This is a genomic window from Pseudomonas sp. NPDC090201 (assembly GCF_044746825.1).
Taxonomy (GTDB): domain Bacteria; phylum Pseudomonadota; class Gammaproteobacteria; order Pseudomonadales; family Pseudomonadaceae; genus Aquipseudomonas; species Aquipseudomonas putida_AD.
The window spans coordinates 1-56,532 of the sequence record NZ_JBIVCX010000015.1; the positions used below are offsets into that span (position 1 = coordinate 1).

At 61.7% G+C, this 56,532-nt stretch carries 52 protein-coding genes (1 of these 52 only partly in view); 24 read left to right on the forward strand and 28 right to left on the reverse strand.

Features of this window, described 5'->3' with window-relative positions:
* Positions 1–240: 240 nt before the first annotated feature.
* Complete coding sequence (locus ACIPOO_RS24700; RefSeq protein ID WP_400610460.1) at positions 241–642, reverse strand: GFA family protein; 402 nt, start codon at positions 640–642, stop codon at positions 241–243.
* Between the two features lie 332 nt (positions 643–974).
* Between ACIPOO_RS24700 and ACIPOO_RS24705 the strand changes: the two genes are divergently transcribed.
* The 9 genes from ACIPOO_RS24705 to ACIPOO_RS24745 all read left to right on the forward strand — a co-directional run bounded on the left by ACIPOO_RS24705 (position 975) and on the right by ACIPOO_RS24745 (position 11,459).
* Positions 975–2,282 (forward strand): CitMHS family transporter, encoded by a 1,308-nt coding sequence (locus ACIPOO_RS24705; protein WP_274135275.1) that lies wholly within the window; start codon positions 975–977, stop codon positions 2,280–2,282.
* Between the two features lie 67 nt (positions 2,283–2,349).
* On the forward strand, positions 2,350–3,117 hold the full coding sequence (locus tag ACIPOO_RS24710; protein ID WP_274135273.1) for a TerC family protein: 768 nt from the start codon (positions 2,350–2,352) through the stop codon (positions 3,115–3,117).
* Between the two features lie 260 nt (positions 3,118–3,377).
* A complete protein-coding gene (locus tag ACIPOO_RS24715) occupies positions 3,378–5,030 on the forward strand; it encodes a Na/Pi cotransporter family protein (protein ID WP_274135271.1) in 1,653 nt (550 codons plus the stop codon).
* 58 nt (positions 5,031–5,088) lie between these two features.
* Positions 5,089–6,471, forward strand: coding sequence for a M16 family metallopeptidase (locus tag ACIPOO_RS24720; RefSeq protein ID WP_400610463.1), 1,383 nt, complete (start codon positions 5,089–5,091; stop codon positions 6,469–6,471).
* Positions 6,472–6,727: 256 nt separating this feature from the next.
* Entirely contained in the window at positions 6,728–7,903 is a 1,176-nt protein-coding gene (locus ACIPOO_RS24725) for a DUF5924 family protein (RefSeq protein ID WP_274135268.1), read from the forward strand.
* A gap of 10 nt (positions 7,904–7,913) precedes the next feature.
* Positions 7,914–9,083 carry an MlaE family lipid ABC transporter permease subunit gene (locus tag ACIPOO_RS24730; RefSeq protein WP_400610466.1) on the forward strand — a complete coding sequence of 390 codons (1,170 nt, stop codon included), beginning with the start codon at positions 7,914–7,916 and terminating at the stop codon, positions 9,081–9,083.
* An 11-nt stretch (positions 9,084–9,094) separates the two neighbouring features.
* Entirely contained in the window at positions 9,095–9,886 is a 792-nt protein-coding gene (locus tag ACIPOO_RS24735) for an ABC transporter ATP-binding protein (protein WP_400610583.1), read from the forward strand.
* The gene (locus ACIPOO_RS24740) at positions 9,886–10,824 is read left to right on the forward strand and encodes an MlaD family protein (protein ID WP_400610585.1); all 939 of its coding nucleotides are present in this window, start codon (positions 9,886–9,888) and stop codon (positions 10,822–10,824) included. Before ACIPOO_RS24735 ends, ACIPOO_RS24740 begins: the two co-directional genes overlap by 1 nt.
* Positions 10,821–11,459 (forward strand): ABC-type transport auxiliary lipoprotein family protein, encoded by a 639-nt coding sequence (locus ACIPOO_RS24745; protein WP_400610468.1) that lies wholly within the window; start codon positions 10,821–10,823, stop codon positions 11,457–11,459. The genes ACIPOO_RS24740 and ACIPOO_RS24745 overlap by 4 nt, the downstream gene beginning before the upstream one ends.
* Here ACIPOO_RS24745 and ACIPOO_RS24750 read toward each other — a convergent pair.
* From ACIPOO_RS24750 to ACIPOO_RS24775, 6 genes are all read right to left on the reverse strand, one after another.
* Complete coding sequence (locus ACIPOO_RS24750; protein WP_400610470.1) at positions 11,432–12,670, reverse strand: nucleoside recognition domain-containing protein; 1,239 nt, start codon at positions 12,668–12,670, stop codon at positions 11,432–11,434. The two genes, ACIPOO_RS24745 and ACIPOO_RS24750, sit on opposite strands and share 28 nt — an antisense overlap.
* A 222-nt stretch (positions 12,671–12,892) precedes the next feature.
* A complete protein-coding gene (gene gltP, locus ACIPOO_RS24755) occupies positions 12,893–14,224 on the reverse strand; it encodes a glutamate/aspartate:proton symporter GltP (protein ID WP_274135263.1) in 1,332 nt (443 codons plus the stop codon).
* A gap of 668 nt (positions 14,225–14,892) precedes the next feature.
* Positions 14,893–15,360 (reverse strand): inhibitor of vertebrate lysozyme family protein, encoded by a 468-nt coding sequence (locus ACIPOO_RS24760; RefSeq protein WP_400610472.1) that lies wholly within the window; start codon positions 15,358–15,360, stop codon positions 14,893–14,895.
* Positions 15,361–15,362: 2 nt separating this feature from the next.
* Entirely contained in the window at positions 15,363–15,527 is a 165-nt protein-coding gene (locus ACIPOO_RS24765; RefSeq protein ID WP_025257796.1) for a DUF1328 domain-containing protein, read from the reverse strand.
* 88 nt (positions 15,528–15,615) lie between these two features.
* Positions 15,616–15,900 carry a hypothetical protein gene (locus ACIPOO_RS24770; protein WP_274135258.1) on the reverse strand — a complete coding sequence of 95 codons (285 nt, stop codon included), beginning with the start codon at positions 15,898–15,900 and terminating at the stop codon, positions 15,616–15,618.
* Positions 15,901–16,236: 336 nt separating this feature from the next.
* Positions 16,237–17,091, reverse strand: a complete 855-nt coding sequence (locus ACIPOO_RS24775) for a BON domain-containing protein (protein WP_274135256.1) — start codon at positions 17,089–17,091, stop codon at positions 16,237–16,239.
* Positions 17,092–17,343: 252 nt separating this feature from the next.
* On the opposite strand from ACIPOO_RS24775, the gene algB reads away from it, so the two are divergent.
* Entirely contained in the window at positions 17,344–18,690 is a 1,347-nt protein-coding gene (gene algB, locus ACIPOO_RS24780) for a sigma-54-dependent response regulator transcription factor AlgB (RefSeq protein WP_274135255.1), read from the forward strand.
* Between the two features lie 10 nt (positions 18,691–18,700).
* Positions 18,701–20,488, forward strand: coding sequence for a KinB sensor domain-containing domain (locus tag ACIPOO_RS24785; RefSeq protein WP_400610475.1), 1,788 nt, complete (start codon positions 18,701–18,703; stop codon positions 20,486–20,488).
* A 109-nt stretch (positions 20,489–20,597) separates the two neighbouring features.
* On the opposite strand, the gene ACIPOO_RS24790 is transcribed toward ACIPOO_RS24785, so the two are convergent.
* The 6 genes from ACIPOO_RS24790 to ACIPOO_RS24815 form a co-directional block, all read right to left on the reverse strand.
* Positions 20,598–22,217 (reverse strand): EAL domain-containing protein, encoded by a 1,620-nt coding sequence (locus ACIPOO_RS24790; RefSeq protein ID WP_274135252.1) that lies wholly within the window; start codon positions 22,215–22,217, stop codon positions 20,598–20,600.
* Between the two features lie 81 nt (positions 22,218–22,298).
* Positions 22,299–23,075 carry an N-acetylmuramoyl-L-alanine amidase gene (locus tag ACIPOO_RS24795; RefSeq protein WP_274135250.1) on the reverse strand — a complete coding sequence of 259 codons (777 nt, stop codon included), beginning with the start codon at positions 23,073–23,075 and terminating at the stop codon, positions 22,299–22,301.
* A gap of 102 nt (positions 23,076–23,177) precedes the next feature.
* The gene (locus ACIPOO_RS24800; protein WP_400610478.1) at positions 23,178–25,286 is read right to left on the reverse strand and encodes a diguanylate cyclase; all 2,109 of its coding nucleotides are present in this window, start codon (positions 25,284–25,286) and stop codon (positions 23,178–23,180) included.
* Positions 25,283–26,161 carry an endonuclease/exonuclease/phosphatase family protein gene (locus ACIPOO_RS24805; protein ID WP_274135302.1) on the reverse strand — a complete coding sequence of 293 codons (879 nt, stop codon included), beginning with the start codon at positions 26,159–26,161 and terminating at the stop codon, positions 25,283–25,285. Before ACIPOO_RS24805 ends, ACIPOO_RS24800 begins: the two co-directional genes overlap by 4 nt.
* A 9-nt stretch (positions 26,162–26,170) precedes the next feature.
* A complete protein-coding gene (locus tag ACIPOO_RS24810) occupies positions 26,171–26,806 on the reverse strand; it encodes a thiol:disulfide interchange protein DsbA/DsbL (protein WP_274135246.1) in 636 nt (211 codons plus the stop codon).
* A 202-nt stretch (positions 26,807–27,008) separates the two neighbouring features.
* On the reverse strand, positions 27,009–27,626 hold the full coding sequence (locus tag ACIPOO_RS24815) for a cytochrome c (protein WP_274135245.1): 618 nt from the start codon (positions 27,624–27,626) through the stop codon (positions 27,009–27,011).
* A gap of 176 nt (positions 27,627–27,802) precedes the next feature.
* Between ACIPOO_RS24815 and yihA the strand changes: the two genes are divergently transcribed.
* A complete protein-coding gene (yihA, locus tag ACIPOO_RS24820; protein ID WP_093466666.1) occupies positions 27,803–28,438 on the forward strand; it encodes a ribosome biogenesis GTP-binding protein YihA/YsxC in 636 nt (211 codons plus the stop codon).
* A 325-nt stretch (positions 28,439–28,763) separates the two neighbouring features.
* Here the strand turns inward: yihA and polA are convergent, their stop codons facing one another.
* The gene (gene polA, locus ACIPOO_RS24825; RefSeq protein WP_400610481.1) at positions 28,764–31,529 is read right to left on the reverse strand and encodes a DNA polymerase I; all 2,766 of its coding nucleotides are present in this window, start codon (positions 31,527–31,529) and stop codon (positions 28,764–28,766) included.
* A gap of 72 nt (positions 31,530–31,601) precedes the next feature.
* Here polA and ACIPOO_RS24830 point away from each other — a divergent pair, with 72 nt between their 5' ends.
* Both ACIPOO_RS24830 and ACIPOO_RS24835 read left to right on the forward strand, forming a co-directional pair.
* Positions 31,602–31,892: a DUF2782 domain-containing protein gene (locus ACIPOO_RS24830; protein WP_400610483.1), complete on the forward strand. Its 291-nt coding sequence runs from the start codon at positions 31,602–31,604 to the stop codon at positions 31,890–31,892.
* Positions 31,893–31,925: 33 nt separating this feature from the next.
* Positions 31,926–32,876, forward strand: a complete 951-nt coding sequence (locus tag ACIPOO_RS24835; RefSeq protein ID WP_400610485.1) for a homoserine kinase — start codon at positions 31,926–31,928, stop codon at positions 32,874–32,876.
* A gap of 93 nt (positions 32,877–32,969) precedes the next feature.
* On the opposite strand, the gene ACIPOO_RS24840 is transcribed toward ACIPOO_RS24835, so the two are convergent.
* The gene (locus ACIPOO_RS24840; protein WP_400610487.1) at positions 32,970–33,890 is read right to left on the reverse strand and encodes a zinc ABC transporter substrate-binding protein; all 921 of its coding nucleotides are present in this window, start codon (positions 33,888–33,890) and stop codon (positions 32,970–32,972) included.
* A gap of 57 nt (positions 33,891–33,947) precedes the next feature.
* On the opposite strand from ACIPOO_RS24840, the gene ACIPOO_RS24845 reads away from it, so the two are divergent.
* The 4 genes from ACIPOO_RS24845 to ACIPOO_RS24860 all read left to right on the forward strand — a co-directional run bounded on the left by ACIPOO_RS24845 (position 33,948) and on the right by ACIPOO_RS24860 (position 36,881).
* On the forward strand, positions 33,948–34,430 hold the full coding sequence (locus tag ACIPOO_RS24845; RefSeq protein ID WP_274132002.1) for a Fur family transcriptional regulator: 483 nt from the start codon (positions 33,948–33,950) through the stop codon (positions 34,428–34,430).
* Positions 34,430–35,236 (forward strand): zinc ABC transporter ATP-binding protein ZnuC, encoded by an 807-nt coding sequence (gene znuC / locus ACIPOO_RS24850; RefSeq protein ID WP_274132166.1) that lies wholly within the window; start codon positions 34,430–34,432, stop codon positions 35,234–35,236. The genes ACIPOO_RS24845 and znuC overlap by 1 nt, the downstream gene beginning before the upstream one ends.
* Positions 35,229–36,011 (forward strand): zinc ABC transporter permease subunit ZnuB, encoded by a 783-nt coding sequence (znuB, locus tag ACIPOO_RS24855; RefSeq protein WP_400610489.1) that lies wholly within the window; start codon positions 35,229–35,231, stop codon positions 36,009–36,011. Before znuC ends, znuB begins: the two co-directional genes overlap by 8 nt.
* 156 nt (positions 36,012–36,167) lie before the next feature.
* Positions 36,168–36,881: a PA5502 family lipoprotein gene (locus ACIPOO_RS24860; RefSeq protein WP_400610491.1), complete on the forward strand. Its 714-nt coding sequence runs from the start codon at positions 36,168–36,170 to the stop codon at positions 36,879–36,881.
* A gap of 174 nt (positions 36,882–37,055) precedes the next feature.
* On the opposite strand, the gene katE is transcribed toward ACIPOO_RS24860, so the two are convergent.
* Entirely contained in the window at positions 37,056–39,212 is a 2,157-nt protein-coding gene (gene katE / locus ACIPOO_RS24865) for a catalase HPII (RefSeq protein WP_400610493.1), read from the reverse strand.
* 405 nt (positions 39,213–39,617) lie between these two features.
* On the opposite strand from katE, the gene ACIPOO_RS24870 reads away from it, so the two are divergent.
* The 3 genes from ACIPOO_RS24870 to ACIPOO_RS24880 all read left to right on the forward strand — a co-directional run bounded on the left by ACIPOO_RS24870 (position 39,618) and on the right by ACIPOO_RS24880 (position 42,138).
* Positions 39,618–40,625, forward strand: a complete 1,008-nt coding sequence (locus ACIPOO_RS24870; RefSeq protein ID WP_274132010.1) for a methionine ABC transporter ATP-binding protein — start codon at positions 39,618–39,620, stop codon at positions 40,623–40,625.
* On the forward strand, positions 40,625–41,299 hold the full coding sequence (locus ACIPOO_RS24875; RefSeq protein ID WP_400610495.1) for a methionine ABC transporter permease: 675 nt from the start codon (positions 40,625–40,627) through the stop codon (positions 41,297–41,299). The genes ACIPOO_RS24870 and ACIPOO_RS24875 overlap by 1 nt, the downstream gene beginning before the upstream one ends.
* Positions 41,300–41,364: 65 nt before the next feature.
* Positions 41,365–42,138: a MetQ/NlpA family ABC transporter substrate-binding protein gene (locus tag ACIPOO_RS24880; RefSeq protein WP_274132014.1), complete on the forward strand. Its 774-nt coding sequence runs from the start codon at positions 41,365–41,367 to the stop codon at positions 42,136–42,138.
* Positions 42,139–42,271: 133 nt separating this feature from the next.
* Here ACIPOO_RS24880 and ACIPOO_RS24885 read toward each other — a convergent pair whose 3' ends face one another.
* The 5 genes from ACIPOO_RS24885 to ACIPOO_RS24905 form a co-directional block, all read right to left on the reverse strand.
* On the reverse strand, positions 42,272–42,904 hold the full coding sequence (locus ACIPOO_RS24885; RefSeq protein WP_400610497.1) for an SCO family protein: 633 nt from the start codon (positions 42,902–42,904) through the stop codon (positions 42,272–42,274).
* Positions 42,901–43,800 carry a heme o synthase gene (cyoE, locus tag ACIPOO_RS24890; protein ID WP_274132016.1) on the reverse strand — a complete coding sequence of 300 codons (900 nt, stop codon included), beginning with the start codon at positions 43,798–43,800 and terminating at the stop codon, positions 42,901–42,903. The genes ACIPOO_RS24885 and cyoE overlap by 4 nt, the downstream gene beginning before the upstream one ends.
* A gap of 133 nt (positions 43,801–43,933) precedes the next feature.
* Positions 43,934–44,989, reverse strand: a complete 1,056-nt coding sequence (locus ACIPOO_RS24895) for a heme A synthase (protein ID WP_400610499.1) — start codon at positions 44,987–44,989, stop codon at positions 43,934–43,936.
* A gap of 10 nt (positions 44,990–44,999) precedes the next feature.
* Positions 45,000–45,593 (reverse strand): hypothetical protein, encoded by a 594-nt coding sequence (locus tag ACIPOO_RS24900; RefSeq protein WP_274132018.1) that lies wholly within the window; start codon positions 45,591–45,593, stop codon positions 45,000–45,002.
* Positions 45,559–46,323: an SURF1 family protein gene (locus ACIPOO_RS24905; protein ID WP_400610587.1), complete on the reverse strand. Its 765-nt coding sequence runs from the start codon at positions 46,321–46,323 to the stop codon at positions 45,559–45,561. Before ACIPOO_RS24905 ends, ACIPOO_RS24900 begins: the two co-directional genes overlap by 35 nt.
* 71 nt (positions 46,324–46,394) lie before the next feature.
* Here ACIPOO_RS24905 and ACIPOO_RS24910 point away from each other — a divergent pair, with 71 nt between their 5' ends.
* Positions 46,395–46,598 carry a twin transmembrane helix small protein gene (locus ACIPOO_RS24910; RefSeq protein WP_274132020.1) on the forward strand — a complete coding sequence of 68 codons (204 nt, stop codon included), beginning with the start codon at positions 46,395–46,397 and terminating at the stop codon, positions 46,596–46,598.
* Positions 46,599–46,706: 108 nt separating this feature from the next.
* Here the strand turns inward: ACIPOO_RS24910 and ACIPOO_RS24915 are convergent, their stop codons facing one another.
* The 4 genes from ACIPOO_RS24915 to coxB all read right to left on the reverse strand — a co-directional run bounded on the left by ACIPOO_RS24915 (position 46,707) and on the right by coxB (position 51,069).
* Positions 46,707–47,591, reverse strand: coding sequence for a cytochrome c oxidase subunit 3 (locus tag ACIPOO_RS24915; protein WP_400610502.1), 885 nt, complete (start codon positions 47,589–47,591; stop codon positions 46,707–46,709).
* A gap of 26 nt (positions 47,592–47,617) precedes the next feature.
* On the reverse strand, positions 47,618–48,181 hold the full coding sequence (locus tag ACIPOO_RS24920) for a cytochrome c oxidase assembly protein (protein ID WP_400610504.1): 564 nt from the start codon (positions 48,179–48,181) through the stop codon (positions 47,618–47,620).
* Position 48,182: 1 nt separating this feature from the next.
* Positions 48,183–49,781 (reverse strand): cytochrome c oxidase subunit I, encoded by a 1,599-nt coding sequence (ctaD, locus tag ACIPOO_RS24925; RefSeq protein ID WP_274132024.1) that lies wholly within the window; start codon positions 49,779–49,781, stop codon positions 48,183–48,185.
* 160 nt (positions 49,782–49,941) lie between these two features.
* Positions 49,942–51,069 carry a cytochrome c oxidase subunit II gene (gene coxB, locus ACIPOO_RS24930; RefSeq protein WP_400610506.1) on the reverse strand — a complete coding sequence of 376 codons (1,128 nt, stop codon included), beginning with the start codon at positions 51,067–51,069 and terminating at the stop codon, positions 49,942–49,944.
* Positions 51,070–51,438: 369 nt separating this feature from the next.
* Between coxB and ACIPOO_RS24935 the strand changes: the two genes are divergently transcribed.
* Positions 51,439–52,089, forward strand: coding sequence for a hypothetical protein (locus ACIPOO_RS24935; protein WP_400610508.1), 651 nt, complete (start codon positions 51,439–51,441; stop codon positions 52,087–52,089).
* A gap of 128 nt (positions 52,090–52,217) precedes the next feature.
* Here the strand turns inward: ACIPOO_RS24935 and ACIPOO_RS24940 are convergent, their stop codons facing one another.
* The 3 genes from ACIPOO_RS24940 to ACIPOO_RS24950 form a co-directional block, all read right to left on the reverse strand.
* On the reverse strand, positions 52,218–53,747 hold the full coding sequence (locus ACIPOO_RS24940; RefSeq protein ID WP_400610510.1) for a SulP family inorganic anion transporter: 1,530 nt from the start codon (positions 53,745–53,747) through the stop codon (positions 52,218–52,220).
* 216 nt (positions 53,748–53,963) lie between these two features.
* Positions 53,964–54,695 (reverse strand): carbonic anhydrase, encoded by a 732-nt coding sequence (locus ACIPOO_RS24945; RefSeq protein WP_274132031.1) that lies wholly within the window; start codon positions 54,693–54,695, stop codon positions 53,964–53,966.
* A 339-nt stretch (positions 54,696–55,034) separates the two neighbouring features.
* Positions 55,035–56,093, reverse strand: a complete 1,059-nt coding sequence (locus tag ACIPOO_RS24950) for a PA0069 family radical SAM protein (protein WP_400610512.1) — start codon at positions 56,091–56,093, stop codon at positions 55,035–55,037.
* Positions 56,094–56,279: 186 nt separating this feature from the next.
* On the opposite strand from ACIPOO_RS24950, the gene ACIPOO_RS24955 reads away from it, so the two are divergent.
* Positions 56,280–56,532, forward strand: the 5' end (the start) of a protein-coding gene (locus ACIPOO_RS24955; RefSeq protein WP_400610514.1) for a dual specificity protein phosphatase family protein. It continues 428 nt past the right edge of the window; only the first 253 of its 681 coding nucleotides appear in the window; it begins with the start codon at positions 56,280–56,282; the stop codon falls past the right edge of the window.

Genomic DNA, 56,532 nt, shown 5'->3' on the forward strand with positions numbered 1-56,532 from the left:
CGATTTCTCCCACGGTCTGTACTGCGGCTAACAGTCAGAAGCTGGCTTTTGGTCCCACCCACCCCTTCGAGTCCTACCATACAAGCTGGCTTGCCTGCGATCTGCCGCAAAGCGGCAGCAAAAACCTGAAACTTCGGCAGTGTCAGACCCAACGCGTGTCCTGAATCACTGCCGGTTCCCGGCAGATCGCAGGCAAGCCAGCTCCCACGGCCTCCGGCCAGAAGCCGCTCCATAGCGACCCTAAATGCTCTCCTCACGCTCTTCTGGCAAATGCTCATCAAGGTGCAGCCACGGCAACCGGCTGTCGGTCCAGATATGCCGCTCGGCCGGGGCCTTCTCTGGATGGTCGAGGGTGCCGATGGTCACATCCATGGTGTCGGGACTGTGCTGGCTGAACAACGCCATCTGTGCCCCACAGTTGCTGCAGAAAAACCGCACGCAGGTGGGGCCTGAATCGTAGGCCGCAGGGCTTGCCCCCAGCCACTTGAAGGCGTCGAGCGGCACGGTGATCCAGGTGACCACGATGCCCCCGGAAGTACGCCTGCAGATCGAGCAATGACAGTGGGCGATGTCGCGCAATGGCGCATCGAATTGATAACGCAGGCGGCCGCAATGGCACCCGCCAGTATGACTGTGTGTCATGGCCGCTCTCCCTTACGTGTCTTCCCTCTGACTGCCAAAAGCCCGATTTGCTGCATTTTTCCGACGGCGACGAGCGAAACCCCGGCGAAAGCTGGCTGAAAGCTTGGCCCTTTAGGATCGCCTCACCTCCGGCGACAGACCGGTCAGCCAGGACGAACGCACCTCGACGTTCTCCGGCCCATCTACAACAACAATTTCGGTGATTCTGATGCTTGCTCTTGCTACCCCTGCGCTGCACCTCCCGTTCGCACCCTCACTCCTCGCGCCGCTCGTCCTGAGCTGATTGCTTCGTATCACACGTTCTTTCGTCGCGTAACGCCTGGAGTATTTCTATGTTGACCTTCCTCGGCTTCGCCATGGTCGTCGCCTTCATGTACCTGATCATGAGCAAACGCCTGTCGGCGCTCATCGCCCTGATTATCGTACCTATCGTATTTGCCCTGTTCGGCGGGTTCGCCACCGACATCGGCCCGATGATGCTCGCCGGCATCAGCAAACTTGCGCCCACCGGCGTGATGCTGATGTTCGCGATTCTGTATTTTGCCCTGATGATCGACTCCGGCCTGTTCGACCCGGCCGTGCGCAAGATCCTCAAGCTGGTCAAGGGCGACCCGGTCAAGGTATCGGTCGGCACCGCCGTGCTGGCACTGGTCGTCTCGCTGGACGGCGACGGCGCCACCACCTACATGATCTGCGTGGCCGCCATGCTGCCGCTGTACAGCCGCCTGGGCATGAGCCCGCGAATCATGGCTGGCCTTATCATCCTGGCGGGCGGCGTGATGAACATGACGCCATGGGGCGGCCCGACCGCCCGTGCGGCGAGCGCGCTGCATGTGGATCCGTCCGACATCTTCGTGCCTATGATTCCTGCAATGCTCGCCGGCGTAATCGCCATCCTGGTCATCGCCTACTTCTACGGCAAACGCGAACGTGCTCGCCTCGGTGAACTGCACCTGCCGGGCGATGAAGTCGATCACAGCGAAATCAGCGTCTCGCAGTTTCCTGAAGCCCGTCGCCCCAAGCTGATCTGGTTCAACGGCGCGCTGACCCTGGTGTTGATGATCGCGCTGATCATGGGCGTGCTGCCGCTGCCGGTGCTGTTCATGATCGCGTTCAGTATCGCCATGATCGTCAACTACCCCTGCCTGCAGGCGCAGAAGGATCGCATCGCGGCCCACGCCGGTAGCGTGCTGGCCGTGGTCGGCCTGATCTTCGCCGCCGGTATCTTCACCGGCATCCTGTCCGGCACCGGCATGGTCGATGCCATGTCCAAGAGCCTGCTGGCTGTGATTCCTGACGCGATGGGGCCTTATCTGGCGGTCATCACGGCGGTGGTCAGCATGCCGTTCACATTTTTCATGTCCAATGATGCGTTCTACTATGGTGTGCTGCCGGTGCTGTCCGAGGCCGCTGCGCATTACGGCATCAGCCCGGTGGAAATGGCACGTGCCTCGATCGTCGGCCAGCCCGTCCACCTGCTGAGCCCGCTGGTGCCATCGACCTATCTGCTGGTCGCGCTGGCCGGCATCGAATTTGGCGATCACCAGCGCTTCACCCTGAAATGGGCGGTGCTGGTCTGCGTCTGCATACTGATCGCCGCGCTGATGATGGGCATCTTCCCTGCATTCAGCAGTCTATAAATCACAATGACAGCCGGGCTTGCGCACACGCGACGGCCTGGGCTCAACAAGCTCAAAGGAAAACGTAATGGAATGGCTGACCAACCCTGAGATCTGGGTTGCTTTCTTGACCCTGACCGCGCTGGAAATCGTTCTGGGTATCGATAACATCATCATGATCTCGATCCTGGTCAGCCGCATGCCCAAGGCCATGCAGCCGCGCACGCGCATCTTCGGCCTGGCGCTGGCGATGGTCACGCGCATCCTGCTGTTGCTGTCGATCACCTGGGTCATGCGCCTGACCGACGACCTGTTCGTGGTACTGGGGCAGGGCATCTCCGGGCGCGACCTGATCCTGTTCTTCGGTGGCCTGTTCCTGCTGTGGAAAAGCTCCCAGGAGATCTACCACGGCCTGGAAGGCGAGGAAGAGCAACTGGAGGAGCCCAAAGGCAAGGGCGGCCAGTTCCTGTACACCATTGTGCAGATCGCGATCATCGACATCGTGTTCTCGCTGGACTCGGTCATTACCGCCGTGGGCATGGTTTCCCACGTGCCGGTGATGGTCGCGGCGATCATCGTCGCCGTGCTGGTCATGATGCTGTGCTCGGGCGTCATCAGTGACTTCATCGACAAGCACCCATCCCTGAAGATGCTCGCGCTTTCGTTCCTGATCGTCGTCGGTACGGTACTGATCGCCGAATCCTTCGATGTGCATGTGCCAAAGGGCTACGTGTACTTCGCCATGGCGTTCTCGCTGGCGGTGGAAGCGATCAACATCAAGATGCGCACAGCCATGGCCAAGAAGCGGGCTTTGAAGGACCCTGTGAAACTTCGCAAGGACGTTCCGGGTCAATAACAACCGATGCGTTGTAGCTGAATGGAACGGGGCATTGAAAAATGCCCCGTTTTTCATGCGCGGGTATCGCGCTTCAAATGGCTGATTTGTTACAGTTTTGTTTCACTGAATAATCGTCTGTGCCATGCTGGCAATAAGGCCTCGGGCCGACTAAAGCTTTAGTTGAGCATGCTTATCACGATAAGACCCAAGCGCTGTCGCTCGCTACACGCTGTACTTTCAATCCTTGCCCATTGGGCACACTACAGGGGGCTTTTTGTATGCTGACCCTGCTCGATTTGCTTTCCGCCGTCGCGCTGTTGATCTGGGGCACGCACATCGTTCGCACGGGCATTCTGCGCGTCTATGGCACGCAGCTTCGCCTGGTGCTCAGCCAGAACATGTCCAAGCGACCGCTGGCCTTCATCGCCGGCATCCTCGTCACCGCACTGGTGCAGAGCAGCAACGCCACTGCCATGCTGGTGACCTCGTTCGTCGGCCAGGGGCTGATGGGCCTCACGCCCGCGCTGGCGATCATGCTCGGTGCCGACGTCGGTACTGCGGTCATGTCCCGAATCCTCACGTTCGACCTGTCGTGGCTCTCGCCGCTGCTGATCTTTCTCGGGGTGATTTTCTTCCTTTCGCGCAAACAGACCCGCATCGGCCAACTGGGACGCGTCGGGATCGGCCTGGGCCTGATCATTCTGGCGCTGCAGCTGATCGTCACCGCAGCGGCGCCCATCACCCAGGCCGCAGGCGTCAAGGTGCTGTTCGCCTCGCTGACCGGTGACATCCTGCTCGACGCCCTGGTCGGCGCCATGTTCGCGCTGATCTCCTATTCAAGCCTGGCGGCGGTGCTGTTGACGGCCACCCTGGCCGGTGCGGAAATCATCAGCCTGCCGGTCGCCATCGGCCTGGTCATCGGCGCCAACATCGGCAGCGGCCTGCTGGCGTTCATGAGCACCAGCATGCAAAACGTCGCCGGGCGCCAGGTGGCGCTGGGCAGCCTGCTGTACAAACTCATCGGCCTGTTGCTGATCATCCCGGTGCTGACACCACTGGTGCACTGGATGGACTCGCTGGAGCTGAGCCCGGCCAGCCTGGTCATCAGCTTCCACGTGATCTACAACTCACTGCGCTGCCTGCTGATGCTGCCGACCGTTGCGCCGATGGGCCGCCTGTGTGCGTCGATCCTGCCGCAGCCGGCCGAGGCCAACGGCCAGACCAAGCCTCGCCATCTGGACCTTTCGGCGCTGGCCACGCCGAGCCTGGCGCTAGCCAACGCGGTGCGCGAGACCCTGCGTATCGGCGATCTGATCGAGAGCATGCTCAGCGCCATGCAGGAGGTGCTGCGTGGCAACCAGACAGCCGTGACCCAGGAAGTGCGGCGGCTGAACGACGACATCGAAGTGCTCTACAACGCGATCAAGCTGTACCTGGCGCAAATGCCTCGCGAAGACCTGAGCGATCAGGACAACCGCCGCTGGGCCGAAATCTTCGAGCTGTCGATCAATCTGGAACTGGCCAGCGGACTGATCGAGCGTATGCTGCGTAAGGTCCAGCAGCAGAAGACCGCCCAGCGCCGCTCCTTCTCAGAAGTGGGCCTTGAGGAGCTTTCCGGGTTGCACGAACAACTGATCGCCAACCTGCGCCTGGGCTTGTCCGTGTTTCTCAGTGGCGACCCCGAGAGCGCGCGTCAATTGCTGCGGGAAAAACGTCGTTTCCGGGCACAGGAACGGCGTCTGGCCCATGCCCATGTCAGCAGACTGCAACGTAAAATCGTGCAGAGTATCGAGACCAGTTCGCTTCACCTCGAGCTGATCGCCGACATGAAACGTCTGAATTCCATGTTCTGCAGCAGCGCCTATGCCGTACTTGAAACCAGCGACACCGGGGCCTTGTCCAGCGAAAGCGAGCCTGAACAATCGAGGTGAACGCCAGGGCCGGTCTGAAGTCTGTTACACATACCGGCCCGCAAGGAAGCCCGTTTTTATGCGTTGCCTGCTGTTCGTTTGCCTGTTTGTGACATCCCTTTCCTCCATGGCCATCGACCGCTTTCGGGTGGAAGGCTATGTATTGCCCAACGGTTTGCAGTTGCTGCTCAAACCGGCTGAAAAAGGGCACGTTTCCATTCGCCTGGTGGTGGGCGTCGGCTTTGACGATTTTCCCTGCCAGGACAAAGAGCTGCCGCACCTGCTTGAACATCTGCTGTTCAGCGGCATCGACGACTCCGGCGAGGGCGGCCTTGAGCAGCAGATGCAGGCGTTGGGCGGGGAGTGGAATGCGTTCACCAGCAACACCGACACCACTTTCGTGATCGAGGCGCCCGCGCAGAACCAGCGCAAGGTGCTGGACCTGCTGCTCGACGTCCTGACTCACACCCAGATCAACCAGACCAACCTGGATACCGCCAAGCGCATCGTCGAGCGTGAAGACGGCGGCCACTATTCGCACCTGCAACGCTGGCTGGACAAGCGCGATCTGGGCAACAGCGCAGGCAGCCAATTGGCGGTGGAGCTGGGCCTCAAGTGCGCTGAACGTCCGCAGGTCGATCATTTGACGCTGGAACAGATCGAGCACATCCACGACAACTGGTACGCGGCCAACAACATGACCCTGATCATCGTTGGCGAACTGGACAAGCTGCTGCCGGCCTATCTGGAACGCACCTACGGCCAGCTCAACGCGGTGGACCCCAGCGAACATCCGCCACTGGCCACCGTCACCGACAAGGCCGAGCCGGAACGCGCGCTGATTCGTGGCGCTTTGGGCGATGGTGCCAAGCTGCACCTGTTGTTTCCTGAACCGGACATGGGCGAGCAACATGATGAAACCTGGGACCTGGTCAAAGCCTATCTGGACTGGGCGCTGTACAGCGACCTGCGTCTGGACAAGGGCTTGTCCTACGGGCCTTCGGCGGAACGCGAAGCCTATGGCGACACCGGTTTTCTCAGCCTGAACGCCGACCTTGATCGGGACGATGTGGATGCCGCAGTCAGCGCGGTGCGCGGGATGCTTGAGCGGCTGCGCAAGGAAGGCATGGACCCTGCGACCTTCGCCCGCCTGCAACAGGCCTCGATTTCCAGACAGGCATGGGCGGTGCAGGGCAACAGCGCGCTGGCGGACTATTACTGGGGCGCGCTCAATGATTACGAAGACGGACGCTTTGAGGATCCGGCCAAGCGAACCCGCGCCGTAAGCCTGGACCTGGCCAACCGCGCCATGCGTCAGATGCTGGCGCAGCCGGGGTATCTGCGGATTGAAAAGCCGCTGGTCAGTTATGACGAGGCGTACGAGATCGGGTTGGGGTTGCTGGCGTTGGTGGTGCTGCTGATCGTCTGGCGCTGGCGGGCCTATAGAAAGCGGCACATCTGACCCTGTGGTGACCTTGAGGCCGCTCCCGCCGGCAAGCCGTGCTGCTACGGGATCGGTGTTAGACCCAGACTCTGCGAACACCCCGATCCCCGTAGCAGCCGGGCTTGCCCGCGGGAGCGATCTTGAGGACGCCACGCCGGCAAGCCGGACTGCTACGGTGTTGGCGATTTCGGGGCCGCCATGAATATTGATCGGCGGTAATGGGGATGTTGGTATCCTGCTCAGGATTTTTCCTAACGCCAAAGTGATGACCGCAATGCCCGACCTCAACGCCCTCATACAGAACTCACTGGTACAGCGCGTACTGGAGTTCATGAAACGCTATCCGGGGCTGATTGCGCTGTTCGGGTTCGGCTCGGGGATTGCCAGTTTCATCATGGTGGACCGCCAGTCCCGCCCCGGCAGCTGGATTGCGGCCATCCTGCTCATCAGCTGGGTGTGGCTGATGGTCGAGAACAGTGCTGTAAGGCTGATCGCAAAGATCTTCAAACGCGAAATCCCGCAGCCGCTTCTGCGCTATGCCACGCAGATGATCCATCAGGAAAGCCTGTTCTTCGTACTGCCGTTCTTCTCCATCACCACCACCTGGAACAGTGGCCAACTGGCGTTTACCGGCCTGTTGGCCATCGCGGCGCTGATCTCCATCATCGACCCGCTCTACTACAAATGGCTGGCACCGCGCCGCTGGCTGTTTCTGGCCCTGCACACCCTGACCCTGTTCGCCGCCTTGCTCACGGCGATGCCGATCATCCTGCACCTGACCACCGCCGAGAGCTACAAGCTGGCGCTGATCGCTGCCGTGCTGCTGTCATTCCCAAGCCTGGCGTCGAGTTTCCCGATCAACACCTGGAAGCGCGGCGTGGGCCTGGTCGCGATGACGCTGGCCATCGGCGGGGCCGGCTGGCTGCTGCGTTCCTGGGTGCCGCCGGCCACGCTCTGGCTGACGGAAGTGGCGGTCAGCACGCAATTCGACAACCAGAACCGCACCCCCGGCGAGAGCATCCAGGAAGTCGGCGTCAAGCAGTTGCGCAGCGGCGGGCTGTACGCCTACACCTCGATCAACGCGCCCCGTGGTCTGGATGAGCGGATTTATCACGTTTGGAGACACAATGGCGAAGAGGTTGATCGAATTGCTCTAGACATCCGAGGTGGACGTAAGGAAGGCTATCGGGCCTGGACGCACAAACAGAATTTTCCACCGGATGTGCTCGGCAAATGGCAGGTGCGAGTGTTGACTGAAGACGGCCAGATGATCGGCGTCTTGCGTTTCGAAGTCACTGACAGGGACCAGCCCGCCGTGACCCGGAAAAAGATCACGCCAGCGGGCCTGAAGCCCGGCGCAGACACCTTGAGCCCGGATGACCCGGACGCTGAAAAACCTGATGACAAAGCGCCTGCGGACAACACGCCTGACCCGGCCAAAACCAACTAAGCTCGTCGCTATGACCTCAATCACCCACCTTGCTGTCAACACGCCGAAGGTCACGGGAACCGTCTCGCTGGACACTTCGGCCCAGCCTGCACAGCTCTGGATCGCCGGAGACTGGACGCTTGCCCATTACCACCAGCTCAAGCGCCAGACCGACGCCCTGAATGCAGGCTTCAGCACCGATACCCAGGTGGACATGAGCGGCCTGGGTGCGCTGGACACCGCCGGGGCGTCGTTGCTGGTCGAATTGCTCGGGGTCCAACGGCTGCGGCTGCTGGCCGTTCAGGCGCCCAACCTGCCCGAATCCAGCCGTGCCCTGATGCAGACGATCCAGAGCGCCCTGTGCGACTACTGCCAGCCGCAGAAAGACCCGGAAGTCGCGGTCGGCACCCAGCTGCTGGCGCGCATCGGCTCGGCGGTGGAGGTGATCTGGAAAGACACCCTGCAATTGCTCGGCTTCGTCGGGCTGATCCTGCAGACCTTCGTCGCCACCCTGTTTCGCCCCAAACGCTGGCGCACCACCTCGGTCATCGCCCACATCGAGCAGATCGGCCTGGACGCCGCGCCTATCGTTGCCCTGCTGACGTTCATGGTCGGCGCCGTGGTGGCGTTTCTCGGCGCCACGGTGCTCAAGGCATTTGGCGCGACGATCTTCACGGTCGACCTGATCGGCTTCTCGTTCCTGCGCGAATTTGCCGTGCTGCTGACCGCGATCCTGCTGGCCGGCCGCACCGCCAGCGCCTTCACCGCGCAGATCGGCTCGATGAAGGCCAACGAAGAACTCGATGCCTTGCAAACGCTGGGGCTCAGTCCTACAGAGATGCTGGTGCTGCCTCGCGTGCTGGCACTGCTGATCTCACTGCCGATGCTGACGTTTCTGGCGATGATCTGCGGCATCGTCGGTGGCGGCGTGGTCTGCGCCTTGTCGCTGGGGATTTCCCCGGCCATGTTTCTCTCGCTGATGCAGGCCGACATCGGCGTTCAGCATTTTCTGGTGGGCATCGTCAAAGCGCCGATCTTCGCCTTCTTCATCGCCGCCATTGGTTGTCTGGAAGGCTTCAAGGTAGAAGGCAGTGCTGAATCCGTGGGCGCTCATACGACATCGAGCGTGGTGCAGTCGATTTTCGTGGTCATCGTGCTGGACGCACTGGCCGCGATGTTTTTCATGGAGCTTGGCTGGTGACCCGACGTTGTGTGCAACCCAGTGAAGCGGTGATTCAAGTGCGCGGCCTGTGCAATCGCTTCGGCCCGCAGGTGGTCCATGAAAACCTTGATCTGGACCTGTATCGCGGGGAAATCCTCGCGGTGGTCGGTGGCTCGGGCAGCGGTAAATCCGTGTTGCTGCGCAGCATCGTCGGCCTGCAGCGGCCGGCGGAAGGCAACGTGAAGGTGTTGGGCCAGGATCTGCTGAATCTGCCCGACAATGCCCGCTCCCAGGTCGAGCGACGTTTCGGCGTGCTGTTTCAGAAAGGCGCGCTGTTCTCGTCGCTGACCATCACCGAAAACGTCGCCCTGCCGCTGATCGAGCACGCGGGATTGAGCCGCGAAGAAGCCGAGCACCTGGCCGGGATCAAGATGGCGCTGTCGGGCCTGCCGCTGTCGGCCGCGCACAAGTACCCGGCCTCACTCTCGGGCGGCATGATCAAGCGTGCTGCCCTGGCCCGGGCGCTGGCGCTGGACCCGGACATCCTGTTTCTCGACGAACCCACGGCGGGCCTGGACCCCATCGGCGCCGGCGCTTTCGACCAGTTGATCCTGACCCTGCGCGACGCCCTGGGTCTGAGCGTGTTCATGGTCACCCACGACCTGGACACCCTCTACACCATCACTGACCGCGTCGCGGTGCTGGCTCAAAAGCGCGTACTGGTGGCCGATAGCATCGACAAGGTTGCGGCGACCAACGACGCCTGGATTCACGAATACTTCCATGGCCCGCGCGGCCGTTCGGCCTATGCAGCGGCCACCCACCCACACGAGGTCTCATGATGGAAACCCGCGCCCATCACATTCTGATAGGCCTGTTCACGGTGATCGTGGTGGTCGCCGCACTGCTGTTCGGCCTGTGGCTGGCCAAGTCCAGCGTCGACACGGCATTCAAGGATTACCAGGTGGTGTTCAACGAAGCCGTGACTGGCCTGTCCCGTGGCAGCCCCGTGCAGTACAGCGGCATCAAGGTCGGTGACGTGGTGCAACTGCGCCTGGACCCGCAGGACCCGCGCCGCGTGCTGGCGCAGATCCGCGTGACCGGCGAAACCCCGATCAAGCGCGATACCTTCGCCAAGCTGGCGTTGAACGGCATTACCGGGACCTCGATCATCCAGCTCAGCGGCGGCACGCCACAGAGCGAACAGCTCAAGGGCGAGGGCGGCAACCTGCCGGTCATCATCGCTTCGCCCTCGCCGATTTCGCGCCTGCTCAACGACAGCAATGACCTGATTACCGGGGTCAACGTGTTCCTGCACAACGCCAACGAGTTGCTGTCGTCGAAAAACGTCCAGGCACTGAGCAGCACCCTTGAGCATCTGGAAAAGACCACGTCGGTGATTGCCGACGAGCGCGACGACATCCGCCAGACCCTCAAGCAACTGCTGGCATTGAGCAAGCAGGCGAGCACCACACTGGACCAGACGTCCACCGCCATGCGCAACGCGAACCTGCTGTTCACGGTCGATGGCAAGCAGGCGATTGCAACCGGCCAGGCGGCCATGCTGTCGCTGCAACAGAGCACCGACACCATCAACCAGCTGATAAAGGCCAACAAGGGTTCGGTGGATGGCGGATTGCAGGGGCTTGGCGAACTGGGCCCGGCGATTCGCGAACTGCGTGAAACCCTCAGTTCACTCAAAACCATCTCTCGCAGCCTCAACGCCAACCCCAGCGGCTACCTGCTCGGTAGCGACAAGAACAAGGAGTTCGAGCCATGAGGCTTGCCGGTATTACCTTCACTCGACTGTTGCTGGTGAGCGCACTGGTGTCACTGGGGGCTTGTTCGATCCTGCCTAAACAGGAACCCTCCGACGTCTATCGCCTGCCCACGGCCCAGACCAGCAGCAAGGCCGCAGCGCCGACGCCCTGGTCGCTGCGGGTGGCCAAGCCGAAATCCAGCGAAACCCTGGACAGCCCACGCATCGCGGTGATCCCTCAGGGCGATGTGATCAGCAGCTACAAGGGCGCACGCTGGAGCGATCCGGCGCCGGTGCTGTTGCGTAACCGCCTGACTGACGCCTTTTACCGCGATGGCCGGGTGCAGTCGATCAGCACCGATGACAGCAACCTGCAGGCCGACTTCGAACTGGGTGGGGAATTGCAGGCGTTTCAGAGCGAGTACCGCGGTCAGGCCATCGAGGTGGTGATTCGCCTGGACGCGCGCCTGGCCGACGATCACCAGCGCATCGTCGCCAGCCACCGTTTCGAAGTGCGTCAGCCGGTAGCCGACAAACAGGTGTCAGCGGTGGTGGCAGGCTTCGGGCAGGCCAGCGACACGCTGACCGCCCAGGTGTTGCAGTGGACGCTGGAGCAGGGCCAGCGGCGTTACACGGCCGACGCGAAGAACCAGTAGCAGACGAAGATCGCCGCCACCACGCCGGCCAGCTCCGCCAGCAGCGCGCAGCCCACGGCGTGACGTGCGCGCTGGATGCCGACCGCGCCGAAGTACACCGCCAGCACGTAGAAGGTGGTTTCGGTGCTGCCCTGAATCGTCGCGGCTACCAGCGCGGGAAAGCTGTCCACGCCTTGGGTTTTCATGGTTTCGATCAACATGGCCCTGGCGGCACTGCCCGAAAACGGCTTGACCAGCGCGGTGGGCAGGGCATCGACGAAGCGGGTGTCCAGACCCATCCACTGAATGCCGTGGCGGATGCCTTCAAGCAGTAGATCCAGCGCCCCCGACGCCCGCAGCACACCGACGGCGCAGAGCATCGCCACCAGATACGGCAGCAGGTTCTTGGCCACGTCGAAGCCTTCCTTGGCGCCTTCGACGAAGGTTTCGTACACCTTGACCTTGCGCAGCGCGCCCACCACCAGAAAGATCATGATGATGCCGAACAGCGTCACGTTGCCCAGCACCGACGACAGGCTCGCCAGTGCGGTGGCCGACAGCCCGGCCAGGATCGCCATGAAGCCGCCCAGCAGCAGCGCGCCGGGAATCAGGTAGGCCAGCACCACCGGGTCCCACAGGCGCAGGCGCTGCATGAACGCTACCGAGAGCAGGCCCACCAGGGTCGAGGCGCTGGTGGCCAGCAGGATCGGCAGGAACACCATGGTCGGGTCCACGGCGCCTTGCTGGGCGCGGTACATGAAGATGGTCACCGGCAGCAGGGTCAGGGACGAGGCGTTGAGCACCAGGAACAGAATCTGCGCGTTGCTGGCTACGGTCTGGCTGGGGTTGAGCTCTTGCAGCGAACGCATGGCCTTCAGGCCAATGGGCGTGGCGGCGTTGTCCAGGCCCAGGGCATTGGCGGCGAAGTTCAGGGTGATGAGCCCCAGTGCAGGGTGTCCGCGAGGCACTTCGGGCATCAGGCGATGGAACAGCGGGGCGAGGACCTTGCCGAGCCAGTCGACGATCCCGGCCTTCTCGGCGATGTTGAGAAAGCCCAGCCACAGGGTCAGGGTGCCAAACAGCAGGACCATGACCTCGACCGACAGCTTGGCCATGGCGAAGATGCTCTCGACCATCGCGGCAAAGATGCCGGCGTTGCCACCAATCAGCCATTGAGCCAGTGCGGAAACCGCCGCCACCACGAAAAAGCCAAGCCACAGGCCATTGAGCATCAGTAAATCCCCTCGCTAGATGCGGGGATGATAGCGGCGGGGGCGCAAACAACAAACCCCACGACCGCTGTAGGAGCGCGCTTGCCCGCGATTGCGGTACATCTGCAACACATTTGTTGTCTGACACACCGCAGTCGCGGGCAAGCGCGCTCCTACAGCCAAAGGTTCTGCAGAAACAACAAACCCCGGACAGGCCGGGGTTTGTGTTCAACGCGGGAGCGGTCAGTCGGTGGTCGACTGGCCAACCGGCATCGATTGCTTGCTGCGCAGGTTCGGCAGCGAGTTCCAGTAGCGCTCGCCCTTGGCGTCGTCGTACATGCCTTCCCACCGTGCGATGACCAGCACCGCCAGCGCGTTGCCGATCACGTTCAGCGCGGTGCGCGCCATGTCCATGATGCGGTCGACACCGGCAATGAACGCCAGGCCTTCCAGCGGAATACCAACGCTACCCAGGGTCGCCAGCAGTACCACGAAGGAGACGCCCGGCACACCGGCGATACCTTTGGAGGTGACCATCAACGTCAGCACCAGCATGATCTGGGTGCCCACGGACAAGTCGATGCCGTACAGCTGGGCAATGAACAATGCCGCGATGCTCTGGTACAGGGTCGAGCCGTCGAGGTTGAACGAGTAGCCGGTCGGGACCACGAAGCTGCTGATGGCTTTCGGCGCGCCGTAGGCTTCCATCTTCTCGATCACGCGCGGCAGCACGGTTTCGGAGCTTGCGGTGGAGTAGGCCAGCACCAGCTCATCCTTGAAGATGCGCATCAGCTTGATGACCGAGAAGCCGAACAGGCGGGCGATCAGGCCCAGCACCACGAAGGCGAAGAACGCGATGGCCACGTAAACCAGGATCACCAGCTTGGCCAGCGGCAGCAGGGAGGCGAAACCGAAGTTGGCGACGGTCACGGCGATCAGCGCGAATACACCAATCGGCGCGTAGTTCATGATCATGTGAGTGACCTTGAACATGGTTTCCGAAACGCCCTGGAACACCTTCACCAGCGGCTCGCGCACTTCAGCGTTGAGGCTGGACAGACCCAAGCCGAAGAACACCGAGAAGAAGATGATCGGCAGCATGTCGCCACGGGCAACGGCGGCGAAGATGTTCGACGGGATCAGGTTGAGGATCGTCGCGATCAAGGCGTGATCGTGCTGCACTTCGGCCGTGGTTTTCTCGTATTGCGAGATGTCCACAGTGCCCAGCGTGCTCATGTCGATGCCGGTGCCCGGGTGGAACACGTTGGCCAGCAGCAGGCCGACAACAATGGCGATGGTGGTGACGATTTCGAAGTAGATGATCGTCTTCAAGCCAATGCGGCCCAGTTTCTTCGCATCACCGACGCCCGCAATACCCACCACTAGGGAGGAAATCACGATCGGGATCACGATCATCTTGATCAGACGGATGAAGATATCGCCGGCAGGCTGCAGGATGTTGCTGATCCACCACGCCTTTTCAGCGCTGAAGTGGTTGAGCAGCGCTCCGAGCGAGATACCCAGGACCAGACCGATGAGGATCTGCCAGGCGAGGCTCAGTTTTGCCTTCTTCATTTCAATAACCTTTGTTGTAGTTGGCGAGAACAGCTTCCATCGACGCTTTGGAGCCGCTCTTGTGAAGCGACTGGGTGGCGCGAATGCCCTTGAAACTGTTCAGAGAAGGTCACCGCAATTGAGCATCCAAGCTCTCGGCAAGCGGAAAAAAGGCGCAACTATTCCCACGCAAGAGGCCATCGTCTAATGCCGTAAATGACTACCTCATGCCGAATCGGCATGAGGAAAATCAAATACTTAGCAAAAAACGCCCTGAAACGGAGCATAAGACCTGTGCAGGAATCTGCTGAGAAGTGGCTAAAACGTCGCCTGTAGCGCGATGAGACGCGTGAAGCGGCAAGCAAGTGACAAATTGGTCATGGGTGGCCAATTCGCAAGAAGGGGGAAGATATTTCTCGATATACGGTCGCAGGGAGGGAAAAAACGGAAGGGAAGATCGATTGCGCGTCGCAAGTCCATGATCGGATCGCCTCGCGAGCGGCTCTGACAATGGACTTGCTTGGCGGCTTCCTGACCCGGCCCACGAATGGGAGCACTCCCTGTGCACCTGAGACGCTGCGACCACTCCCTTGGTCAGAACGTCCCGACCCCTTGGTCACGCGCAGACCCTCCTCGGGTTACGCGGCTGTCGGGAAGACCAAATGCAGTTGTGTCTTCCGTCATTCGAATCAGTACCAGTTCGGATCTTTCTTGAGCTGCTCCTTCAAAAGGCCCTGCATGCCTTCATCGGGCTTGCCGAGGAAACGGTAATCGGCATGGCGAGTTGGCGACTTGTCTGCCGGCAAACCTGCCGGGACCTCGACCAACATGGCGTAGGCATGGGACTTGTCCATGCTGAAAGCCACAATCAGACGCTTGTTGATACAAGTGTCCTGGGTTTCGCAAAGCGGCCCTACCAGATACTTGTCACCATCTTCCGTTACGGCGTTCATTTGATCCGACGTACCGGACAGGTTGATCACCCAGTCCGGCAGGCGTTCTTCCTTCTTCACTACACCTGACCAGGTCTGGCGGTACGCAGGGTCTGAGCTAAGCAGCTCGTTGACCCGGGCCTGCCCGTCATTGGCCGCCATGGCCATGGCGCTGGCGCTTGCGAGAAGCGCCAGAGTCAATGCATGGAAATGCTTGCCAGCCATGGTCAGCCTCGTCCGCGACGACCGAAGAAGAACGACACGACGAACATCACCAGGAACACGATAAAGAGAATCTTGGCGATACCCGTTGCAGTGCCTGCGATACCACCGAAGCCCAGAACTGCTGCGACGATGGCGATGATCAGAAATGTGATTGCCCAGCTCAACATGGTGATTCTCCTTACTGTTTTTAATTTCTAGCTGCACCGAGGTGTCAAATACGACCCTGGGTGAAGGTCACGTCTTTGAACACGAAGCTCAGAAGACCCAACTCTGTTGACGAGGCGACTCATCGTTGACGGCCGCCGCGTCTTCAACCGATTGCAGGCTCAGGGCCACATCCCGTGCTGTCAGGGCGCTGGCCTTGGCGAAGGGCGCGCTGTGAATGTAGACAGGCTGGATCTGAGCGGTGTCTTGATGCTGGTTCCAGTGAGCGAACTGCTGAACGACGATCAGCGTGACCATCAACGCCAGGCTGGCAAACAGACCCTGCTGCAAGTGCAGAGGAGAAATGCGCAGTTGGGCGAGGCGTTGAGTGTTCATTCGGTTGGCTCCAGGTGATCTTGTTGTCCGACGGTGCAGACTTGTTACCTGAAGTATTGCAGCGGTTGTGCCAGCTTTTTGAACGCCATAAAAACGTTATAAATCAATAAGTTAAATATTTTTGAGGGACGACTCTTACAAGCAGGCTGCACGATTGAACATTTGGCATCGTGCGCAATGCACGACCGGGATCGAGCGGAACTGCATGGCGGCAGGTGACGCCGCCTGTAGGAGCGCGCTTGGTCTGGGCCGCATTCGGACGACGGCGGTGTATCTGAAAAACATATTGGTCTGACACACCGCTGGTCGCGGGCAAGCGCGCTCCTACAGGGTTGATCAGCCGGCGCTACGTGCGACCACCCGCAGCGTGTCTGCATCCACGCCCTTGACCCCTCTGATGTTGCGGGCGATCTCCACCGCCAGTTCCTTCTCGGCATAATTGGCCACCACGCCATCGAGGCTGACCACCCCGTCCTTGGTCTGCACCTTGATGTTCAGTCCGTCGAGTGTGCGGCTATAGATAAGGCTGGATTTCACCTTGCTGGTGATCCATGTATCACTGAGCTCTTCCTTCACGCTGTTGGCAGCGGCCTCGTTCTGCTCCTTGATGGCCTGGGTGTCACGCGCGCTCACGCTGATAAGGTTGTTCACCTCGGTCACCCCGTCGGTGTTGCTCGCAAGGCTACCGGCAAGCTGCTTGGCGTCGGCGTCCTTGGCCTGGCCTTTGAGCGTCACCACGCCCTGATTGGCGCTGACCTCGATGTTCAGCCCCTCGGTCACGCTGTTCCACAGCAGCTTGGACTTGATGGTCGCGGTCAGCGTCGCGTCATCGAAACGCTGGGCCATGTTGGCCTTGGTGCCGGGTTCGGAGGCAACCTGCGGGTCGATCTCCAGCAAGTTCTCGACCTTATTGATGCCCTGGACGTCGCTGGCGATCTGCGTGGCCAGATCCTTGTCCACCTGATTCTCCACCTTGCCCTTGAGCGTGGCGGTGCCCTGCTCGACCTGCACGCTGATGTTGAAGGGGCTCAGGTGCCGGTTCAGGGCAAACGCAGTCCAGATCGACCCTTCCTGACGCGCTTGCTGCAACTGTGTAGGCAGATCGCCCTGGGCCGCCTGGGCAACGACAGGGGTCATTCCCAACAGGCTGGCGGTGGTGATGGCAAGGGCAATCTTCTTCAGCGGGTGCATGGCAAATCTCCAGACATTTCCAAAAAGGTACTCATGGAAAGACTTTGCATTCGCCCAGATGTTCTGTCCGGCTTTCCTGTCACGCCCTGTATTGCGAGGCCTGACGGGTGTCAGGTGCGACAAATCACGGTGTTCTCGGTTTTTTCGGCAGATCGCTACCATGCCGCGCACGGAATCAATCAGAATGAACCATGCAACTTGCCCGATCTTTCCGGGACTAACCAAGACAATTCATTTAGGAGCGTAGGAAAAATGGAAGAAGCCACTGAGAATCAGGGCCGTATTCTGCTAGTGGATGATGAATCCGCCATCCTTCGCACCTTCCGCTATTGCCTGGAAGATGAGGGTTACAGCGTTGCCACCGCCAACAGCGCAGCCCAGGCTGAAGCCTTGTTGCAGCGGCAGGTGTTCGACGTGTGTTTTCTGGATCTGCGTCTTGGGGAAGACGACGGTCTGGTGGTTTTGGCGCAGATGCGCATTCAGGCGCCGTGGATGCGCGTGGTGATCGTCACCGCGCATTCGGCGGTAGACACTGCCGTGGACGCCATTCAGGCCGGCGCGGCCGATTACCTGGTCAAGCCTTGCAGCCCTGACCAGTTGCGCCTGGCAACCGCCAAGCAACTGGAAGTTCGCCAGCTTTCGGCACGCCTGGAAGCGCTGGAAGGCGAAGTGCGCAAACCCAAGGACGGCCTGGATTCCCACAGCCCGTCGATGATGGCGATCCTTGAAACCGCGCGCCAGGTGGCAGGCACCGACGCCAACATTCTGATTCTCGGCGAGTCCGGCACCGGTAAGGGTGAACTGGCCCGCGCGATCCACGGCTGGAGCAAGCGCGCGAAAAAGGCCTGCGTCACCATCAACTGCCCGTCGCTGACGGCGGAGTTGATGGAGAGCGAGCTGTTCGGTCACAGCCGTGGCGCGTTTACCGGTGCCAGCGAAAGCACGCTTGGTCGGGTCAATCAGGCAGACGGCGGTACATTGTTCCTCGATGAGATCGGCGATTTCCCACTGACCCTGCAGCCGAAACTGCTGCGCTTCATTCAGGACAAGGAATACGAGCGCGTCGGTGACCCGGTGACACGCCGCGCCGATGTGCGCATCCTGGCGGCGACCAACCTCAACCTGGAAGACATGGTCCGCGAAGGGCGCTTCCGCGAGGACCTGCTGTACCGCCTGAACGTGATTACCCTGCACCTGCCGCCTCTGCGCGAGCGCAGCGAAGACATCCTGACCCTGGCGGACCGGTTCCTGGCGCGCTTCGTCAAGGATTACGGACGCCCGGCCCGTGGCTTCAGCGAGGAGGCGCGCAGCGCACTGCTCAATTACCGCTGGCCAGGCAACATCCGCGAGCTGCGTAACGTCATCGAACGGGCGAGCATTATCTGTCCGCAGGAGAAAGTCGAAATCAGCCACCTGGGCATGGGCGACCTGCCAACCAACAACGCACCGCGGGTCGGCGCGGCGTTGAGCCTGGACGAACTGGAGAAAGCCCACATCGGCGCGGTGCTGGCGACCAGCGACACCCTCGATCAGGCGGCACGCACCCTGGGCATCGACGCCTCGACGCTGTACCGCAAACGCAAGCAGTACAACTTGTGACGGATCGCTCATGAAGTTCGCGATGACACTGCGCACGCGGCTGTTCCTCAGCATCTCGGCGCTCATCACCGTCGCCTTGCTGGGGTTGATTCTGGGACTGGTCAGCGTCATGCAGATGGCCAAGTCCCAGGAATCGCTGATCCATCACAACTTCATCACCCTGGATATCGGCCTCAAGCTGCGTCAGAACCTGGGCGATCAACTGGTCATCCTGCTCAAGGACACCACCGACCGCACGGCCTTGCAGAAGGATCAGCAAGACTTTCAGGAACTGCTCGGCCAAGGCATCGATCACGACCTGCAAACCGCCACCCACAGCGGATTCGAGAAAGCTCGCCAGGATTTCGAGCTGTTCCTGGCTGCGCTCAAGCAAACCAGCGATCCGGCCAACGCGATCAGCGACGACCCGGCGGTGACCAACACCTTCAACGCGGTGCGCAACGATCTGGTCGAGGCTCATCGCCAGGCGCTGGATAACATCAGCGAAGCTGAAAAGGCATCGAGGATAAAGGCGCTGTGGGTCGCTGGCCTGCTGGGCCTGGTCGGCCTGGCGGTTCTGGCCATCGGCTTTATTACCGCCCACGGCATCGCCCGGCGTTTCGGGGCGCCGATCGAAGCGCTGGCCAAGGCCGCCGACCATATTGGGCAGGGCAACTTTGACGTGACCCTGCCAATCTCCTCGGCTTCGGAGATGAACCAGCTGACGCGACGCTTTGGCATCATGGCCGAGGCGCTGCGCCAGCATCAGGTCACCAATGTCGATGAACTGCTGGCAGGCCAGCAACGGTTGCAGGCGGTGCTGGACAGCATCGACGACGGCTTGCTGATGATCGACCGCCAGGGACGCCTTGAGCACCTCAACCCTGTAGCCCAGCGGCAATTGGGCTGGGAAGAAAGCAAGCTGGGGCAGGGGCTGGGTGAAGCGCTGGAACGACCGGAGATGGACCAGCAACTGTCGCTGGTGCTGCGCGGCGGCTCCCTTGAACGTGCGCCGGAAGACCTCTCTATCGAAATAGACGGCGAAACCCGGCTGCTGACCTACAGCATGACCCCGGTGAGCCACACTCAGGGCCATATCCTCGGGGCCGTGATGGTGCTGCACGATGTCACCGAGCAACGGGCTTTCGAGCGCGTGCGCAGTGAGTTCGTCCTGCGGGCCTCCCACGAACTGCGCACGCCGGTCACCGGCATGCACATGGCCTTCGGGCTGTTGCAGGAGCGCGTGAAGTTCGCGCCGGATTCCCGGGAGACGGACCTGTTCAAGACCGTCAACGAGGAAATGCAGCGGCTGATGCAGCTGATCAACGATTTGCTCAATTTCTCCCGCTACCAGAACGGGCTGCAAAAGCTTGCGCTCGAGCCGTGTGACGTCAGCGAACTGTTGAACGCGGCCCGTCAACGCTTCGCCGAATCGGCCCATGAACAGGACGTGATGGTGCTGCTGGAAATGCAGGAGCCGCTGCCACGCCTGCAAGCCGACAAGGCCCAGCTGGATCGCGTGCTGGACAATCTGCTGGACAACGCCCTGCGTCACACACCGCAGTCAGGCCTGATCCGCCTGCAAGCGCGGCGTCATGGCGAGCGCCTGATTATCAGCGTCGACGACAACGGCGAAGGCATCCCTTACGGTCAGCAGGCGCGGATCTTCGAACCCTTCGTACAGGTGGGCCGCAAGAAAGGCGGCGCGGGGCTGGGCCTGGCGCTGTGCAAGGAAATCGTGCAGTTGCACGGCGGGCGCATGGGTGTCTATTCGCGGCCGGGGCAGGGCACGCAGTTCTACATGGCGTTGCCGTTGTAGAACATCCGAAATCGCATCCCGTAGCAGTCCGGCTTGCCGGCGGGACACACTCAAGATCGCTATCGCCGGCAAGCCGGACTGCTACGGGCCTTTTCTCCAACACTCCAGCTCAAGCCACATCATCAGCCCGGCGTCCGGCATTGCGCCGTCCGCCGGTGACAAGCTCGGTGAATTTGGCGGCGGTCAGCGGCCTTGCGAACAGCCAGCCCTGGCCGTAGATCACCCCTTCGCTCTTGAGCAGCAAGGCCTGGGACTCGAACTCGATACCTTCTGCAATGACCCGCAGTTCCAGGGCGTGCGCCATGCGAATGATATGCGGCGCCACCCCGCTGCTGGCGGCATCGTGGCCCAAGGCGTCGATGAAGGCCTTGTCGATCTTCAGGCAATCCACCGGCAGGGTCTGCAGATAGGCGAGGCTGCAATACCCTGTGCCAAAGTCATCGATCAGCACCTGATGCCCGCGATCGCGCAGGGCCTGCAAGTGATTGCGGGCGACCACCACGTCAACCAGGCCACGCTCTGTGACCTCGAAGGCAATCTGCCGGGGTGCCACACGGTGCAGAGCCAGCAGCTTGGCCGTCACCCGGCCTATGCGCGGCGCCATCACATCGCACGCCGCCAGGTTCACCGAAACGTACAGGTGCGGATTGGCGCGCAGTAACTGGCCCAGTTGCTCCAGCAATTGTTGCAGGACGAAATCGGTGATCTGTCGGATCTGCCCGGTGTTTTCCGCAAGCGGTATGAACAGGTCCGGGCTGGTCAGGGTGCCATCGGGTCGTCGCCAGCGCACCAGGGCCTCAGCGCCCACGCACAGCCGGGTGTTGAGGTCGAAAATGGGTTGATACAGCACCTTCAGCTCGCCACGACGCAGCGCCCCGTGCAGCTCGCCACCCAGCGAAAGCCGCTGCCTGACCAACTGCAATACCAGGATCCCGATGCAAAGCGACACCAGCATGCTTGCCGGCACCAGCAGCCACCAGGCACCGGTGACCTTCTCCTGCAGGCCACTGCGCGGCGTAATCAGCACCAGTTGGTAGTCCGGGTTCTGTGTCGGCATCCGGTACACCAGTTTGTCCTGAGTGGTGCTCAGGGTGTCCGTGGACGTCGGGGACCAGTCAGGCGTCGGCGGCCAGGTCTGCGCGGGGCCCAGCACCGGAACGGCCTTGGTGCCTTGATCGAGCACCACCACCAGGCTGCCGCCGGGGGGCAAGTCCACGACATCGGTCAGGTGCCCGCGAGAGGTCGATACGCGAAATTCCCCGCGCCCCAGCATCAGGGAAGCGAGGTTGTCGTCAGGTTGGGTGGACGTGTTCAGCCAGTAATCGTAGGTCGGCCCGCGGATGTCCGGCGCCCGGGGCTTGCCGATCATGCTCTGGCGGGTCCAACTGGAGCAGAACTGGGTGTCGTCGACGTAGGCCACTTCATAGATGAAGCGATAGCGCGAGTTCACCTGGCGCAACTGCTCGATCATCGCCGGCCCGCAGCCGCGCAATGGCTGCGCTTCAAGCTGATCGAGGCCGGCCCGCAACTGTCCGAACAACTGGTCCAGACGCACCAGAAAGCGCTCGCCCTGGGCGTTCATCTGGGCACTTTCTTCCTGACGCGCCTGATGCATCGCCAGCCCGAAACTGCCCGCCAACAAGACAGCAGCACTCAGCAACGCGGCCAGCAATGCCAGGAGCGAAGGGCGATAAAGAGCTGAGCGCAGCTGCGTTGACGCCGTGAACATCGGCTGATATCCAGATGAATACCAATGAGGTATAGCAACAAGCGCGCAAATAGCCCGTCAGAAACCGACGTTACGGGTAATTTAATGCTTCAGGTTCAGCACTTGAAGGATAGCTGCACTTTGCAGATCAGCTTCGCCGTCGAATTTCTGCGGCCGATAGTGCATCTGGAACGCTGCCAGCACATGACGGCTGGCGATGTCCCATTCGCCCGTCTGTGGCGTCGGGTAACCCAGCAAAGCCAGTTGTTGCTGGAACCAGGCGGCGCTCGGGACAACGCCCATCATCTGCGCCTGACGCTGCGCAACCTGTGCCTCATCCGGCCAGATCCCCAGGCCTTCTTCGGCCAGACGCTTCCACGGGAATAGCGGTCCCGGATCGAGCTTGCGCAGCGGCGCGATGTCGCTGTGGCCAATCACGTGGCGAGGCTCGATGTGGTGGCGCTTGACGATGTCCTTGAGCAGCACGATCAGCGCCTGGATCTGCGCCTCGCTGTAGGGATACCAGAGCCGGCCGGCAGGCGTGTCGCGGTAGCCCGGATTGACGATCTCGATGCCGATGCTGCTGGAGTTCAGCCAGGTGCGGCCGTCCCACTCGCTCTCGCCGGCGTGCCAGGCGCGCTGGGTTTCATCCACCAGTTTGTAGGTCGTGGCCGGGCCGTCGCCAATCAGGTAATGCGCACTGACCTCGCCGTGGGTCAGCAGCTCCAGCGAACGGTCAAGCGACGCCGAGGTGTAATGCACCACCACGAACTGCACGCGGCTGTCGAAGTTGACGGAAGGATGGCTGGTGTCCAGCCTGGGACCGCTCGAACAGGCGGTGAGCAGCAGGAGCAGGCAGAACGCGGCGAAAGACTTCATAAAAAGGCACAACACATGGGCAGATAATGCAACAGTGTAACGTAATGCCGACCCGCCGCCCAAGATTGCGCGTCGGCATCTGCCAACCGATGTTGTGGGAACTCAGCCTTTTTCGATGCGATTTCGCCCTTCGTTCTTGGCTTTGTACAACGCCTGATCCGCGCGCTTGAGCACCACGTCGCTGCGCTCGCCGGGCCGGAAGAGGGTGACGCCCATGGACACGGTGATCGTGACCGGTTCCCCCTTGAAGTGGAACGGGCATTGTTCGATGGCCTCGCGCAGGCGCTCAAGCAGTGCCAGGCCTTCTGCCATCTGGGTATGGGGCAACAGGACCACGAATTCTTCACCCCCGAAACGGGCAATGAAGTCTTCAGTGCGAAGGCGTTTTGCCCACTGGCTGGCGACGATCTTCAGCACCTTGTCCCCGGCCAGGTGGCCGTAGCCGTCGTTTATGCGCTTGAAGTGATCCAGGTCGAGAATCCCCAGCAGCAGGCTGGATTTGTGCTTGTCCAGTTGCTCGATCTCATGATCCAGCCGCTCGTTCCACGCCGCCCGGTTGGGCAGCCCGGTCAGGGTGTCGATCAAGGCTTTTTGCCGCTGTTCTTCGAGGTTCGCCCGGAAACCCAAGGCTTCCTGTTCCATGGTCGCCACGCGCCCGGCCAGGGATTGAAGCCGCGAGGCCACTTCCTGCTCGCGCTCGTCGCGCTCCTTCTGGTGCTCGTCCATGGCGCCGAGCAAGCCTTCGAGCCGGCGTTCCAGCACACTCTTGAGGCTGGTGAGGTCCGACGCTTCCTGCACGCTGCTCTGCAACCCGCCTACGTGTTCACGCAGCTGGTCGGTCATTTCCCGGGATGCGGATTGCTGGCCTGCGTGATCCTCGGTGGCCGCCTGCAAGTTGCTCTGGAAGGAGGCCAGCCGCTCGTTCAACTGCTTGAGATAGCGCTCGAACTCGTGCTGTTCGCTGTTGGTGATCGCCAGCATCAGCACCGCAAGATCGTCGAGAATCGGCAGTAGTTCGTACCAGTTCAGCCCATGCTCCAGTCGTTCACGCATGGCTTGCGCTTGCGGACGGTGGTGTTCGGGCAGGGTCAGGTCGTTGAGCAGGCCCAGCAGTGTCTGTTCGATGTGTACCGCGACCGAGCTGTAGCTGGGCTCGGGGGATGACGGCAGCGCGAAGGGGCCGTCTTCTTCGATCTCGGCTTCGTCGACTACAGCTTCTTCAACGCCTTCAACGTCTTCAACGTCTTCAACGTCTTCAACGTCTGCATTCTCGGCCTCTGCGGGCTCCTCGCTCGCTGGCGGGGCTTCAGTGTCCTGATCGTCTATCGCAGCTTCGGCCTGCTCGATGGCCTGCTCTTCGCTGATCGGCGCGGGCTCATCGGTGGCTTCGACGGGCGCAGGCTCGGCAAGGGTTTCATCCGAATCCGGAGGCGCCGTGTCGTCAATCACAGCAGGCTCGGCAGTGGCGGGCTCAACGGCTTGAGGCGGCGCGGGCTCAGGCTCAGGCGCCTCGACAGGGGGCGACTCAGCCAGCACCACCTCAGGCTCCGACGCCCTGGGCTCGGCGACTGGGGCGGAGGATTCAGGCGCGGGCGCAGGTTGCGCAGCCGCAGGCGCCTCCACAGCCGGGGTGACGAGTGCCGCAACAGGGGTTTCGGCGGGGGCCGACTCTGCCCCGTCCGACGCATCCCGGCTACCAAACAGCCTTTGCAGGAATCCTGGCCGCGCCACTTCCTCCGGATGCTCAAGCTGAGAAAACGCCTGGCCCTGCAGGCCGCTCAGCTCGCTGAGCAGCAGCGGCAGCTCACGGGCCTGGGTGACGCGATCTTCCAGGTTCTTGGCGAAGCGCTTGAGGGGTTTGGCGACTTCCCGGGGCAAGGGCAGGCTTTGCAGTTGCGTCACCAGCGAGGTCAGGGCCGTGGCCATCTGCTCGACACGCTGCTCGCGACGCTGCTCGGAATCGAGTACGGCTTTTTCAAGGCGCGGAATCAGCGCGGCCAGGCCTGCGTCCATGTCGTCCTTGCGCACGACTTCGCGCATTTCCTTCATGCACTGGTCTACCGCCTTGTCGGCACCTTCCGCCGCAAGGCTGCTGCGCACCAGGCCGCGACGCAACAGGTCGAGGCGGGCATTCCAGCGCTTTTCGAGCTTGTCTTGGCGCTCGATGCTCTTGAGGTATTTTTCTTTCCAGCGTTCAGCTTCGTCGCTCATTCCGAGGATCCGCGAGGAGATGGGCTTGTTATCGGCAGGGAGTCCCCAATTAATGAGGCCGGCAAGCGAATCTCCACCGCGACGGGCAGATGATCGGAGATGGGCTGAGCCAGTACCTGCACTTTCTCAAGTGTCAGGGTCGGGCTCAAGAGGATGTGGTCCAGGCAGCGCTGCGGGCGCCAACTGGGAAAGGTGGCTTCGATCTGTGGCGCCAACAGGCCCAGATCACGCAGGGGCGAGGTTTCCAGCAGGTCGGCGGCATGGGTGTTCATGTCACCCATCAGCACCTGGTGCCGATAACCGCCGATAAGCTCGCGAATGTAGGCCAACTGGCGGGTCCGGGTGCGCGCCCCCAGTGCCAGATGCATGACCACCACCACCAGCGCGTCCTCGCCTTCGCCGAAACGAACCAGGATCGCGCCGCGCCCGGCGGGGCCTGGCAAGGGGTGGTCTTCGATGTCATGGGGGCGCAAACGGCTCAGCACGCCATTGCTGTGCTGGGCGAAGCGCCCCAGGTTGCGATTGAGCTGTTGATGCCAGTACGGGAATGACCCGAGCTGGGCCAGGTGCTCGACCTGATTGACGTAGCCTGATCGCAGGCTGCCGCCATCGGCTTCCTGCAGGGCGACCAGATCGTAGTCGGCAAGCAGGTTGCCGATCTTCTGCAGATTTCCGGCACGACCATTGTGGGGCAGCAGGTGCTGCCAGCCACGGGTCAGGTAGTGCCGGTAGCGCTCGGTACTGATGCCCACCTGAATGTTGAAGCTGAGCAGACGCAGCCGGCCATCGGACGGCAATCCGGTCTGCTCCAGGTGACGCTCGTTGACCTTCGCCGAATGCCGGGCAACGGCGCGTTCAGTACCCCAGCGCGTGATCACGGGCGCTTACTTGGCTGCTGCACGTTCTTTGGCGATCAGCTGATCGGCCACGTCCAGCGTCTGCTCCGGACCACCGGCCGAGGCCAGGTCGAAACGGTACTTGCCGTTGACGATCATGGTCGGAACGCCGGAAATCTCGTACTTCTTGGCCAGTTCCTTGTACTGGGCGATCTTGCCCTTCACAGCGAACGAGTTGAAGGTTTCAAGGAACTTGGTCTTGTCGACGCCCTGGGTGGCCACGAATTCGGCCATGTCATTCGGGTCGGTCAGACGCTTGCCGCCTTTCTGGATGGCATCGAATACGGCGGTGTGGACTTTCTTCTCTACACCCATGGTGTCCAGGGTGATGAACAGCTGGCCGTGGGCATCCCATGGGCCGCCGAACATGGCAGGGATGCGGACGAAGTGCACGTCGGCCGGCAGTTTTTCAATCCATGGATTGATGGTTGGCTCGAAGGCGTAGCAGTGCGGGCAGCCGTACCAGAACATCTCGACGACTTCGATCTTGCCTGGTTCGGAAACAGGGACGGCGCTGCTCAGCTGGACATATTGCTTGCCAGCTTCGATAGGCTCTGCAGCTTGGGCGGTCAGACCGAACAGGCTGGTGAACACCAGAGCGGCGCTGAGAATCAGATTACGCATGCTTAACTCCTGGGCATGAAAGGCCACCTCGATACCGGCAGTTGGACCGGAGGAGGTGATACGAGTTCGCAAGTGTAACGCCTGCGCGCACAAAAAAGGGCAGCCGTTCGCTACCCTTTTTAGCCCGTCTGCACGGGAATCGTGAAGAAGTGTGAAACCGCGCCAAAAGCCTCTAGATCAGGGGCTTCGCGTTAATCCGGCGTTAATGCAGACCCTGTATGTAGGCCGACAACGCGTCGATATCCTTGTTGCTGAGCTTGGACGCAATGGTGCGCATGACCATGGTGTCGCCATCGTTGGTGCGCTCCCCTTCGCGGAACGCCGTGAGCTGTTTCTTCACGTAGTCGGCGTGCTGCCCGCCCAGGTGCGGAAAGCCTGCGGCAGCGTTGCCGGCGCCATTGGGCGAATGGCAGCCCGTGCAGGCCGGCATGCCCTGATCCAGCTTGCCGCCCCGGAATAAAGCCTCGCCCCTGGCGACAAGGTTCGCATCGGCGGCGCCGACACTGCCGCGCTGGCTGGCGAAATAGGCCGCGATGTCGGCCAGGTCCTGGTCGCTCAGATTATTGAGCAAGCCGGTCATCTCCAGCACCACACGCTTGCCGTCCTTGATCTCGTGCAGCTGCTTGAGCAGGTAACGCTGGCCTTGCCCTGCCAGCTTCGGAAAATTGGGCGCCATACTGTTGCCGTCCGGCCCGTGGCAGGCACCGCACACAGCGGTTTTCGGCTGGCCAGCGGCGGGATCGCCCACCGGGATGTCAGCAGCTTGCGCGGCGCCAGAAATACCCAGGGTCAACAGCAGACTCACCAGTAGTTTGTTCATCGGCTAATCCAATGGATTTTATTGTTGGTGTAAGGTTAGCCCGACTTGCGCGAACTTCTATCCTGCTGACGCACAAAGCACACACAAAATCTGCGGCATTATATACTTGCGCCCATCAAACGGAAAAAGACACCCCGCTGGCGCCAAACCGCGCCAACGCCCTCACCGGATATCCCATGCAACTCAAGAACCCGATCCTCGGTTTGTGCCAACAAGCCAAGTTCATGCTCAGCGCCGCCAAAGTCGATCAGTGCCCCGATGACGAAGGCTTCGAAGTCGCCTTCGCCGGGCGTTCCAACGCCGGTAAATCCAGCGCGCTGAACACCCTGACCCACGCAAGCCTTGCGCGTACCTCGAAAACCCCGGGCCGCACCCAGCTGCTGAACTTCTTCAGCCTGGACGACGATCGCCGTCTGGTCGACTTGCCAGGCTACGGCTACGCGAAAGTGCCAATCCCGCTCAAGCAGCACTGGCAGCGTCACCTTGAGGCGTACCTGGGCAGCCGGGAGAGCCTGAAGGGGCTGATTCTGATGATGGACATTCGCCATCCGATGACCGACTTCGACCTGCTGATGCTCGACTGGGCCATTGCCAGCGGCATGCCGATGCACATCCTGCTGACCAAAGCCGACAAACTGACCTTCGGCGCGGCCAAGAACACGCTGCTCAAGGTCCAGTCCGAAATTCGCAAGGGTTGGGGCGACACCGTCACCATCCAGCTGTTCTCGGCACCCAAGCGCATGGGCCTGGAAGAGGCCTACACCGTGCTGGCCGACTGGATGGAGCTGGAAGACAAAGCGCCTGCGGCCTGAATCGCAGGCAAAAAAAACCCCGGACTTCATATGGGGAGGGGAAGTTCGGGGTCCAAGTCCAGACCGCTCGGGAGTGGTCCGGATATCTGCCAACACTTAACACAACATAGGAGCATGAGCGGCTAGGTCAGCCACTCGCAAGCTCTGACCGGGTAATGTTCGCGGAAGTTCAAAATCCGCGGAAATTTAATGTTGGCAAGGTCGCAATTGATCACCTGTAGGAGCGCGCTTGCCCGCGATTACGTTGCATCAGCCGCCACCCTGGGCAATGACACACCGCAGTCGCGGGCAAGCGCGCTCCTACAGGCGGGAGTAGCCATTTTCGTCAGTGCGCCTCATCCCAGTTATTGCCCACGCCCACTTCCACCAGCAGCGGCACGTCCAGCTCGGCGGCGCCGCTCATGTGCACGCGGATTTCCTGGCTGATCTGCTCGACCAGGTCCTCACGCACTTCCAGCACCAGTTCGTCGTGCACCTGCAGGATCACGCGGGCGTCGAGCCCTGAAGCATCCAGCCAGCTGTTCACCGCTACCATCGCACGCTTGATGATGTCAGCCGCCGTGCCTTGCATCGGCGCGTTGATCGCCATGCGTTCGGCGCCTTTGCGCAGGGCCTGGTTCTTGGCGTTGATGTCCGGCAGGTACAGGCGACGACCGAAGATGGTTTCGACGAAACCCTGCTCGGCGGCCTGGGCGCGGGTGCGTTCCATGTATTGCAGCACGCCGGGGTAGCGGGCGAAGTAGGTGTCGACGTAGGCCTGCGACTGCTTGCGATCAACGCCGATCTGTTTGGCCAGGCCAAACGCGCTCATGCCGTAGATCAGGCCGAAGTTGATGGCTTTGGCGCTGCGGCGCATATCGCCAGTAACGTTTTCCAGTTCAACGCCGAAGACTTCGGCGGCGGTCGCACGGTGCACATCCAGGTCGTTGCGGAAAGCGTGCAGCAGGCCTTCGTCCTTGGCCAGATGGGCCATGATCCGCAACTCGATCTGCGAGTAGTCCGCCGCCAGCAGCTTGTAGCCCGCAGGCGCGACGAACGCCTGGCGAATCCGGCGGCCCTCGGAGGTGCGGATCGGGATGTTCTGCAGGTTCGGGTCGCTGGACGACAGGCGCCCGGTCACGGCCACGGCCTGATGGTAGGAGGTGTGAATTCGCCCGGTGCGCGGATTGATCTGCTCCGGCAGGCGGTCGGTGTAGGTGCTTTTCAGCTTGCTCATCGAGCGGTACTGCATCAGCACCTTGGGCAGCGGAAACTCCTGCTCGGCCAGTTCCGCCAGTACCGCTTCAGCCGTGGAAGGCTGGCCGGTTGCGGTCTTGCTGATGATCGGCATGCCGAGCTTTTCGTAGAGGATCACCCCCAGTTGCTTCGGCGAGCCCAGGTTGAACTCCTCACCGGCGATGGCAAACGCCTCGCGCTCAAGCTCGGTCATCTTGTTGCCCAGCTCCACGCTCTGGATGCCCAGCAGCCTGGCATCGACCAGCGCGCCCTGGCGCTCGATACGCGCCAGTACCGGCATCAGCGGCATTTCGATGTCATTGAGCACCGGTGCCAGACTTGGGGTTTTCCCGAGTTTTTCCTGCAGGATTTCGTGCAGGCGCAGGGTCAGATCGACCTCTTCGGCGGCGTAGGTGCCGGCCTGTTCGAGGGCGATCTGATCGAAAGTCAGTTGCTTGGCGCCCTTGCCAGCGATGTCCTGGAAGTTTACCGGCGTGTGATCCAGGTACTTGGCGACCAGGCTGTCACGGTCGTGACGGGTGGCCGTGGAGTCCAGTACATAAGACTCGAGCATGGTGTCGAACTTCACGCCCTGCACGCTGATGCCCTGGGCCTGGTCGCCATCAATGGCACAGTTGGCCAGCAGGTTGATCGCGAACTTGGCGTGCTGACCGACCTTGATCTTGCTCGCGTCTTCGAGCATCGGCTTGACCGCCTTGAGCACGGCGTCGCGATCCAGTTGCTGCGGCACGCCCATGTAGGAGTGGGTCAGCGGGATGTAGCAAGCTTCGTGGGTCTTGATCGCGAACGACAGGCCAACGATCTGCGCGCGCTGGGCGTCGGTGCCATTGCTTTGCACCACAAAGGCGAACAGCTTGGCGGCCTCAAGCTTCTTCAGCCAGGCGTCGAACTGGGTCTGCTCCAGGATCAGCTCGTACTTGGCCTCGATGACTGGCGCTGCCTCCTGCACCGGCGCGATCTCGGCGCCTTCCTGTTTGGCTTCGCGTTGCAGGTCGGTGATCCAGCTCTTGAATTCAAGCTCGGTGTACAGGGCCAGCAAGGCTTCCCGATCAGGCTCGCCGCAATGCAAGGCGTCCAGCTCGATGTCCAGCGGCACATCGACCTTGATCGTCGCCAGCTGATAGGACAGGAACGCCATTTCCTTGTGCTCTTCGAGCTTGGCAGGCAGGGTCTTGGCCCCGCGAATGGCCAGGGTCGGGACCTTGTCGAGGTTCTCGTACAGTTCCTTCAAGCCACCATTGATACCCAGCAGCAAGCCCGCGGCGGTTTTTTCGCCCACGCCTGGAACGCCGGGGATATTGTCGACTTTGTCGCCCATCAGCGCGAGATAGTCGATGATGTGCTCAGGACCGACACCGAATTTCTCTTTCACGCCGGCCACGTCCATCACGCTACCGGTCATGGTGTTGACCAGCGTAATGTGCCCGTCGACCAGTTGGGCCATGTCCTTGTCGCCCGTGGAGATGATCACCGGGCGATCGGCTGCGGCACTGCTGCGCGCCAGGGTGCCGATCACGTCGTCGGCCTCGACGCCTTCGACGCACAGCAGCGGATAACCCAGGCCTTTCACGCAGTTGTGCAGGAAGTCGATCTGCACCCGCATGTCATCGGGCATGCTGGGACGATTGGCCTTGTACTCGGCAAACATTTCATCACGGAACGTGCCGCCTTTGGCGTCGAAAACGACGGCAAACGGGCTATCCGGATACTGTTTGCGCAAGCTCTTGAGCATGTTCAGCACGCCCTTGACCGCACCGGTGGGCAGGCCTTTGGACGTGGTGAGCGGCGGCAGCGCGTGGAAAGCGCGATACAGGTAAGAAGAACCGTCCACCAGGACGAGGGGCGCAAGACTCATGCAGGATCAACCTTTTCGGCGGGGTCGGCGCTAGAATGCGAGGACCGTTGACGACAAAGGAGCAAGGTTATCATGCGCACGCTAAATCGCCTGTTGCTGGTCAGTTTGATGGTTGCTTGCCCACTGATAGCACTGGCTGCCGAAGACGAGGCGCCGTCCGCCGAACCTGACGTCACGATCCGCAAGGACGGTGACAATTTCGTGCAGGAATACAAGGCGAACGGCTTCGTTTATGCAGTCAAAATCACGCCAAAATACGGAAAGCCGTATTATCTGGTGCGGGCTGACGGCACCAGCGGGCAATTCATTCGGGCCGATCAGCCGGACATGCTGATCCCCCAATGGGTATTATTCAGCTGGTAGGCCTTACATTCACCTTTTGCTGGCAGTGTTCATATGTCCGTTTTTACTCCCCTGGCTCGGCCCGAGCTGGAAGTTTTTCTCGCCCCGTACGGGCTTGGCCAACTGCGTGATTTTCAGGGCATTGCCGCCGGAAGTGAAAACACCAACTTCTTCATCAGCATGGAGCAGGGCGAGTACGTCCTGACGTTGGTCGAGCGCGGCCCCGTGCAGGAAATGCCGTTCTTCATCGAACTGCTGGACGTCCTGCACGATGCCGACCTGCCAGTGCCCTACGCCTTGCGCACCACCGACGGCCAGGCGCTGCGCGAGCTCAAGGGCAAGCCTGCGCTGCTGCAACCGCGGCTGTCGGGCAAGCACCCGACCGAGCCCAACACCCAGCACTGCATGCAGATCGGCGAGCTGCTGGCGCACATGCACCTGGCAACCCGCGACAACCCCATCGAGCGCAAGACCGACCGGGGCCTGGACTGGATGCTGGAAGAAGGCCGCAATTTCATTTCGCACCTGGGTGAAACCGAAGGTGCGCTGCTGAAGAAATCGGTGGACGAAATCAAGCGTGAACAGGCCAGGATCATGGCCTTGCCTCGGGCCAACGTGCACGCCGACCTGTTCCGCGACAACACGCTGTTCGAAGGCACGCACCTGACCGGCGTGATCGACTTCTACAACGCCTGCTCCGCGCCGATGCTGTATGACGTGGCCATCGCGGTGAATGACTGGTGTTCGTTCGAAGACGGCGCCATCGACGCGCCCCGGGCCCGTGCACTGCTGGGCGCCTATGCAGCCCTACGTCCGTTCACTGCAACCGAAGCACAGTTGTGGGCAACGATGCTGCGCGTGGGTTGCGTAAGGTTCTGGCTGTCGCGCCTGATCGCCGCAGAAAGCTTTGCCGGCCAGGACGTGCTGATCCACGATCCTTCGGAGTTCGGCAAACGCCTGGAACAGCGCCAGGATGTGCACATTCCGCTGCCGTTTGCGTTGTAATCCATAAAGACGCCGTCGCGGGCAAGCGCGCTCCTACATTGAACCGCGTTCCATTGTAGGAGCGCGCTTGCCCGCGACCGGATCTGCAAGGCGTTACAAGCTCTCCAGACACCCCGCCAGGTCATCAGCCAGCTTGTTCAACAGCTGCTCATAGCCTTGCGCAGTGGCAGGCGTATAACCGCCCAACCCATCCAGCTCGGCCAGCTTCACCGGCAAGCCCGCGCTCAGGGTGTCGGCCAGTTTCGGACGCAGGGGCGGCTCGCTGAACACGCAGGTCTTGCCGTACTCGGTCAGGCGCGCACGCATCGCAGCGACGTGCTGGGCACCGGGCTGGACCTCATGGCTGACCGCGAACACGCCCGCATGCTGGATGCCATAGGCTTCTTCGAAATAGTCGAAAGCCTCATGAAACACGAAGTATTTCTTGTCGGCGATGCCCGCAACACGCTGTTTGATCTTCGCGTCCAGCGCGTCCATCCGCTCATCGAACGCCTTGACGTTGCTCTCGTAGCGCGCAGCATTGGCCGGATCCGCCTGGCTCAGGTCAGCGGCCATTTTTGCGGCAATGATGCGAGCATTGACGGTGGACAGCCACAGGTGCGCATCGACGCTGCCGGGACGGTGATCGTGGTCATCCCCGTCATCGTGATGCTCGCTGCTGGCAACGAAATGACGCAAATGCATCCCCGGCAGGGTCTGCACGGCCACCGACGCCTTGGTGCGGCCACTCAACACGCGAGGCAGGAAGGTTTCCATGTCAGGGCCGATCCAGTACAGCAGGTCGACCTCCTGAACCCGCCGTACGTCGGATGGGCGCAGCGCATAGTTATGCGGCGATGCGCCCGGGGGCAGCAGCACTTCAGGCACCGCGACACCATCCTGTACGGCCGCTGCGATCAGCTGTAGCGGCTTGATGCTGGTCAGTACCCGAACCTCGGCCTGAGCCGTGGAAATTGCGAAAAAACCGGTGATGAACACGACAAAAATTAAAAAAATTCGGGACACGATGACCACTCATGGGGGCAGGAACGGGTAACATAATAACGTCTCTCTCAAAAGTCGTCGCCGCCCATGTCCAAAACTCCACTGGCCAGCCGCCCCCACGATCACTCCCATTGCGTGCACAGTGCACTCGCGCAAGCCGATGCCCTGTGCGCCGGAAAAGGCCTGCGCCTGACAGCGCTGCGCCGTCGCGTGCTGGAGCTGGTCTGGCAGAGCCACAAGCCGCTGGGCGCCTATGACATCCTCGCCGTCTTGAGCGAAGAGGACGGCCGCCGCGCCGCGCCACCCACGGTGTACCGCGCGCTGGACTTCCTGCTTGAACACGGCCTGGTTCACCGCATCGCGTCGTTGAACGCCTTCGCCGGCTGCAATCATCCCACTCACGCCCATCAGGGCCAGTTCCTGATCTGCCGCGAATGCCATGCCGCCATCGAGCTGCAACATGGCGCCATCAGCTCGGCCATTGTCAGCGCGGCCAACGAAGTCGGCTTTGCGGTGGAAACCCAGACCGTCGAAGTGGTCGGGGTATGCGCTGGCTGCAAGGCCGCCTGATGAGCGACGCACTGATTCGCCTGAACGCCGTCAGCGTGACCCGTTCGGGCCAAAGCGTGCTGGACAACATCCAGCTCAGCGTCCGTCCCGGCGAGATCGTCACCCTCATCGGCCCCAATGGCGCGGGCAAGACCACCCTGGTTCGTGCCGTCCTGGGTCTGCTCAAGCCCGATTCGGGCGAGGTGTGGCGCAAGCCGAAGCTGCGTGTGGGCTACATGCCACAGAAACTGCACGTGGACGCCACGCTGCCGCTTTCGGTACTGCGTTTTCTGCGCCTGGTGCCGGGCGTCGATCGGGAAACCGCGCTGGCTGCGCTGGTTGAAGTCGGGGCTGAAAAAGTCATCGACAGCCCGCTGCAAGGCATTTCCGGCGGCGAGATGCAGCGCGTCTTGCTGGCCCGCGCGCTGCTGCGTGAACCCGAACTGCTGGTGCTCGACGAGCCCGTGCAAGGGGTGGACGTCGCCGGGCAAGCCGAGCTGTACGCGCTGATTACCCAACTGCGCGATCGCCACCAGTGCGGCGTGCTGATGGTGTCCCATGACCTGCACCTGGTGATGAGTACCACCGATCAGGTGGTCTGCCTGAACCGTCATGTCTGCTGCTCCGGCCACCCCGAGCAGGTCAGCAACGACCCGGCCTTCGTCGAGCTGTTCGGCCAGAACGCGCCGAGCCTGGCGATCTATCACCACCACCACGATCACGCCCACGATCTGCACGGAGAAGTGTGCCAGCCGGCACCGGCGGCCGATCACGCCCACCCTCACAACCATACTCATGACCACGGGGACAGCTGCAAGCATGGCTGACTTTCTACTCTGTGCCTTGCTCGCAGGCCTCGCGCTGGCCGTGGTGGCCGGCCCTCTGGGTTCGTTCGTGGTCTGGCGGCGCATGGCCTATTTCGGCGATACCCTGTCCCACGCGGCGCTGCTGGGCGTTGCCCTGGGCTTTCTGCTGGACATCAGCCCGACCATCGCCGTGACCGTCGGCTGCCTGTTGCTGGCGATCCTGCTGGTGACCCTGCAACAGCGCCAGCCGCTGGCTTCCGACACGCTGCTGGGGATCCTCGCGCCGAGCACGCTGTCGTTGGGCCTTGTGGTACTGAGCTTCATGCGCGATGTGCGCATCGACCTGATGGGTTACCTGTTCGGCGACCTGCTGGCGATCAGCCCGACCGATCTTTCCTGGATTCTGGGTGGCAGCGCCGCGGTGCTGGTATTGATCTGCGCGCTGTGGCGGCCATTGCTGGCGATCACCGTGCATGAAGAACTGGCGACCGTCGAAGGCTTGCCCGTGGCGACGCTGCGCATGACGCTGATGCTGCTGATCGCCGTGGTCATCGCCGTGGCGATGAAAATCGTGGGTGTGTTGCTGATCACGTCCCTGCTGATTATCCCGGCCGCTGCGGCACAACGTCACGCCCGCTCGCCTGAGCAAATGGCGCTAGGGGCGAGCGTCATCGGCATCCTGGCGGTGTGCGGCGGGCTGGCGCTTTCCTGGTTCAAGGACACCCCCGCAGGCCCGTCTATTGTGGTCTCTGCCGCAGCCCTGTTTCTGCTGAGCTTCGTTTTGCCCAAGCGGTAGAACCTTGTGCTGGAACAACAGTCATACTCGGCAATAATTGAATGGCGGCAATATGCAATGACCCACTGCAGGCCGCCGATGTCGATCAGTTATTTTCGGTGCAAGGCACTTTTGTGTAGACTTGCTCGTTTTTTGCGCAAATAGAGAATCGCAGGAATGAAGCCGTTCCCATCCCGTTATCTGCTGCTTGCTGCATTTTCCATCGTATTGACCGCCTGCCAGAGCAAGCCTGTCGAGCCGCCCGCAGCCGTTGCGGCGCCTGATGCCTACCAGCAGCTGGAGCAGAACATCGCCAGCAGTGAACTGGCCACCGCCGAAGACCAGCTCGCCGCGCTGCAAGCCAAGGACCCTGAGGATCCTCGCCTGGAGCAACTTCAGCGCGAACTGGCCGAGGCCTACCTGAGCCGCAGCCAGATCGTTCTGCAAAAGGGTGATGTCAACGCTGCCGCCACCGCACTGAGCCGCGCCCGCGCGCTGATGCCCAAGGCACCGGCGCTGACCAGCGGCGTCAACGGCGCCATCGCCCACGCCCGCAAGGCCGAGCTGGACAAGGCCGAAGCCGAGCTGCGCGCCGCCGAGGCCAAGCGCACTGCCAAGATCATCGACCCGACCGTCGAGAGCACCACGATCAGGCTGAAGATCGACGATTCGAAACAGATGCGCCGCCAATTGAACGACATCGCCGCCGATATCACCGCGTTCAACTGCGAAGTGACGGTTCAGGTCCCGCGCACCGACGACTATCCGTGGCTGGCCACCTTGCTGACCAAGCGGGTGAGCAAGATCAATCCGGACTTCGAGCTGCAGATTCAGCGCGAGATTGAGAAGACCGAGCCTGCGCAGATCATTCTGAAGCCTGCGAAGCTTTGATTGTTTTTTGAGCAAAACAAAGGCGTTGCCGTCACAGGCAACGCCTTTTTTATTGCTCAAACATTGGACCTGTAGGAGCGCGCTTGCCCGCGACGGCGGTGTGTCAGAACTCACATCGGGTCCTGACACACCGCCGTCGCGGGCAAGCGCGCTCCTACAAAGGTCAGCCGTTGATCACGCCGGAATCGCCTTGGCCTTCGGCTCCCGCGCCCACACCCGGTGCTGCTGGATGGCGTCGAAGAATGCCTTGAACGACTTCTCATCCGACACGGCCAGCAACCCCGCATCCGCCTCAAGACGCAGCAAGTCGATCAAATCCTGCGCATCTCCTGCATAGGCAATCGCCTTCAGGTGCTTATAGGCCTCCAGCACGTAGTGCAGTGCCACGCCATTGCCACTCAACGCCTTCACCGAAGCCCCGCCCGGGATGAACACCGCATCGAAGATGACCGACGGCATACCTTCCATCGACGCATCCACCGCCAGGGTCTTGCCGCCTGCGGTCTTCACCGGCGCGGAGGTCGGGCCGAGAACCTTGGCGTGAGCCGACTGGGCTTCCAGCGCAGCCTTCATGGTCGCCACGGCCTTATCGTCCACCCCGTCAGCCACCAGAATCGCCACCTTGCGCGAGGCGATGTCGCCGGCCAGCAGATTGACCTGGCTGAGCAGCGGCGACTTGTCCACCGTCGGTTTGCCGGTCTTCTGCGGTTTCACGGTCGCACCCTTGGGCGCAGGCAGGCCGAGGTTTTCCGCGACTCGCTTGGCCAGAGTCAGGTCGATGTTGGCCAGGATCTCGTTCACCTGGCGCGCGCGAATGTGTTCACGCTCAACCTTGCCCAACTCGAAGCTGTAGGCAGCGATGATGTGTTCCTTTTCGTGCTCGCTCATGCTGTTGAAGAACAGCGTGGCCTGGGAGAAGTGATCGCCGAACGACGGGCTGCGCTCGCGTACCTTGTGCGCTTCGATGCGTTCCTGATACGTCTCGAAGCCGCCATCCTGCGGTGCTGCCGGGGTTTCCTTCGGCCAGCCGCCGTCAATGGAGTTGGGCTCGTAGGACGCGCGGCCCTTGTCGATGGTCATGCGGTGCTGGGCATCGCGCTGGCCACTGTGGTTGGGCGCAACCGGGCGGTTGATCGGGATCTCGTGAAAGTTCGGCCCGCCCAGTCGGCTGATCTGTGTATCGGTGTAGGAAAACAGCCGGCCCTGCAGCAGCGGGTCATTGGAGAAGTCGATGCCTGGCACGATATGGCCCGGGCAGAACGCCACCTGCTCGGTTTCAGCGAAGTAGTTGTCCGGGTTGCGGTTGAGCACCATCTTGCCCAGCGGCGTCACCGGTACCATTTCTTCGGGGATGATCTTGGTGGGGTCGAGCAGGTCGAAATCGAACTTGTGCTCGTCCTCTTCAGCGACGATCTGCACGCCCAGTTCCCATTCAGGGTAATCGCCGGACTCGATGGATTCCCACAGGTCACGACGGTGGTAGTCGGTGTCCTTGCCCGCCAGCTTCTGCGCTTCGTCCCACAGCAGCGAGCAGGTGCCGTACTTGGGCTTCCAGTGGAATTTCACGAACGAGGCCTTGCCCTCGGTATTGATCATGCGGAAGGTGTGAATGCCAAAGCCCTGCATGCTGCGCAGATTTTTCGGGATGGCCCGGTCGGACATGGCCCACAACACCATGTGCGCCGACTCCGGCACCAGCGAGACGAAATCCCAGAAGGTGTCGTGGGCCGAGCCGCCGGTAGGAATCTCGTTGTGAGGCTCGGGCTTCACGGCGTGGACGAAGTCAGGAAACTTGATCGCATCCTGGATGAAGAACACTGGCATGTTGTTGCCCACCAGGTCGTAGTTGCCTTCACCGGTGTAGAACTTCACCGCGAAACCACGCACGTCGCGCACGGTATCCCCGGAACCGCGTGGTCCCTGTACCGTGGAAAAGCGCACGAACACCGGGGTTTTCTTCCCCGGATCGCGCAGGAATTCTGCCTTGCTCAGCGCGGAATGGTTCTCGTAGGTCTGAAAGTAACCGTGAGCCGCCGTACCGCGCGCATGAACGATGCGCTCCGGAATCCGCTCATGGTCAAAATGCGTGATCTTTTCGCGCATGATGAAATCTTCGAGCAGCGACGGCCCGCGATTGCCGACCTTCAGCGAGTTCTGGTTATCCGAAACCTTCACCCCGTGGTTGGTGCGCAGGGCCTGACCAGTGGCGTCGGAGCGGAACTGTTCGAGGCTTTGCAGCTTCTCGTTGGTGTTGCCACGGTCCAGTGTGTCGGTACCTGCCAACTCGCTCTTCGGTGTATCGCTAACAGGGGTCGTTTTCTTGGTAGCCATCAGACAGAAACTCCTCGGTTCAGGCGGCTCTCACTCAACCCTGCGTAGGCAAGGGCGGTTCAAGCTCGGTAAGCAGGGATTTCCCTGACAAAGCACAGGGAGAAATCGCGGCGCTTACTTAGTGACTGAGGAGAAAAATGGCCGTTCCGTGTTTTTTCCAACCTTTGGTCTAACGTTGCTTGGGCCATCGCTACCGGTTTTTATGACCGTTGGGCAGGTCACCTGCCAAATAAATACTAAGAATGCTGGGCCCAAGCCCGGCCTGACAGGCTAAAATGCGCGCCCGGTTTATCCAGCCGAGGCGATAAATGGCCGAAATGGCATCGCCCCAGCAGTTCGCCCGCGCTCAAAGTGCCTTCAAGATTGCGAACTGAATTTCCAACGCGCCCCCACAAGGTTCGCTACGTGATCGAGTTTCATAACGTCCATAAAACCTATCGGGTTGCCGACAGGGAAATTCCCGCGCTGCATCCCACCAGCCTGCAGGTCCAAGCCGGCCAGGTGTTTGGCCTGATTGGCCACTCCGGCGCAGGCAAAAGCACCATGCTGCGTCTGATCAACCGTCTGGAAGCGCCAAGCGGCGGCAAGATCCTGGTCGATGGCGTGGATGTCACCGCCCTCGATGCGGACGGCCTGCGCGGCTTCCGGCGTCAGGTCGGGATGATCTTCCAGCACTTCAACCTGCTGTCGTCCAAGACCGTGGCCGACAACGTCGCCATGCCGCTGACCCTGGCCGGGGACATGTCCCGTGCGCAGATCGATCAGCGTGTGGCCGAGTTGCTGGCGCGGGTCGGGCTGTCCGACCACGCGAAGAAGTACCCGGCGCAGTTGTCCGGCGGCCAGAAACAGCGCGTCGGCATCGCCCGCGCCCTGGCGACCAAGCCCAAGATCCTGCTGTGCGACGAGGCCACCAGTGCCCTGGACCCGCAGACCACGGCGTCGGTGCTGCAACTGCTGGCGGAGATCAACCGCGAGCTGAAACTGACCATCGTGCTGATCACCCACGAGATGGACGTCATTCGTCGCGTCTGCGATCAGGTGGCGGTGATGGATGCCGGGGTGATCGTCGAACAGGGCGCGGTGGCCGATGTGTTCCTGCATCCCAAGCACCCGACCACCCGCCGTTTCGTCCAGGAAGACGAGCAGGTCGACGAGAACGAGCAGAATTCGGACTTCGCTCACGTGCAGGGTCGCATCGTGCGTCTGACGTTCCAGGGTGAAGCGACCTACGCGCCGCTGCTGGGTACCGTCGCCCGGGAAACCGGCGTGGACTACAGCATCCTGGCCGGTCGTATCGACCGCATCAAGGACACTCCCTACGGGCAACTGACGCTGGCCATCACTGGCGGCGACATGGAGGCCGCGTTCGCGCGCTTCACCGCCGCTGACGTTCACATGGAGATCCTGCGCTGATGGAAACCCTGCTCAATCTGTTTTCCAACGTCGACTGGTACGAAATCTGGGTCGCGACCGGCGACACGCTGATCATGCTTGGCGTATCCCTGGCGTTCACCGTGCTGTTGGGCCTGCCCCTGGGCGTGCTGATGTTCCTCACCTCGCCGCGCCAGTTGCTTGAAAACAAGCCGGTCTACGCGACCGTCGGCCTGATCGTGAACATGCTGCGGGCCTTGCCGTTCATCATCCTGCTGATCGTGATGATGCCGCTGACCGAAATCATCACCGGCACCTCGCTGGGGATTCTCGGCACCCTGCCGCCGCTGATCGCAGGCGCCACGCCGTTCTTCGCGCGCCTGGTGGAAACCGCGCTGCGTGAAGTGGATCGCGGCATCATCGAGGCCATTCAGGCGATGGGCGCCACCACCCGGCAGATCATCGTCAAGGCGCTGCTGCCCGAGGCGCGGCCGGGCATCCTGGCGGCGATCACCGTCACGGCCATTGCCCTGGTGTCGTTCACGGCCATGGCCGGTGCGGTCGGTGCGGGCGGGCTGGGTGACCTGGCGATTCGCTACGGTTACCAGCGCTTCCAGAACGATGTGATGTTCGTGACGGTCGTATTGCTGCTGGTGCTGGTGCAGATTCTGCAAACCGTGGGCGACAAACTGGTCGCGCACTTTTCACACCGTTAATTGAATTGGCCGGTTTCAACTGGCAGATGCGTGTCACTGGGCACGCATTTCAAGGAGTAAGAGATATGAAGAAGCTGTTGGCCGTTTTCGCCGCCGTCACCGCGCTGTCCGCCCACGCCGATGAAACCCTGACCGTCGCCGCGACCGCCGTGCCCCACGCCGAGATCCTGGAGTTCGTGAAACCTGCGCTCGCCAAAGAGGGCGTGACCCTGAACGTGAAGGTCTTCAACGACTATGTGCAGCCGAACGTGCAGGTCGATCAGAAGCGCATGGACGCCAACTTCTTCCAGCACCAGCCGTACCTGGACGAGTTCAACAAGGGCAAGGGCACTCACCTGGTGAGCGTGGCCAAGGTTCACGTCGAACCGTTCGGCGCGTACTCGGACAAGATCAAGAACCTGGCCGACCTGCCCGACGGCGCCACCGTTGCCCTGCCCAATGACGCGACCAACGAAGGCCGTGCGTTCCTGCTGCTGGTCAAGGCCGGTCTGATCACCCTGAAGGATCCGACCAGCATCACCGCCAAGCCGAGCGATGTGCAGCAGAACCCTAAAGCGCTGAAATTCCGTGAGCTGGAAGCCGCGACCCTGCCGCGAGTGTTGACCCAGGTCGATCTGGCGCTGATCAACACCAACTACGCGCTGACCGCCAAGCTCGATCCGACCAAGGATGCGCTGATCATCGAAGGCCAGGAATCGCCGTACGCCAACATCCTGGTAACCCGCGAAGACAACAAGGACGCGCCGGCCATCCAGAAGCTGGTCGCAGCCTTGCACAGCCCCGAGACCCGCGAGTTCATCCAGACCAAATACAAAGGCGCCGTGGTCCCGGCGTTCTGATCATATCGCAACACTGTAGGAGCGCGCTTGCCCGCGACTACGGTATGTCTGTGGTACTTAAGCCATCTGACACACCGCCGTCGCGGGCAAGCGCGCTCCTACGACCTTCGGCCAGAGTCAAAAGCGTCGTCGCTTATTTCCTCTCAACCAACCCCGGCAACTGCGCCACCAGCTTCTGGTTGTTCAGCGGCGCGCGGATGAAGCCGCGTTGGGTGCCGTCCGGGCCCAGCAGGGCGAGGTTGCCGCTGTGGTCCACCGTGTAGTTCGGCTTGCTGGTATCGGCCGGAATGAACGGAATGCTCACCGCGTTGGCCAGTTTCTGAATGCTGTCCACCGGCGCCGTCAGCCCCACGAACTGCTTGTCGAAGTAACCCAGGTAGGTTTTCAACTGCGCAGGCGTGTCCCGATTGGGGTCAACGCTGACCAGCACGATGCGCAACTTGTCCACCGCCTCCCTGGGCAGTTCGCTCTTGATCTGGCGCAGTTGGGCCAGGGTGGTCGGGCAGATGTCCGGGCAGAAGGTGTAGCCGAAAAACAGCAGCGTCCACTTGTCTTTCAGGCTGTCCAGCGCCACCGGCTGGCCGTCCTGGTCGGTCATCTTCAGGTCCGGCACGTTGCGCGCCTGGGGCAGCAGGATCACACCGGCGTCGATCAGCGCGGTCTGGTCGCCCTGGCCTTTGCCCGAGAGCACACGGTTGACGGTCAGGCCCAGCACCAGCGCCACGATGGCCACGAGAATGAAGACGGTCTTTTGGGTTCGGGTCATAAATTCAACAGTAAGTAGTGATCTACGAGCAGCGCGATGAACAGCCACAGCAAGTACCAGATCGAGTACTTGAAGGTGTTGATCGCAGCGTGCGGCTGGCTGCCACGGTACAACACCAGAGCCCAATGCAGAAAGCGAATCCCCAGCGCACTGGCGCAGATCAGGTACAGCAAGCCGCTCATCTTGATCACGTAGGGCATCAGGCTCACGGCCAACATCACGCAGGTGTAGAGCACGATGTGCAACTTGGTGTAACGCTCGCCGTGGGTCACCGGCAACATCGGGATATCGGCCCGGGCGTATTCCTCTTTGCGGTGGATGGCCAGCGCCCAGAAGTGCGGCGGGGTCCAGGCGAAGATGATGAGGGTCAGCAACAATGGCTCGGCGCTCAGATGCCCGGTGACCGCGACCCAGCCCAGCATCGGCGGCGCGGCACCGGCCAGGCCGCCGATGACGATGTTCTGCGGCGTCGCGCGCTTGAGAAAGCCGGTGTAGATCACCGCATAGCCGAGCAACGAGGCCAGCGTCAGCCAGGCGGCGAGGGCATTGGTGAAGGTCAGCAGCAGCGCCTGCCCGCCAATGGCCAGCAGCGCGGCGAAGGTGAGGGCGGCCACGGGCGACACCCGGCCTTCGGCGATGGGCCGCTTGTGGGTGCGCGCCATCAAGGCGTCGATGCGCCGGTCCACCACATGATTGACCACCGCAGCGCCGCCCGCGCACAGGGTGATGCCCAGGTTGCCGAACAACAGCACGGCCCACGGCACACCTGCGCGGGTGGCGAGGAACATGCCCACCAGCGAGGTGATGAGCATCAGCACCAGGACCTTGGGCTTGGTCAGCTCCAGGTAATCACGCCACAGCGCCTGGCGATGCCGAACGCCGGTGGTGGTTGTCATGAAATTCCTCCGTCTAACGAACTGTAGGAGCGCGCTTGCCCGCGACCGCGGTGTGTCAGTCGCAAGAGATGTGTCTGACACACCGCCGTCGTCCGAATGCGGCCCAGACCAAGCGCGCTCCTACAGGGTTCGGTTACCGATGTGGGCCGAGGTGCAGAAGCACATGGGCGTGCTGCCAGATGCTCGGCGCGTGCCTTCTGGCCACCACAAACGCGGGCCGGACCCGGTAGTTGATGAGCGTCATGGTCAGCATCAACGCCGCACCGCCTGCGTTGTGAGCTACCGCCACGTCCAGCGGCAAATGAAACAGCACATTGCTGATGCCCAATGACACCTGCACCCCCAGGGCCATCACCAACAACCCCGCCAGCCCCTTGAGCCCTGCGCGGTTAAGCTGCCAGGCCAGCGCCAGCAACGAAATCGTCACCAGCAAGGCGCCGATGCGATGGGTCAGGTGAATCGCCGTGCGCGCCTCGCTGTCGAGTTTGCCGCCCAGATAATTGGGGCCAATGTGCTGGGTCAGGTGAAAGCCGTTGGCGAAATCGGCGTCCGGCCACCATTGGCCCTGGCAGGTGGGAAGGTCGATACAGGCCATGGCCGCATAGTTGGAACTGACCCAGCCCCCCAAGGCGATCTGCAAGGCCACCAAGCCAAGCCCGACCGCTGCCAGGCGCCGCAAACGCGGTTCGATCTGCGGCATCGGTGCAAACTTGCCGCTCAAACGCACAGTCAGCAGGAACAACAGGCTCAACGTCGTGATGCCGCCCAACAGATGCGCCGTGACCACCTGGGGCCAGAGCTTGAGCGTCACCGTCCACATGCCGAACGCCGCTTGCGCGAACACCACGCCCACCAGCGCCAGAGGCAATCCCACCGGCTGGCCGGCAATGTGCCGACGATGCCAGGCCTGCACGCCGAGCATCATGATGGCCAGCGCCAAGCCGCCGGCAAAATAGCGGTGCACCATCTCGTTGCGGCCCTTGTGCTCTATGACAGGCGCGTCCGGGTAGTGCAGTTCGGCGTGGGCCAGTTGCGCCTCGGTCTTGGGCACGCTGATGAAGCCATAGCAGCCGGGCCAGTCCGGGCAGCCCAGGCCCGCGTGGGTCAATCGGGTGTAGGCGCCCAGCAAAACCACCACCAAGGCGAGCAGGGTTGCAAACAGAGCAAGACGAAATCCGGGCCTGGTCATCATGACCCCCTTAGCCGATGTTCGACAGTTTCAGCAGTTGGCGCAGGTCGTTGAGCAGATCCTTGCCATTGACCTCGGCGCCGTAGCGCAGCACAAGATTGCCGTGGGGATCGACGATCCACAGCTGCGGCAGGTCGACTCCGGGCGCGGTGCGCTGGTAACGCTTGATGTCCAATGGGTAGCGCTGCAACTGTGGGTACTCGCGGGCCAGCTTGGCGTCATAGGCCGGATCCAGCGGCTCGGTGGTGGTCAGTGCGTGGCTGGCACGGGTGGCATCGCGGCCCAGCCCGATCTGAATCTGCCGCGCCAGGTACACCAGTTGCTGGCAATCGGCTTCGCAGGGGCCGGGCGCGGTCACCAGTAGCTGCCAGCGCGTCTCGTCGGACTGTACGCCAAGCTCGGTGCGGGTTTCGCCGGTGGCGATCAGGTCACCGTGGTAGTTACGGCTGTCCGGCACCCAGAATTTGAACTTGTACATGCTGGTGGCCAGAATCATCGGGCCGATTGCCACCAACAACACCGCAATCAGTTGCAGGCGCCCGCGACGCCGGCTTTTCGCTGGCCGGCGCTCAGACGTGCTGGCTGGACTCATCGCTGTTCCCATGGGCGTTCTCCTTGTTTTTATTGTTCTTTGCGGGGCGGCGCGGGCTGAAACCCAGGAACAGGTAGAGCCCGACCAGCGCGGTGGACATCGCGAACCACTGCACCGCATACCCCAGATGTTTCTCGGGCCCCATGGCGACCACCGGCCAGTCGGTGCGGTAGGCGGCGGGACCGGCTTCCAGGCGCAGTTCGTGGGCGAAACCTCCACGGTTCATCTCAGGCCAGACCTTGGCCGGATCGATGGCCGTGAGCAGTTTCGGCCAGCTCGCGCCTTGCGCATCGGGATGCAACTGGAAGGTCGCCCCCGGCGACACATACACCCAGGCATCCAGATTCATCGCCTCGGCAGGTGTTTCGAAAGCCGGCGGCGTGCGCCGGTCGGGCCACGGCAGCCAGCCGCGATTGACCATCAGCCACAACCCGCTGGACTGGTCATGAAACGGCTGGATCAGCTCGACCCCGGCCTTGCCGTCGCGCACGCTGTTGTCCAGCAACAGGCTGTGCTGGGCATCGAAGCTGCCGCGCAGTTGCACCCGGCGGTATGCGGGGTCGGCGGTGGTAGGCAACAATTCGGCGGACATCGGCGGCGCGGCACGGCGTTCGGCGTAGGTGTCGAGCAGGAGGCGCTTTTCCTCACCTCGCCCCAGTTGCCAGAAGCCAAGCGAAACCAGCACCGGCAGCACGACGAGCACCACCAGCGTGGGCGCAATGCCAGGCCGGAAGCGTCGCATCACGCGGCCCTCACTCGCATGCCCGCCACACCTATACTGGTTTGCATAACCTTCGCTCCCGGAGTGACCCGATGCTCAAAGTGGCCATAGTCGTGATGCTCATCGCCACCATCGTCAGCCTTTTCAGCGGGCTGTTCTTCCTGGTCAAGGACGACGCTTCATCGACCCGCCTGCTCAAGGCCCTGACCGTCCGTGTGCTCTGCGCCGCCATTACCCTGACGTTGATTGCCTATGGCTATTTCAGCGGGCAGTTGGTCTACCACACCCCTTGGTAACTCCGCTTGTAGGAGCGCGCTTGCCCGCGATTGCGGTGTGTCTGATGTAACACCTGCAACTGACACACCGCCATCGCGGGCAAGCGCGCTCCTACAGGTCGGTGGTGGCTATAGGACGTACACAAATACAAACAACCCCACCCAAACCACATCCACGAAGTGCCAGTACCAGCTCGCCGCCTCGAATCCGAACTGCTGCTCGGCGTTGAAATGCCCGCGCATGATCCGCATCAGCATCACAAACAGAATGATCGTGCCGATGGTCACGTGGGCGCCGTGGAAGCCGGTAAGCATGAAGAAGGTCGCGCCATAGATGCCTGAACCCAGGGTCAGGCCCAGCTCGGTGTAGGCCTCGTGGTATTCGAACGCCTGCAGCGTCAGAAACGCGAGGCCCAGCAGGATGGTCAGCGCCAGCCACAGTTTCAGCGCCCCGCGATGGCCCTTCTTCAGCGCGTGGTGGGCGATGGTCACCGTGACGCTTGAACTGACCAGCAAGGCGGTGTTGATCAGCGGCAGATGCCACGGATCAATAACCTCCTTGGGAGGAGGGAAGAGTTTCGGGTCAGGCGTATGCAGCAGCGGCCAGACATTCTCGAAGCTCGGCCAGAGCATGTGGGCGATGCCCTTGGGACCGTCACCGGCCAGCGCTGGCAAGGTGATGTGGCGCACGTAGAAAAGTGCGCCGAAGAACGCCACGAAGAACATCACTTCCGAGAAGATGAACCAGCTCATGCCCCAGCGAAACGAGCGATCCATCTGCGCGCTGTACAGGCCCGCCCGGCCTTCCTTGATGACCGTGCCGAACCAGCCGAACATCATGTACGCGACCATCAGCGCGCCGACGCAGAAGATCAGGGCGCCGTGGGTATCGCGGCCGGCCTTCAGGCCAATCAGCCAGGTGCCCAGGCCGTACATGGTGACGAACATGCCCAGCGTGGCGATGATCGGCCATTTGCTCTGTGCCGGAACGTAATAATGCTCATGGGATGCCATCTTCAGAATCTCCTCAGGCCCTGGGCCTAACCGCCATTGGCCGCCACGGGGCGGACCACGGGCGGCATGCGAGCGGTGATATCAAACAGCGTGTAAGCGAGCGTCAGGTGTTTCACATCCTTGGGCAGGTCGCGGTCGACGATGAAGCGCACCGGCATTTCGATGCGCTCGCCCGGTTGCAGCATTTGCTGGGTGAAGCAGAAGCATTCGGTCTTGTGGAAATACATCGCGGCGGTGCTCGGCGAAATGCTCGGGATCGCCTGGGCGGTCATCGCCTTGCTGGTCGGGTTCTGCGCCACGAACAACATCTCGCTCACCGCCCCCGGGTGCACCACGATTTCCTGAGCCTCAGGATAGAAGCCCCATGTCATGTCGGCATTGTTGGTGGCCAGAAACTGCACCCGCACCTGACGGCTGTCGTCCACCTGCTGGGTCTGGGAGTACTGGCCTCCCGTCTTGCCGTTGATGCCCAGCGCCTTGCACATCACGTCATAGATCGGCACCAGCGCAAAACCGAAGGCGAACATCAGCACCACCAGGATCAGCAGGCGGGTGACCAGTCGCCGGGTTGTGCGCTCGGTAGTGGCCATCTCAATGGTCTCTGTCACTGATGTCCGGCGGCGTCACGAAGGTGTGATACGGCGCAGGCGAGGGCACGGTCCACTCAAGGCCATCGGCCCCATCCCAGGGCTTGGCGGGCGCAGGCGGGCCGCCACGGATGGTCTTGATGACGATGAACAGGAAGAAGATCTGCGTGGCGCCAAAGGTGAACGCACCGATGGACGAGACCATGTTGAAGTCGGCGAATTGCAGGTTGTAGTCAGGCACGCGACGCGGCATGCCTGCCAGCCCCACGAAGTGCATCGGGAAGAAGGCCATGTTCATGCCGATGAAGGACAGCCAGAAATGCAGCTTGCCCAGGGTTTCGTCGTACATGTGGCCGGTCCATTTCGGCAGCCAGTAGTAGGCCGACGCGAAGATGCCAAAGATCGCACCCGGCACCAGCACGTAGTGGAAATGCGCGACCACGAAGTAGGTGTCCTGGTACTGGAAGTCAGCGGGGGCAATCGCCAGCATCAAGCCGGAGAAGCCGCCGATGGTGAACAGGATCACGAACGCCACGGCAAACAGCATCGGCGTCTCGAAGGTCAGTTCGCCCTGCCACATGGTGCTGACCCAGTTGAACACTTTCACCCCGGTCGGCACGGCGATGAGCATCGTCGCGTACATGAAGAACAGCTCGCCCACCAGCGGGATGCCGACCACGAACATGTGGTGCGCCCAGACGATGAACGACAGGAACGCGATGCTCGCCGTGGCGTAGACCATCGACGTGTAGCCAAACAGCGGCTTGCGCGAAAACGCCGGGATGATCGAACTGACCGCGCCGAAAGCTGGCAGGATCATGATGTACACCTCGGGGTGGCCGAAGAACCAGAACACATGCTGGAACAGCACCGGATCACCGCCACCCGCCGCGCTGAAGAAACTGGTGTGGAAATGGATATCCATCAGCATCATGGTCACGCAACCTGCCAGCACTGGCATTACCGCAATCAGCAGGAAGGCGGTAATCAGCCAGGTCCAGACGAACAGCGGCATTTTCATCAATGTCATGCCTGGGGCGCGCAGGTTGAGAATGGTGGCGATGACGTTGATCGCACCCATGATCGAGCTGATGCCCATCAAGTGAATGGCGAAGATGAAATAGGTGACGCTTTCCGGCGCGTAGGTGGTGGACAGCGGCGCGTAGAAGGTCCAGCCGAAGTTCGGCCCGCCGCCGGGGGTGAACAGCGTCGAAACCAGCAGCAGGAACGCGGCGGGCAACAGCCAGAAGCTGAAGTTGTTCATCCTCGGCAAGGCCATGTCCGGCGCGCCGATCATCAGCGGGATCATCCAGTTGGCCAGGCCGACGAACGCCGGCATCACCGCACCGAACACCATCACCAGCCCGTGCATGGTGGTCATCTGGTTGAAGAACGCCGGCTCCACGATCTGCAGGCCGGGCTGAAACAGCTCGGCACGGATCACCATGGCGAAGGAGCCGCCGAGCAGGAACATGCAGAAGCTGAACCACAGGTACAGCGTGCCGATGTCCTTGTGGTTGGTCGTCAGCACCCAGCGCATCAGGCCCTTGGCGGGGCCATGGGCATGGCCTTCGTGGCCATGGTCGTCAATCACTGCACTCATGTCCTGTCTCCTGCGAAACACTGACGGATCGGCATTGCTGTTGTCGCCGCTTTGTAGGAGCGCGCTTGCCCGCGACCGGGGCGTGTCTGAAGCGGATTTACCGCCTGACACGACGCCGTCGCGGGCAAGCGCGCTCCTACAGCGATCTCTGCGAGGCTATTCATTTCGCAGCCGCCTGTTTAAGCGCCAGCACGTCTTTTGGCGTGACCATGTCGCCTTTGTTGTTGCCCCAGGCATTGCGTTCGTACGTCACGACCGCTGCGATATCGACTTCCGACAGTTGCTTGCCGAACGCTGCCATCGCGGTGCCAGGACGCCCGTTGAACACGGTCGCCAGGTGCTCTTCTTTCGGCCCGAGTACGGTTTTCGAGCCCTTGAGTGCGGGGAACATCGGCGGCAGGCCCTGGCCTTCAGCCTGGTGACAGGCCGCGCAGGTGGTGTGATAGACCTTGTCGCCCTGGGCCACCAGCTCCTCAAGCGTCCAGTCCTTGCTGGTCAGCTCCTTGAGCTTGGCGGCTTCTGCCTTGCGGTCGGCCAGCCAGGTGTCGTAGTCGGCCTGGGTCTTGGCTTCGACCACAATCGGCATGAAGCCGTGATCCTTGCCGCACAGCTCGGCGCACTGGCCGCGGTAGATGCCGGGCTTCTCGATGCGGGTCCAGGCCTCATTGACGAAACCGGGGATGGCGTCGCGCTTGACCGCGAACGCGGGCACCCACCAGGAATGGATGACGTCAGCGGAAGTCACCAGAAAGCGGATCTTCACCCCGACTGGCACCACCAACGGCTGATCCACCTCAAGAAGGTAGTGCTCGCCCTTGGCTTCCTTGTTGTGGATCTGATCCTGGGGAGTGGCCAGATTGCTGAAGAACTCGACGTCCTGGCCCAGGTACTTGTAGTTCCACTTCCACTGGTAACCGGTGACCTGGATATCCAGGCCCGATTCCGTGTTGTCGTACATTTGAATGAGGGTCTTGGTGGCGGGGATCGCCATGACCACCAGAATCACCAGCGGCACGACCGTCCAGAGGATTTCCACCGTCGTGCTTTCATGGAATTTGGCGGCAACCTGCCCGGTTGACCGTCTGTGAACGATCATCGACCAGAACATCGCGCCGAACACGATGATCCCGATCACCACACAGATCCAGAAGATGGTCATGTGCAGGTCGAAGACTTCGTGACTTACCTCGGTCGCTCCAGGTGCCATATTCGTCGTCCAGGCGGCGTGCACCGGACTGAATATCGACCACAACAGGAGGCCCATCCAGACATGTGGATGTCGCATCATTGCGCTTTCCCCTCTTGTTCTTCTTATAGCCAGCAGTCACTTGCGGGCGAGGGAGCGGTCGATTAAGTCGCTAAGGGGACCGGGGCCTGGCCTGCACTTCCAGTTCAGACATCATCAGCATCTACTCACAGACCCGAGTATAGACACGCCGCCATCACGCGCACGCAGTGGAGAATCTGCAAATCCGAGCTATACGCACACGCTTTTACTGAGAAAAATCGACGAAATCTGGGAGAAAGTGGCCTTTTAATAGCCAATGCACATAACCATGAAACTGTTATGACAATTACGTCTTAGCGACGTTGCCAAGCAAGCTAACGTATGACTTCCCTATAATGACAGCCTGGTTTTTCGCCCCATGGAGCATTCATGAACACCGCCGCATTGCGCGAGCAGATCACCCAAGCACAAGAACACGAGACAAGGACCGGCGGGCTGCTCCGCCAACTCGAGTTACAACTTCCCCATCTACACCCTGCCATCCATCTGCCCGATGTCGATGCCAGAGGGGTGTTGACGCGCTTCGTCATCGCCTACATCGAACAAGTCCCGGACCTGCTGGACGCCGCCCACGAAGTGGCGCGCCAGGCCGGGATCGAAAGCCAGATCAAGCCGGTGCTGAAAATCGCCGAGCAGTTTTTCAGCGCGCCACCGGCCATCATGGAAGGCCATGAGGGTCTGGACGGGCTGCTGGACGAGGCCTACCTGGCCCATCGTCTGGTGGAAGAAGTGAACGATTTGTACATCACGCACCTGCGCCAGCCACTGATCCCGGTCAATACCACCGTGGCCAGCGTCATCGCCCATCAGTTGATCGGTGAAGATTTCGCCAACCAGCTCGATGAAGTGGTGCACCACGCCATCGACCAGTTGCTCAACGAGGACAGCTTCTCGCTGGAGTCGGTCGAGGCCTACCGCGAAAAGCTCGCCAGCCCCGACACGGAAGCGGCGTGGAAACGCTGGCCGAGCCTGTCACGCCAGTTGGGTGTGGGGCTTGAGATGGAATGCGCGAAGGACTGATTTACCCACTGTAGGAGCGCGCTTGCCCGCGACCGCGGTGTGTCCATGACGTATTTTTTTGTCTGACACGCCGCAATCGTCCGGATGCGGCCCAGACCAAGCGCGCTCCTACAATGTTTCCACCGATATCAATGCATCGCAGCGCCACCAATCGACGTACGCATCCGCCCTTCGACCCTGCGCTTGAGCAACCGCTGCTCCAGCACCAGGCGCGAGCCTTGCGCTGCATTGGCGCGGCCCCAGTCTTCCAGCAACTCCAGGCAGGAATGGTCGATGTAGCTCAGGTTACCCAACGGCACGTGCAGCGTGGTGCCTGGCGGAACTGCGCCCAACGCCTGGGTCAGTGCCGGCACCTTGAGAAAGGTCGCAGCACCCGTGAGGCGCAGTTCCATCTCGCCCTCGGTTTCGAGGTCCACCAGATTGATCTTCAACCGCGATGCGTTCAGCGCCAGTTGCACCAGTGTCAGGCCGAAGCCGATCAACACGCCGGTCAACAGGTCGGTGAAGATGATCGTGCCCGCAGTCGCCGCGTAGATGAACATCGGCATGCGGCCGTAACGGCCCAGGCCACGCAGCGCCTTGAAGTCCACCAGCTTCACACCGGTGTACACCAGTACACCCGCCAGGCTCGCCACCGGAATGCTTTGCAGCACGCTGGACAGCAACAGCACGAACGCCAGCAACCAGAAGCCATGGAAAATCGACGACAGGCGCGTCTTCGCCCCGGCCTGCACGTTGGCCGAACTGCGTACGATCACGCCGGTCATCGGCAGCGCGCCCACCAGGCCGCAGAGCATATTGCCGACGCCCTGGGCGCTGAGTTCCTTGTCGAAGTCAGAACGCTGGCCGCTGTGCATGCGGTCAACAGCGGCAGCGGAGAGCAGGGTTTCGGCGCTGGCGATGAACGCCACCGCGATGGCCGCGATCAGGATTGAAGGGTCCGCCAGATTCAACAGATCCGCCGGGCGCAGCCAGTCGATGGCTTCGCTGAGGTTGGCGGGCACCTCGACGCGGTTGACGTCCAGGCTCATCAGCAGGCTGACAACCGTGGCGATGCCCACACCCAGCAGCGCACCCGGCACAAACCGCAGCGCCTGCGGCCGGCGCTTTTCCCACAGCCACATCACCGCAATCGTACCCAGGCCCAGAAGCCCCGCCTGCATGGCGCTGCCCGGGCCCATGGCGCCAAACAGCGTCTGCGGAAAGGCGATCAGGTTATCCAGCCCCGATGGCTTGGGCCCGCTGTCGAACATCACATGGGCCTGGGACAAGACGATCAGCACGCCAATCCCGGCCAGCATGCCGTAGACCACCGCAGGCGCCGTGACCCGAAACCAGCAGCCGAGCTTGAGGCGACCGGCCAGCAGTTGCAGCACACCGGCCAGCAACAGGATCGGGCCGAGCATTGCCATGCCGTGCTCGCGCACCAGTTCGAATACCAGTACGGCAAGGCCTGCCGCAGGGCCGCTGACCTGCAACGGAGACCCCGCAAGCCAGCCGACCACGATGCCACCGATGATGCCGGTTACCAGGCCCTTGGCGGGCGGCATGCCCGAGGCAATGGCGATACCCATGCACAGCGGCAGCGCCACCAGAAAAACTACCACCGAAGCCAGCAGCTCCCGTGGCAATAAAGCTTTCAGATCCGTAGTTGCCATGGGGCTCTCCGCATAATCTTCAGACGTGACAATGCCCCGCAGCACGCACGATGCGCGGCCGCCAAGAGCTTGAATGAGGTTGGAACCGGGTAGCAGTCCGGCTTGCCGGCGGGGCGGATCAGAGGGCGCCGACGCCGGCATGCCGGACTGCTACGGTCGGTGATTGCCTTTCACCGACGCAGGCTCACAAGACGCGAGCCTGCGTGCAACGGGCGATCAGTAACGCGAGCGAGGCGTCGCTGTCGGGATGGCGTGATCACCATCAAGAGGCAGGAAGGCCCCCTGCTTGGAGTCGTAGGCGCGGATTTCGCTGGTCTCGATGTTATAGACCCAGCCGTGGATGAACAGCTGACCGCTGGCCAGTTTCGACGCCACCGATGGGTGGGTGCGCAAATGCTGAAGCTGGGCGATGACGTTCTCTTCGGTGAGCACGTGCATGGTTTCATGCTCGCCAGTGCAGTTGCAGTTGTCCTGGACCACGGTCTTGGCGACCTCGGCGTGACGCAGCCAGGCCTTGACCGTCGGCATCTTTTCCAGGGAGTCAGGGTTGAGCACCGCACGCATCGCGCCGCAGTCGGAGTGGCCGCAGACGATGATGTGCTGCACGCCCAGGGCCATGACTGCGTATTCGATCGCTGTAGAAACGCCGCCGTTCATGGGGCCGTACGGCGGAACCACGTTGCCGACGTTGCGGGTGACGAACAGGTCGCCCGGCGAGCTCTGGGTAATCAGTTCAGGGACGATGCGCGAGTCGGCGCAGGTAATGAACATGGCCCGTGGGTGCTGGGCAGTGGCGAGCTTCTTGAACAGTTCTTCCTGCTGCGGGAAGACGTCATGGCGAAAATGTTTGAAGCCATCGACGATGTGTTGCAGCGCCGCGTCGGCAGATTCGGCATGGCTCGCAGCACCTGTCGTGGCGGCCTGAGGTGTTTTATCCCTGTTGCTCATGTCTCATCCTCTCTAAAAACGGATTGAAGTGGATTTTCCGGTAATTCCCGTGGGCTACCCACCTTTTCAGGCATGACGGACAATTTCATCGATATGCGACCCGCTGGTCACTTGTGAAACACCCTACCGGCCAAAACTTAATTGAAACTGAATGCACCGCTCTAACTCGCGGGTCTGGCTTAAGAAAATCTTAATCCCCGCATGTTTCCACCCCTCGTAGCAGCACGGCTTCCCGGCGGGAGCGGTGGTTCAGTTAATGATACGTTGGCTGACACACCGCCCCGCCGGCAAGCCGTGCTGCTACGGGTGCAATTGCTGACAGTTAAGACGCCACACGAGTCACAACAGTGACATCTGACCACCCGGTGGGCAGAACGCCTCACAATCGAGCCTGAAACTGTCGCGCCGGTTCAGCTCCAGCTTGCGCATTGCAATACTGTAGCGCTGTGCGAGCAGCTCGGCGAACACCCCTTCGCCGCGCATCCGAGAACCGAAGCGGCTGTCGTACACCTGCCCGCCACGGCTCTGGCGCACCAGGCTCATCACGTGCTCGGCCCGTTGCGGGTAGTGCGCCTGCAGCCACTCCTCGAACAGCGGCGCGACTTCCAGCGGCAGGCGCAGCATCACGTAGCTGGCACTCAGCGCGCCGGCGGCCTTGGCCTCGCTCATCATTCGCTCAAGCTCCATGTCGTTGATCATGGGGATGATCGGCGCCAGCAACACGCCGACCGGCACGCCCGCATCGCGCAGCACCCGGATCGCCCGCAGCCTGGCCTTGGGCGCCGCGGCACGTGGCTCAAGGATGCGTTTGAGTTCGTCGTCCAGTGACGTCAGGCTGATGAACACCGACACCAGCCGCAGCTTTGCAAGCTCGGCCAGCAGGTCCAGGTCCCGCAGAATCAACGACCCCTTGGTGATGATCGTCACCGGATGCCGGTAGCGCAGCAGCACTTCGAGGATGGCCCGTGTGAGCTTGTGTTCGCGCTCGATGGGCTGATACGGGTCGGTGTTGGCACCCAGGGTGATGGGCGCCACGCTGTAACCCGGCTTGGACAATTGCTGCTCAAGCAAACTGGCCGCGTTGGTCTTGGCGATCAGCCTGGTCTCGAAATCCAGCCCCGGCGACATGTCCCAATAGGCGTGGCTGGGCCGGGCGTAGCAATAGATGCAACCGTGCTCGCACCCCCGGTACGGGTTGATGGAGCGGTCGAACGGGATGTCCGGCGAGGAGTTGCGGGCGATGATGCTCTTGGCCGTTTCCAGGGTAACGGTGGTGCCTTGGGTCAGCGGCACTTCCTGATACCAGCCGTCGTCCTCGACCACCGAGCGATTGGGCGCGAAACGGTTGTGGGGATTGGTCGCGGTGCCGCGGCCGCGCGGGGGCAGGGAAATGGACATGCGCGCCTCTGGATAACTGTTCATATATACAGTATCGCGAAACGCCCCGTCTCTCCACGGGCAGCCGACAAAAATCCCCAAGGCACCGATCAATGGCAATCAACACGGCTTTGACATTTACCCGACATCGCCTTGACCGGCGGCGGCACAGACTCGCTGCACTTCTTCCGCCACCGGCCATCCACCATGCTTCCTCGTTTGCCCGCCATGCTGTTCGCCTGCCTGCTGGCTGTTTCGACTGTGTCGTTGGCGCAGGCCAGTGACACGACGGCACCCACGCCTGCATCCCGCCCTGCGCAGTGGGCGCAACCGATCAACACCGGTTACAACCTGTATCGGATCACGCCCACCCTGTACCGCAGCCGCCAGCCGGACGCCGATGCGCAGCCCTTGCTCAAGCAGCTTGGCATCATGACCGTGGTGAACTTCATCAAGGAAA

Coding starts and splice junctions, on each gene's coding strand:
- ACIPOO_RS24920 (WP_400610504.1), bottom strand. CDS start 48,181: ATGGCCACTACCGAGCGCACAACCCGGCGACTGGTCACCCGCCTGCTG.
- ACIPOO_RS24875 (WP_400610495.1), top strand. CDS start 40,625: ATGGAAACCCTGCTCAATCTGTTTTCCAACGTCGACTGGTACGAAATC.
- ACIPOO_RS24940 (WP_400610510.1), bottom strand. CDS start 53,747: ATGGCAACTACGGATCTGAAAGCTTTATTGCCACGGGAGCTGCTGGCT.
- yihA (WP_093466666.1), top strand. CDS start 27,803: ATGCAACTCAAGAACCCGATCCTCGGTTTGTGCCAACAAGCCAAGTTC.
- polA (WP_400610481.1), bottom strand. CDS start 31,529: ATGAGTCTTGCGCCCCTCGTCCTGGTGGACGGTTCTTCTTACCTGTAT.
- ACIPOO_RS24785 (WP_400610475.1), top strand. CDS start 18,701: ATGAAGTTCGCGATGACACTGCGCACGCGGCTGTTCCTCAGCATCTCG.
- ACIPOO_RS24860 (WP_400610491.1), top strand. CDS start 36,168: ATGAAGCCGTTCCCATCCCGTTATCTGCTGCTTGCTGCATTTTCCATC.
- ACIPOO_RS24880 (WP_274132014.1), top strand. CDS start 41,365: ATGAAGAAGCTGTTGGCCGTTTTCGCCGCCGTCACCGCGCTGTCCGCC.
- ACIPOO_RS24915 (WP_400610502.1), bottom strand. CDS start 47,591: ATGGCATCCCATGAGCATTATTACGTTCCGGCACAGAGCAAATGGCCG.
- ACIPOO_RS24770 (WP_274135258.1), bottom strand. CDS start 15,900: ATGAACACTCAACGCCTCGCCCAACTGCGCATTTCTCCTCTGCACTTG.
- ACIPOO_RS24765 (WP_025257796.1), bottom strand. CDS start 15,527: ATGTTGAGCTGGGCAATCACATTTCTGATCATCGCCATCGTCGCAGCA.
- ACIPOO_RS24905 (WP_400610587.1), bottom strand. CDS start 46,323: ATGCGACGCTTCCGGCCTGGCATTGCGCCCACGCTGGTGGTGCTCGTC.
- znuC (WP_274132166.1), top strand. CDS start 34,430: ATGAGCGACGCACTGATTCGCCTGAACGCCGTCAGCGTGACCCGTTCG.
- ACIPOO_RS24810 (WP_274135246.1), bottom strand. CDS start 26,806: ATGCGTAATCTGATTCTCAGCGCCGCTCTGGTGTTCACCAGCCTGTTC.
- ACIPOO_RS24835 (WP_400610485.1), top strand. CDS start 31,926: ATGTCCGTTTTTACTCCCCTGGCTCGGCCCGAGCTGGAAGTTTTTCTC.
- ACIPOO_RS24950 (WP_400610512.1), bottom strand. CDS start 56,093: ATGTCCATTTCCCTGCCCCCGCGCGGCCGCGGCACCGCGACCAATCCC.
- ACIPOO_RS24775 (WP_274135256.1), bottom strand. CDS start 17,091: ATGCACCCGCTGAAGAAGATTGCCCTTGCCATCACCACCGCCAGCCTG.
- ctaD (WP_274132024.1), bottom strand. CDS start 49,781: ATGAGTGCAGTGATTGACGACCATGGCCACGAAGGCCATGCCCATGGC.
- ACIPOO_RS24745 (WP_400610468.1), top strand. CDS start 10,821: ATGAGGCTTGCCGGTATTACCTTCACTCGACTGTTGCTGGTGAGCGCA.
- ACIPOO_RS24885 (WP_400610497.1), bottom strand. CDS start 42,904: ATGACCCGAACCCAAAAGACCGTCTTCATTCTCGTGGCCATCGTGGCG.
- cyoE (WP_274132016.1), bottom strand. CDS start 43,800: ATGACAACCACCACCGGCGTTCGGCATCGCCAGGCGCTGTGGCGTGAT.
- ACIPOO_RS24720 (WP_400610463.1), top strand. CDS start 5,089: ATGCGTTGCCTGCTGTTCGTTTGCCTGTTTGTGACATCCCTTTCCTCC.
- ACIPOO_RS24715 (WP_274135271.1), top strand. CDS start 3,378: ATGCTGACCCTGCTCGATTTGCTTTCCGCCGTCGCGCTGTTGATCTGG.
- ACIPOO_RS24910 (WP_274132020.1), top strand. CDS start 46,395: ATGCTCAAAGTGGCCATAGTCGTGATGCTCATCGCCACCATCGTCAGC.
- ACIPOO_RS24800 (WP_400610478.1), bottom strand. CDS start 25,286: ATGAGCGACGAAGCTGAACGCTGGAAAGAAAAATACCTCAAGAGCATC.
- ACIPOO_RS24815 (WP_274135245.1), bottom strand. CDS start 27,626: ATGAACAAACTACTGGTGAGTCTGCTGTTGACCCTGGGTATTTCTGGC.
- ACIPOO_RS24750 (WP_400610470.1), bottom strand. CDS start 12,670: ATGCTCAATGGCCTGTGGCTTGGCTTTTTCGTGGTGGCGGCGGTTTCC.
- ACIPOO_RS24710 (WP_274135273.1), top strand. CDS start 2,350: ATGGAATGGCTGACCAACCCTGAGATCTGGGTTGCTTTCTTGACCCTG.
- coxB (WP_400610506.1), bottom strand. CDS start 51,069: ATGATGCGACATCCACATGTCTGGATGGGCCTCCTGTTGTGGTCGATA.
- ACIPOO_RS24790 (WP_274135252.1), bottom strand. CDS start 22,217: ATGTTCACGGCGTCAACGCAGCTGCGCTCAGCTCTTTATCGCCCTTCG.
- znuB (WP_400610489.1), top strand. CDS start 35,229: ATGGCTGACTTTCTACTCTGTGCCTTGCTCGCAGGCCTCGCGCTGGCC.
- ACIPOO_RS24760 (WP_400610472.1), bottom strand. CDS start 15,360: ATGGCTGGCAAGCATTTCCATGCATTGACTCTGGCGCTTCTCGCAAGC.
- algB (WP_274135255.1), top strand. CDS start 17,344: ATGGAAGAAGCCACTGAGAATCAGGGCCGTATTCTGCTAGTGGATGAT.
- gltP (WP_274135263.1), bottom strand. CDS start 14,224: ATGAAGAAGGCAAAACTGAGCCTCGCCTGGCAGATCCTCATCGGTCTG.
- ACIPOO_RS24730 (WP_400610466.1), top strand. CDS start 7,914: ATGACCTCAATCACCCACCTTGCTGTCAACACGCCGAAGGTCACGGGA.
- ACIPOO_RS24895 (WP_400610499.1), bottom strand. CDS start 44,989: ATGACCAGGCCCGGATTTCGTCTTGCTCTGTTTGCAACCCTGCTCGCC.
- ACIPOO_RS24845 (WP_274132002.1), top strand. CDS start 33,948: ATGTCCAAAACTCCACTGGCCAGCCGCCCCCACGATCACTCCCATTGC.
- ACIPOO_RS24795 (WP_274135250.1), bottom strand. CDS start 23,075: ATGAAGTCTTTCGCCGCGTTCTGCCTGCTCCTGCTGCTCACCGCCTGT.
- ACIPOO_RS24700 (WP_400610460.1), bottom strand. CDS start 642: ATGACACACAGTCATACTGGCGGGTGCCATTGCGGCCGCCTGCGTTAT.
- ACIPOO_RS24830 (WP_400610483.1), top strand. CDS start 31,602: ATGCGCACGCTAAATCGCCTGTTGCTGGTCAGTTTGATGGTTGCTTGC.
- ACIPOO_RS24935 (WP_400610508.1), top strand. CDS start 51,439: ATGAACACCGCCGCATTGCGCGAGCAGATCACCCAAGCACAAGAACAC.
- ACIPOO_RS24740 (WP_400610585.1), top strand. CDS start 9,886: ATGGAAACCCGCGCCCATCACATTCTGATAGGCCTGTTCACGGTGATC.
- ACIPOO_RS24945 (WP_274132031.1), bottom strand. CDS start 54,695: ATGAGCAACAGGGATAAAACACCTCAGGCCGCCACGACAGGTGCTGCG.
- ACIPOO_RS24705 (WP_274135275.1), top strand. CDS start 975: ATGTTGACCTTCCTCGGCTTCGCCATGGTCGTCGCCTTCATGTACCTG.
- ACIPOO_RS24725 (WP_274135268.1), top strand. CDS start 6,728: ATGCCCGACCTCAACGCCCTCATACAGAACTCACTGGTACAGCGCGTA.
- ACIPOO_RS24900 (WP_274132018.1), bottom strand. CDS start 45,593: ATGGGAACAGCGATGAGTCCAGCCAGCACGTCTGAGCGCCGGCCAGCG.
- katE (WP_400610493.1), bottom strand. CDS start 39,212: ATGGCTACCAAGAAAACGACCCCTGTTAGCGATACACCGAAGAGCGAG.